Raw genomic sequence first — 41,836 nt, forward strand, 5'->3', positions numbered from 1 at the left:
CACGCGGTCGCTCGGGTGGAATACGGCATGGCTGCGCGCTCCTCGGCCGAGCTTCAGCGGGGGCTGACGCTGGCGAGGTCGTGCGGCGCGGACGGGTTGGTGGCACAGGCGGAGGCGGCGTTGGCCGCAGTGCCCTAGGGGCGCGGGGCTGCATCGATCTGCGGCTCCGCCACGTGGGCGCGACCAGCCACGCGGATGCGCAGACGAATGACGAAAAAGCGGTCAGATCTTGAGCAGCTGTTCGGTGACCGTTGCCAGCCGTGCTCGTACCTGCGGGTCGTACGTTCCCGCGTGCGCCCGCGCCGGCGAGGTTCCGTCGTAGTAGCCGCCCGTGCCGACGTCCCGCGTGGCCAGCGCCAGTACGCCCGCCGCTCCGTCGGCGACCGTGTTCCAGGGCGTGACGCCCGCCTCGCGGACCATGGCCGTGTCCATGTAGGTGGCGGGGTGCAGGACGTTCACCGAGACGCCGGTGCCGACCAGCTCCTCGGCGAGGGTGAACGTGTGGGCGGCGAGGGCGAACTTGCTGCGGCAGTACGCCGAGACGCCGCTGTAGCCGCGGGTCAGCTCGGGGTCGTCGAGGTCGAGGGGCTCCTGGCCAGCCGAGCCGACGTTCACGATCCGCGCGGGCGCGTTCGCGCGCAGCACGGGGAGCAGGGCGCGGGTCAGCGCGACCGGCGCCAAGTAGTTGACGGCCAGGCGGAGTTCGTGTCCGTCGGCGCTGAGTTCCCGCCCGGCGCCGCGTGGTCCGCTGCCCACGCCCGCGTTGTTGACCAGCACGTCGAGCTCGGGGCGCGCGTCGGCGACATGCGCGCCCAGCTCCCGCGCCTGGTCCAGCGAGGCGAGGTCCGCCACGAACCCCTCGGCGTCGCCCTCGGCCCGCAGCTCCTCGACGAGCTTCTCGGTACGGTCGGCGTCGCGCCCGTGCGCCAGCACGACGTGCCCGGCACGGACCAGCTCGAAGGCGATGTGGCGGCCGAGCCCGGAGGTGGCGCCGGTGATCAGAACGGTCGACATGCCTCCACCGTAGGCACGCGGGGGAGGCATGTGCGAGGTGCTGCTGAAGCTACGACCAGCAGGGTCACCCTCAGCCGCCGGGCTCCTCCTCCGCCAGCACCCGCTGGGCCGCCGCGAACGCCGAGTTCGCCGCCGGAACCCCGCAGTACACGGCCGTCTGCAGCAGTACGGCCCCGATCTCCTGAGGCGTCAGCCCGTTGCGCCGGGCCGCCCGCACATGCATGGCCAGCTCGTCGTAGTGGCCGTGCGCGACCAGGGCCGTCAGAGTGATCATGCTGCGCTCGCGTCGGGTGAGCGTCGGGTCGGTCCAGATCTCGCCCCAGGCGTAGCGCGAGATGAAGTCCTGGAAGCGCGCGGTGAACGCGGTCTGCCGGCCCTGTGCCCGGTCGACGTGCGCGTCGCCGAGGACCTCGCGCCGCACCTCCATACCCCGCTTGGCGCCGCCGTCGAGGTGCGCCCGCAGCGCCGTCAGCACAGCCTCCGGACACTGGGCCGGCGCCAGGTGCGAGGCGCCCGGGATCTCGACGAGCGCGGCTGCGGGCACGGCGTCGGCGATCTCCCGCAGGTGAGCGGGCGGGGTCGCCGGATCGTCGCGCCCGGCGATCAGCAGCGAGGGCGCGGTGATGGACGGCAACTCGTCCCGCAGGTCGAACGCGGCCAGCGCGTCACAGCAGGCGGCGTACGCGTCCGGATCGGCGTTCCGATGGTCGGCGACCAGCTCCGGCACGGTGAACCCGGGGGTGAACCATCGCGCGTTCGCGCTCTCCGCCAACCCGGCCAGCCCCTCGCGCCGTACCAGCGCGGCCCGCTCCTCCCACGGCTTCGAGCCGTTGAAGTGCGCCGACGAACAGATCACGGCCAGCGAGGAGACCCGCTCCGGATGGTGCACGGCGAGGTGCAGCCCCACCGCACCGCCCAGCGAGACCCCCGCGTACGCGAACCGTTCGACGCCGAGCGAGTCGGCGAGCGCGAGAACCAGGTCGGCGAGGTCACCCACCGTCGCGCCCGCCCCGATCAGATCGGCCGTCGAGCCGCCGTGGCCCGGCAGATCCCAGCGGACCACCCGATGGGTGATCGACAGCTCGGGCGCGACCTTGTCCCACAGGGCGATCGAGGTGCCGAGCGAGGGCCCGAGCAGGAGCGGGGGTGCGGAAGTGGGCCCTTCGGCACGGTGGTTGAGGACTTTGCTGGTCAATGTCGCTCCAGAGCACGGTCGGTGAGGGCTCCGGCGGAGCCGGTGTAGCGGGCGGGGTCGGTAAGTTCGTCGAGGTCCACGTCCTTCAACTCCGGTGTCTCGGCGAGCAGTTCGGCCAGGAGCCGTCCCTCGGAGTACGCGCGCTTCGCGAGCTCCGTGAGCAGCGCCTTGGCGCGGGCCCGGCCCAGGATCGGCGCCAGCTCGGCGGACAACCGCTCGGAGACCACCAACCCGTGGGTGAGATCGAGGTGTTCGCGCATGGCGTCCGCGTTCACCCGCAACCCCTCGACCAGTTCGGCGGCGTCGTGGGCCGCGCCGCCGACCAGCCGGAGCAGGTCCCTGAGCGGCTCCCACTCGGCGTGCCACGCCCCGGCCGGCCGCTCGTCCTCGGCGACCATCGAGCCGTACAGCGTGGCCGCGAGCTGCGGGGCCCGCCGGGCGGCGGCCGCGACCAGCGTGGACCGTACGGGGTTGGCCTTGTGCGGCATGGCCGACGAACCGCCCCCGCTGCCCTCCGCGAGCTCGGCGATCTCGGTACGGGCGAGGGTGAGGACATCGTTGGCGATCTTGCCGAGTGCCCCGGCCGTTAAGGCGAGGCAGCCGGCGAGATCGGCGATCGGTGTGCGCAGGGTGTGCCAGGGGAGGACCGGCGCGTCGAGGCCGAGCTCCCGGGCGAAGGCCGCCGTCAGGGCCGGGGGGTCCTGGGCGCCGTACGCCGTGAAGGCAGCCAATGTTCCGGCGGCGCCACCGAGTTGGGCGGGGAGGTCGTCCCGTACCTCGACGATCCGGTCCCGCGCGTCCAGCACCAGCGAGCGCCACCCGGCCGCCTTCAGGCCGAACGTCGTCGGCACGGCGTGCTGAGTGAGCGTCCGTCCCGGGAGTGCGGTGTCCCGGTGCTCGGAGGCGAGCCGGGCCAGCGCCAGCTGGACGCGGTGGAGGTCCGCCAGCACGAGGTCGAGCGTGCGGGCCGCCACCAGCATCGTCGCCGTGTCCAGGATGTCCTGGCTGGTCGCACCCCGGTGCACGTACGGGCCGTACTCCTCGCCGACCGCCGCGGTGAGGTCGGCCACCAGGGGGATGACGGGGTTGCCGCCGCCACGCGCACGCTCGGCGAGGGACCGTACGTCGAAGCGTTCCGTGTGGGCCGCCGCGGTCACCGCGTCGGCCGCCCCGTCCGGGGCGAGACCCAGCCGGGCCTGCACCCGGGTCAGTGCGGCCTCCGCGTCCAGCAACGCCTGGAGGTAGGCGCCGGCGGTGGTCGCGGAGGCGGCGGGGGAGCCGGCCCACCCGGGGGCGAGCAGGCCGGCGTCGGAATCGGCAGAAGTCACTGGAACTCCAGGAAGACCGTCTCGCCCTCGCCCTGAAGGCGGATGTCGAAACGGTAGGTGCCGTTACCCTGCTCCTCGGCGATCAGCGTGTCGCGGCGCGCCGGATCCACCCGGGAGAGCAGGGGATCCGCGGCGAGCGCCGCCTCGTCGCCCGGCAGGTAGATCCGGGTGAACAGATGCACCAGCAGCCCGCGCGCGAAGACGCACACGCTGATGTAGGGCGCGCTCTGCCCGCGCGCCCCGGGCCGCAGCGTCCGCGCGCTCCAGTGGCCGTTGGCGTCGGTCTGGATCCGGCCCCAGCCGGTGAACTCCACGCCGTTGCGGCCCAGGAAGCCGCCGCTCGCCGGGTCGCGCCGCATCGAGCCGTCGACCTGCGCGACGTTGCCGTCCGGGTCGGCACCCCACAGCTCCACGAACGCGTCCGGCAGCGGGTTGCCCTCGCCGTCGTGGACGTACCCCTGGAGCGCGATCGTGTCGGGGTGGCCGATCGGGGCGATGTCGCCGCCGCCGGGGAAGGGCAGGGCGTGGCCGTAGAAGGGGCCGACCGTGTGCGACGGGGTCGGGAGCACGGTCTCCGGACGGCTCGTGTCGATCTTCGTCATGGCAGGTCAGCGCCCTTCTTCGATCCAGGTGGCGTTGGGCCCGTCGAGAACGATGTCCCAGTGGTAGCCCATCGAGAACTCCGGCACCGACAGGCTGTGGTCATACGTGGCGACCAGCCGCTGGCGGGCCGCGTCGTCCGTCACCGACTGGATGATCGGGTCGTACGGGAACAGCGGGTCGCTCGGGAAGTACATCTGCGTCACGAGCCGCTGGGTGAACGCCGTGCCGAAGAGCGAGAAGTGGATGTGCGCCGGTCGCCAGGCGTTGACGTGCTGGCGCCACGGGTACGGGCCCGGCTGGATGGTGGTGAACTCGTAGAAGCCGCCGCCGTCGGTCAGCGTGCGGCCGACGCCCGTGAAGTTCGGGTCCAGCGGGGCGTCGTGCTGCTCGCGCTGGTGGGCGTAGCGGCCGGCCGAGTTCGCCTGCCAGATCTCGATGAGCTGGCCGCGGATCGGACGCCCGTCACGGTCCAGAAGGCGGCCGGAGACGGTGATCCGCTCACCGATCGGCTCGCCGTTGTGCTGCCTGGTGAGGTCGTTGTCGATCTCGGTGATGTCCCGCTCACCGAAGGCGGGGGAGGACAGCTCCACCAGCTCCGGGTCCTTGCTGACGTCGATCGCGACGGGCGGCTGCTTGGGGTGGCGCAGGACCGAGGAGCGGTACGGGGCGTAGTCGCGCCGCGGCTGGTGCTCGACGGGGGCTCCGTCGGCGACCCGCTTCTCGTACGCGGCGTGCTCAGCCGCGATCTCCTGGTCGATGTCGTGTTGCGTGAGAGTCATGAGGGTTCCTCGGGGGTTCTTAGCGCTCCAGGACGAGGGCGAGGCCCTGGCCGACGCCGATGCAGAGAGTCGCGACGCCCGTTCCGCCGCCCCTGCGGGCGAGCTGGTGGGCGACGGTGCCGGCGAGGCGGGCGCCGGAGGCGCCCAGGGGGTGGCCGAGGGCGATGGCGCCGCCCTGGGGGTTGAGGATCGCGGGGTCGAACTCGGGCCATTCGGCGACGCAGCCCAGGACCTGGGCGGCGAACGCCTCGTTGAGTTCGAGGACGTCCAGGTCGGCGAAGGTCCGGCCGGCCTTGGTGAGGGCGCGGTTGACGGCCTCGACGGGGGCGAGGCCGAAGTAGTGCGGGTCGAGGGCGTGCACGCCGGTGGCGCTGATCCGGGCGAGGGGCTCGCGGCCGGTGGCCCTCAGGCCCTCCTCGTCGACCAGCAGCAGGGCGGCGGCGCCGTCGTTGAGGGGGGAGGCGTTGCCCGCCGTGACGGTCCCCTCGGAAGTGCGGAAGGAGGGCTTGAGCTTGGCCATCGCCGCCAGGGAGGCATCCGCGCGGACGGACTCGTCGGCGGCGAAGAGGACCGGGTCGCCCTTGCGCTGCGGGATCGGGACGGGGGCGAGTTCGGCGTCGAACAGGCCCGCCTGCTGGGCGAGCGCCGCCTTCTGGTGGGAGGCGAGCGCGAACTCGTCCTGCTGTTCCCGGCTGATCTTGTGCTTCTCGGCGATGAGCTCCGCGCTCTCGCCGAGCGGGACGGTCCACTGCGGTTCCATCCTCGGGTTGACCATCCGCCAGCCCAGGGTGGTGGAGTACAGCTCGGCGTGCCCCGCCGGGAACGCCCGGTCCGACTTGGGCAGCACATACGGCGCCCGCGTCATCGACTCGACCCCGCCGGCCACGGCGATGGAGGCGTCCCCGACCGCGATGGCGCGGGCCGCCTGGATGACCGCTTCGAGGCCGGAGGCGCACAGGCGGTTGACGGTCACGCCGGGCACGGACGTGGGGAGCCCGGCCAGCAGGGCGGCCATGCGGCCGACGTTGCGGTTCTCCTCGCCGGCGCCGTTGGCGTTGCCGAAGTAGACGTCCTCGATCCGGGACGGATCCAACTCCGGGGTCCGCGCGAGGAGTTCGCGGATGGCGTGGGCGCCGAGGTCGTCCGGGCGGACGGCGGCGAGGGCGCCGTTGTAGCGGCCGATCGGGGTGCGGACCGCGTCGACGATGTACACCGGGTTCACAGCAGGTCCTCCGCGATCGTCAGCTTGGCGTCGGTCTTGGCGACGATCTCGTCGACGGCGACGCCGGGCGCGGTCTCGACGAGCAGCAGCCCGTCCTGCGTCACGTCGATCACGCCCAGGTCGGTGATGATCCGGTTCACGCACGCCTTGCCGGTCAGCGGCAGCGCGCACTCGGTGAGGATCTTCGGGCTGCCGTCCTTGGCTGTGTGGGTCATCACCACGATGACCGTGCGGGCCCCGTGGACCAGGTCCATCGCCCCGCCGATCCCGGTGATCATCTTGCCGGGGATGGCCCAGTTCGCCAGGTCACCGGCCTCGGAGACCTGCATCGCGCCCAGCACGGCGACATCGATGTGCCCGCCCCGGATCATCGAGAACGACAGCGCCGAGTCGAAGAAGGACGCCCCCGGCAGCACCGTGACGGTCTCCTTGCCCGCGTTGATCAGATCGGGGTCGACCTGGTCCTCGGTGGGGTAGGGGCCGGTGCCGAGGATGCCGTTCTCGGACTCCAGGATCACCTCCACGCCCTCGGGCAGATAGTTCGGGATCAGCGTGGGCAGCCCGATGCCGAGGTTGACGTACTGCCCGTCCTCGAGCTCGTGTGCCGCCCGCGCGGCCATCTCTTCCCGCGTCCACGACATTACCGGCCCACCGTCCCTTGTGCCGCAGGCGCGGAAACCGTGCGCCGTTCGATCTGCTTGTCCGCCGCCTGCTCCGGGGTGAGCGCGACGACCCGCTGCACGAAGATCCCCGGCACATGCACCGCATCCGGATCGAGGTCGCCGGGCTCCACCAGCTCCTCCACCTCGGCGATGGTGATCCGCCCCGCCATGGCCGCCAGGGGGTTGAAGTTCCGGGTGGACTTGTTGAAGACCAGGTTCCCGTGCCGGTCGCCCTTCGCCGCCCGCACGAGCGCGAAGTCGGTACGGATGCCCCGCTCCAGCACGTACTCCACGCCGTCGAACTCCCGCACCTCCTTCGGCGGCGAGGCGAGCGCTACGCCGCCCTGGCCGTCGTAGCGCCAGGGAAGCCCGCCGTCCGCGACCTGGGTACCCACCCCGGCCGGCGTGAAGAACGCGGGGATCCCGGCGCCGCCCGCCCGCAGCCGCTCGGCGAGCGTGCCCTGCGGGATCATCTCCACCTCCAGCTCACCGGCCAGGTACTGGCGGGCGAACTCCTTGTTGGCGCCGATGTAGGAGCCGGTCACGCGGGCGATCCGCCCGGCCGCGAGCAGGATCGCGAGGCCGGAGTCCATCGCCCCGCAGTTGTTGGAGACCACCGACAGTCCGCCGGTGCCCTTGTCGTACAGGGCCTGGATGAGCACGTTCGGCACACCGCTCAGCCCGAAACCGCCCACCGCGAGCGAAGCGCCCTCGGGCACATCGGCCACTGCCTCAGCGGCGGTGGCGACCACCTTGTCCATCCGTAAGCCCCATCTCTCCAATTACTCAGGGCACTGAGTATTTCAGCGAGGTTTCTCTCACGCTGCCACTGGAGCGGCCGGGCGTCAAGACCTCAGAATTGACGCAGGTCACGTAAAGGTTGGTGAGGGAGACAGGGGTGGGTGGGTGCGGTTATCGTTCAGTACACCAACGAATTCGACCTCGGGAGCGCACATGGCCGCGGTGGACCTCACCACCCACCCCGGGCACCTCGCCCGGCGGCTCCAGCAGGCGCACTACCTGCTGTGGAACACGATGGTCTCCGAGGAGATCACCTCACCGCAGTTCGCCGTCCTGAACGCGCTCGTCGCCGAGCCGGGCCTGGACCAGCGCACGGTGGGGGAGCGGGTGGGGCTCGACCGGTCCACGATCGCCGAGGTGATCACCCGGCTCGGCCGCCGCGGGCTGATCGACAAGGTCCGCGACCCCCAGGACGGCCGTCGCTCCCTGCTGCGCCTGACGGAGGACGGGCTGCGCACGCACAAGAAGCTGACCGTCCGCACGGCCCGGATGAACCAGGTCTTCCTGGCACCGCTCTCCGCCGAGGAGCAGACGCTGTTCTTCGACCTGATCCGCCGGGTCGCGGACGCGGCCGAGGGGCTCCGCAACCCCGCGGAACCCCTCGCCGCGCAACGCTGATCCGGAAAGCTCAGGACGCCTTCGCCAACACCACCCACACCTGGCCGTGCTGGAAGTTCATCGGCCGGCCGTCGTCGGTCGTGAACGCGGTGCCGTCCGTGGCCGTCGGACGCTTCCAGTTGACGTGGTAGACGTGCCCGTCGCGCAGCACCGCCGCCCTCCCGGCGCCCACGGTCTCGGTGTACGGCGTGTAGTTGCCGGCCGAGTCGTGGAATGCGGACCTGCGTACCTTCACGTACTGCACGACGACCGTGCCGGCCGTCACCCGCTGCCCGTCCGTCGTCCTGGCGGCCTTGCCGTCCATGGCGACCAGCCAGCGGTCCTGGCTGCCGGACCAGGTGAAGGTGAACCGGGCCGCCGGGAAGCGCACCGTCCGCGAGGTTTCCGGAATGCCGCCCGCGGGGGCGGCGCCGAAGCGGAAGCCGGTCGTCAGGGCGGAGGTGCCCGGGGCGGAGGACATCAGCCGGCCGGGTCGCAGATAGAGATTGTGCGGCGACGGCCTGTCCGTGCCGCGGAAGTACGCCCCGGTCGCCTTCTCGGGTGGCTCCGCCTGCAGCGGCGCCTTGTCGATCAACGGCAGGAGCTTGCTCTGCGCACCGGAGAAGGCGAGCATCGGCCGGTTGAACTGGCGCAGAAGCTCCAGATCGCTCTCGCGTGCGCTGCGCACCGGCCCGATGACCTCCGGCAGTTTCTGCGCGTACACCGCCAGCAGGCGGCTCAGCCCGGCCTCGACCTGTTCGACGTACACGATGTCCGCGGCGTTCAGGCCCGTGTGCGGCCGGGCGGCGCGGACGTTGTCGATCTTCACCGCGAGTACCGAGGCGCCGTTCACCCGGCTCTCGCTCGCACCCGACGACGGACGCTCTCGGCCGCGGCCGTCGTCGCCCGGACCGTCGGACGTCGTGCAGCCGACCGCCAGGGAAGCGGTCAGCGCGGCGGCCAGCAGTCCCGCCATGGTCGTGGCGCGTCTCGCGCGCGCCCCTTGTCGCCTGCCCACCATCGTCACCCGCAGCCACCCGCCCCGTCCGTGTAGTCAGATTGTGCACTTATCAGTTCATAGGAGGCCATACATGAGCGGTTCCGGCAGCCTGGACGGCCGACTGGGCGTATCGCCGGTCCGCCCGAGCGGTTCGGCGCAGGAGCGCGGGGGTACCCGGGCGGCCACCGCACGAGCGGACGCGCACACGTGACGGAGGGAGCGCGGGGCGATGAGGGCAGTGACCTGGCAGGGCAAGCGGGACGTGCGCGTGGAGAACGTGCCCGATCCGACGATCCAGGAGCCGACCGACGCGGTCATCCGCATCACATCCACCGGGCTGTGCGGCTCCGACCTGCACTTGTACGAGGTACTGACGCCGTTCATGACCCCGGGGGACATCCTCGGTCACGAGCCGATGGGCATCGTCGAGGAGGTCGGCGCCGGAGTGCCGGACCTCCAGGCCGGCGACCGGGTCGTGGTGCCGTTCCAGATCGCCTGCGGCAACTGCTGGATGTGCCTGACCGGGCTGCCGACCCAGTGCGAGACCACCCAGGTAACCGGCGAGGGGATGGGCGCCGCCCTGTTCGGCTACACCCGCCTGTACGGCGCGGTGCCGGGCGCCCAGGCCGAGTATCTGCGCGTCCCGCAGGCGCAGTTCGGCCCGATCAAGATCCCGGAAGGGCCGCCCGACGACCGGTTCGTCTACCTCTCCGACGTCCTGCCCACCGCCTGGCAGGCCGTCCGCTACGCCGAGATCCCCGAGGGCGGCAGCATCGCCGTACTCGGCCTCGGCCCCATCGGCGACATGGCCTGCCGGGTCGCCCAAGTGCAGGGCGCCGGACGGGTGTTCGGCGTGGACCTGGTCCCCGAGCGGCTGCGGCGGGCACGTGAGCGGGGTGTCGAGACGTACGACCTCAGGAGCTTCGACGACGAGAAGGAACTCGTCGCCGCCATCCGCGACCAGACCGACGGCCGCGGCCCCGACGCCGTCATCGACGCGGTCGGCACCGAGGCACACGGCAGCGCCGCCGCCCGGCTGGCCCAGCAGGCCTCGGCGATGCTGCCGCGCAAGCTGAGCGGTCCGCTCGCCGAACGCTTCAGTGTCGACCGGCTCGCCGCCCTCTACACCGCCATCGACCTGGTGCGGCGCGGCGGCACGATCTCCCTGTCCGGCGTGTACGGCGGCACAGCGGACCCGATACCGCTGCTCACCCTCTTCGACAAGCAGATCCAGATCCGGATGGGGCAGGCCAACGTGCGCCGCTGGAGCGACGACATCCTGCCGTATCTGACGGACGAGGATCCCCTCGGCGTCGACGACTTCGCCACCCACCGCGTGCCGCTGAGCGACGCCCCGCACGCGTACGAGATGTTCCAGCGCAAGCAGGAAGGCGCGGTCAAGGTGCTGATGAAGCCCTGACTCCCGACTCCCGCTCGGCTTCACGTCAGGCCGGTGGCGCGAAGATCTCCGCGAGGTCGTAGCGGACCGGCTCCTCCAACTGGGCGTAGGTGCAGCTCTCGGGGGTGCGGTCCGGCCGCCAGCGGCGGAAGCGGGCCGTGTGCCGGAAACGCGCGCCGTTCTCCATGTGGTCGTACGCCACCTCGGCGACCCACTCCGGTCGGAGCGGCACCCAGGACAGGTCCTTCTTGCCCGACCAGCGGCTCGGCGCACCCGGCAGCCGGGCCGACTCGTGAGCCGCCTCGTCGGCCCAGGCCGCCCAGGGATGCCCCGCGGCATCCTCCATGCGCAGCGGCTCCAGCTCCTCGATCAGCTCGGCGCGCCGCTTCATGGGGAACGCCGCCGACACGCCCACGTGCTGGAGGGCGCCCCGGTCGTCGTAGAGCCCGAGCAGCAAGGAGCCCACGACCGGCCCGCTCTTGTGGAGGCGGTACCCCGCGACGACGACGTCCGCGGTCCGCTCGTGCTTGATCTTGAACATGGCCCGCTCGTCCTGGAGGTAGCGCAGGGTGAGCGGCTTGGCGATGACACCGTCCAGTCCGGCACCCTCGTACTGCTCGAACCAGCCCTGGGCCGTCTCGATGTCGGTCGTCGCCGGTGCCACATGCACCGGCGCCGTCACCCCGGACAGCGCCCTGGTGAGCAGCGCACGCCGGTCCGCCAGCGGAACCTCCAGCAGCGACTCGTCCGCCAGCGCCAGCAGGTCGAAGGCCACGAACGACGCGGGGGTCTTCTCCGCCAGCATCCGCACCCGGGAGTCGGCCGGGTGGATGCGCTCGGTGAGCGCGTCGAAGTCCAGCCGTCCCTCCCGCGCGATCACGATCTCCCCGTCCAGCACGCACCGCTCCGGCAGCCGCTCCTTCAACCCCGCCGCCAGCTCGGGAAAGTACCTGGTCAGCGGCTTTCCGGTACGGCTGCCCAGCTCGACCTCGTCCCGGTCGCGAAACACGATCGCCCGGAACCCGTCCCACTTCGCCTCGTACTGCATGCCCGGCGGGATCTTCGCCACCGACTTGGCGAGCATCGGTTTCACGGGCGGCATCACCGGCAGGTCCATGCTCCGATTCTGCGCGCACACAGCCGCTGACGCCCGGTGTGCGAGGTGTGCCCGGTCCGCCTACCGTGGCTCGCATGGGCGAAGCGGTGGAACTGGAAGCGGGCGGCCGGACCGTCCGCCTGTCCAACCCGGGCAAGGTCTTCTTCCCCGAGCGCGGCTTCACCAAGCTGGACCTCGCCCGCTACTACATCGACGTCGGCCCCGGCATCCTGCGCGCCCTGCGCGACCGCCCCACCACCCTGGAGCGCTACCCGGACGGCGTCACCGGTGAGTGGTTCTTCCAGAAGCGGGCGCCGAAGAACATGCCCGACTGGATCCCCACCGCCCACATCACCTTCCCCAGCGGCCGCAGCGCCGACGAGATGTGCCCCACCGAGGAGGCCGCCGTCCTGTGGGCCGCCCAGTACGGCACGCTCACCTTCCACCCCTGGCCGGTGCGCCGCGACGACGTGGACAGCCCCGACGAACTCCGCATCGACCTGGACCCCCAGCCCGGCACGGGTTACGAGGACGCCGTGCGCGCCGCCCACGAACTGCGGGCCGTCCTGGACGAGTTCGGCGGCCTGCGCGGCTGGCCCAAGACCTCCGGCGGCCGCGGCCTGCACGTCTTCGTGCCCATCGAGCCGCGCTGGACCTTCACCCAGGTCCGGCGCGCCGCCATCGCCGTCGGCCGGGAGATGGAACGCCGGATGCCCGAGCAGGTGACGATCAAGTGGTGGAAGGAGGAACGGGGCGAGCGCATCTTCATCGACTACAACCAGACGGCCCGCGACCGCACGATCGCCTCCGCCTATTCCGTACGGCCACGCCCGCACGCCCCGGTCTCGGCCCCCCTGCGCTGGGACGAGGTCGGCGAGGCCCGTCCCCAGGACTTCGACATCGCGACCATGCCCGCGCGCTTCGCCGAACTCGGCGACGTGCACGCGGACATGGACGACCACCGCTTCTCGCTGGACGCGCTGCTGGAGCTGGCCAACAAGGACGAACGCGACCACGGACTCGGTGATCTGCCGTACCCGCCCGAGTATCCGAAGATGCCGGGGGAGCCCAAGCGGGTACAGCCGAGCCGGGCCAAGAAGGCGGCGCCTGCCGAGGAGACGCCGCCGGAACCTACAGCTCCTTGATCCGGATGTCCCGGTACGACACCACATCCGTCGTGCCGTGCACCTGGAGCCCGATGTACCCGGAGGCGAACCGGCGCCCGTCCGTGCCCGGGTCGTCCGAGCGGGGCGGGACGAAGTCCTGGCCGCCGATGTTGTCGAACTCGTTGATCAGCACGCCGTTGCGGTAGACCGAGTAGTGCTGGTCGACGACGCGGATCTCGTAGTCGTTCCAGGTCCCCTTCTGCGTGACGCCGGCACCGGCGAGGCCCACGCGGTCGAAGCCGTAGACCGAGCCCGTCTTGTACATGTCGCCGTCGGGCCGGTCGAGCACCTGCACCTCGTGCCCGTACTTGATGGCGACCCACTCGGGCCGTGACTCCTCGGGGTGGTCGTGGACCCACGGGAAGCGGACGAAGACGCCGGAGTTGGCGTTGCCGGTGCCCGGGGCGTCGTCACGCCACTGGAGGCGGAGCGAGAAGTCGCCGTACTTGCGCTGAGGGAACCACAGCATGCCGAGGCCGGGCCTGGTGGTCCCGCTGGTGATCGTCCCGTCACCGTTCGGCGCGAACGAACCGCCGCCCACGTGCTGCCACTTGGCGAACGACTCCGCGCTGCCGTCGAGGATCGTGCGGTAGCCCTCGGTCTGTCCGGGCGCACCGATCCCGGACTGACGGGCGGCCTTGCGGATGGCGTTGTACTCGCGCTGGTCGACGACCCCTTCCTTCAGGAGCTTGTCGAGGACGGTCGTCACGTGCTTGAGGAACAGCGCGTGGGACGTCCACTCCTTCTCGTCCTCGATCAACTCGTTGATCCGGCACCGGCTGTTGGTCAGCCGGTTCGGGACGCCCGAGTCGACCGTGCCGACGATCACCGTCAACCGCTCGTCGAACTCGGGGCAGTTGGGCGCCGGTACCTGACTGGAGACCACGGTGAAGGTCACCGTGCGGGCCGCCGAGGTGTTGCCGGCCTTGTCCGTCGCCCGGTAGGCGAGGGTGTGGGTGCCCGCGCGGTCGACGACCACCGGGGCGCCGTACGCGAGGTACGGCCCGCCGTCGATCGAGTACTCGATCCGGTCGACGCCCGAGCCGTGGTGCTCGTCGGTCGCCGTGACGGTCACCTTGGCGTTGCCGATGTACGCCCCGTCGGAGTTCTTCGTACCCTCGACACTCACGCCGGTCACCGGCGGCGTCGTGTCCGGCTGGGGCGCCGCCACGACCGTGAACCGCACGCTCTTCTCGGCGGCGGCGTTCCCCGCCTTGTCGGTGGCCCGGTAGCGCACCGTGTGGCTGCCGGCCTCGTGCACCATCACGGGCGCGGTGTACGGCTGCCAGGCACCGGAGCCGATCGCGTACTCGATGGTGTTGACGCCGGAACCGGTGTCGGAGGCGGAGACGGTGACGGTCGCCATGTCGATGTACGTCCCGTCGGGGTTCTGCTCGCCGCTGACCGTCGCCGAAGTCTCCGGCGCGGTCGTGTCGTCGGTCGGCGGTGGCACCACCGTGAACCGCACGCTCTTCTCGGCGGAGACGTTCCCCGCCTTGTCCAAGGCGCGGTAGCGGATCTTGTGGTCGCCGACCTGATCGACGACGACCGGCGTGGTGTACGGCTGCCAGGCGCCCGCGTCACCGACCGCGTACTCGATCCGGTCGACCCCGGAGCCGCCCGCCTCGTCGGTGGCGTGGATCGCCACGCTCGCCGAACCGACGTACTGGCCCTGCCCGTTCTGCACCCCGCTGACGTGGGCCGTCGCCTCGGGCGCCGTCGAGTCCCCGCCGCTGCCCTCGGTCACCACGAGGATGCCCTGCATCTGCCCGTGGCCGGGGATCGTGCAGTAGTAGCGGTAGCGGCCCGGGGTGAGCGTGACCTCGGCGGTGTGGCGGCCGCCCTGGTCGTCGTTCGGGTTGGCGAGGATGTTCAGCTGGACGTCGTTGTTGAACTCCGGGTCGGAGGTGTCGAACGTCAGCGTGTGCGGCATTCCGGTGGTGTTGCCGGTCGCCGTGCTGTTCTCGAAGACGATCGTCGTCGTGCCCGCCACCGCGGTCGCGGGCGCCGAGGTGTACTTGGCGATGTCGTCGCCGGCGGTCCAGGTGAGGACCTGTTCGGCGGCTGCTTCGGGCTGGGGCTGCGGCTGCCCGGTCGCGGGCAACGCCTGCAGTCCGAGCACCACGAGCAGCGCCGCCAACAGGGCCGCCCACATTCTTCGTTGTCGTGTCACCGCGTCCCCCTCGCCAGCTGGTCGGCGGCCGGAGTCGGCGCACCGCCCGTGTAAGTGACCCGCCACAGCGCCGACTTGGCGTCCGAGGTGAAGAAGCCGCGGCCGTAGTCGAGTACGTACAGCGCGCCGTCCGGACCGAACTTCCAGTCCATGAGGTTCTTGATGCCGTCGTTGCCGATCGGCACGATCTTCTTCAGTGACTCCGAGTGGACCGGCAGACCGCCGTCACCGTGGGTCTTCGGGTCGGTGATCACCGCGTTGCGCGGCTGGTCGGCGTCGTAGAAGTCACCGACGAACCACTTGCCGTCCCAGTACGCCGGCCACTTGACGTCGCTGGTCGCCGAGACGGTGTCGTACCGGTAGACCGGCCCGTTCATCGCGGCCTGCCCGCCGCCCTTGAGCCACGGCAGCAGATAGCCGGCCTCCTCCTGCTTGTACGACGGCACGCCGTTCGCGTCGCGCGGGAAGTCCGGGGCGCCGCCCTGGGGCGAGTACCAGATGTTGTTGCCGGTGACCGGCGGCAGGTTGACGAGACCGTCGTTGTTCGGTGACTCGTTCTTGGGGTGGTCGCAGTCGTACCAGCCCAGCGGCTTGGTCGGGTCGGGCAGATTGCGGTCGCGGTAGGGCTGCTTGTTGCCCATGCAGTACGGCCAGCCCCGGTTGCTCGCCTTGGTGATGACGGCGAACGTGTCGTACTTCGCCGGACCCCAGGTGGTGGAGGGCGCCGAGGCGTCCGGGCCCACCCAGCCCGCGTACAGGATGTCGGTCTGCCGGTCGACGAAGATGCGGGCGGGGTTCCTGACCCCCATCACATAGATCTCGCCGCGGGTCTTGCCGCCGCCCTCGTCGGTCTCCCGGCCCGTGAAGAGGTTGCCCTCCGGGAGTGTGTACGTGCCGTCGGGCTCGGGGTGGATACGCAGGATCTTCCCGTTGAGGTTGTTGGTGTTGCCGGAGGTGCGACGCGCGTCGGCGAAGGACACGCCCTTGTAGTTCGGCTCGGGGTTGTTGCCCGAGTAACCGTCGCTGAAGCGGCTGGAGTTGTTGTCGCCGGTCGCGATGTAGAGGTTGCCCTTGGAGTCCCAGGCCATACCGCCGCCCGCGTGGCAGCAACTGTGGATCTGCACCGGCCACTTGAGCAGCACCTTCTCACTGCCCAGGTCCAGCTTGTTCGTGGCGAGGTCCAGCGTGAAGCGGGAGACGCGGCGCTCGGCCATCCGCGTGTCGCGGTTGATCTGGGAATGCGGGGTGTAGTGCAGATACACCCAGCCGTTCTCCTCGAAGCGCGGGTCGAGCTCGATGCCGAGGAGTCCCTCCTCGACCTTGATCAGCTCGTCACCGCCGCCCTTGTTGCCGAAGACCGTCAACGCCCCCGCCAGGGTGACCTGCTTGGTCTTCGGGTCGTAGACGTGGATCTCGCCCTTGCCCTTGCCGATGTCCGGGTTGTTCCAGTCGGTGATCACCGGCTGGGAGGAGTCGGCGCCGCCCCGGCCGATGTAGAGCACCCGGCCGTCGGGTGCGGTGACCAGGCCGTGCGGCTCGCCGATCTGGTCGTTCCGGCCGGGCTGATTGGGCTGGGTGAGGCGCTCGGCCTTGTAGTTGCCGGTGATGGTCGCCTTGCAGTCGGCCTGCACCAGACGGGTGGTCCACAGCAGGGCGCCGCGCAGATGTGTACGGAAGTCGGTCTCGTCGTACGACGACACCGTGCCGCCCATTCCGGTGTAGAAGGAGCGGCCGCCGTCGTAGTCACGGCACCAACTCACCGGGTGGTCCCAGCCGTTGGCGCCCGTGCCGGGCTGGTAGCTCGACTCCCGTACCCGGGCGACGGTGTGCACCGCACCCGACGGGTTCTTCGCCCAGTGCAGCCACTTGTCCGGTCGTTTCCACTGCGCCGGAAGCTCCTTGGTGGCCGGATGCCGCCGGTCACCGACCTCGACGACGGCCCGCTGGACGTTCGCCGGGCCGCCGGCCGCCGGGCGGGCGCCGACGAGGCCGGTGAACCACTCCGAGTACGGCTCGGCGCGGGCCGCGTCATGGATGCCGACGAAACCGCCGCCCGCCTCCATGTAGGCCTCCAGGCCCGCCTCCTGCTCGGGGTCGAGGACATCGCCGCCGCCGGTGAGGAACACGATCGCGTTGAAACGGCCCAGCCTGGTCTCATCGTTGAAGACCGAGGCGTCCTTCGTGGCCTCGACCTTGAAGCGCTGCTCGGCCGGGCCCGACAGGCCGATCTTCTCGATCGCCTCGATACCGGCGTTCACCAGAGGCGACTCGTCGCCCGCGGCCGCGGAGCCGTGGAAGATGAGCACCCGTACATTCGCGCCGCCCGGTGGCGACTTGACGGACATCGTTGTCAGGGGTGGTTCCGGGACCGGGCGCGCGTCGGCCGCCGGAGCCGACATCAGCCCGGCGGCGACGATCCCGGTGGTCACGGTGGCCACCCAGGTCTGTCTTCTCGTGCTCAACCCTCGTAAGTGCATGGGCACCTCCACGGTCACAGCAACAGCGACAAGGAAGCTAGACCCCTTTGAACGACTCGCCAATACCTATGGCCGTACTGGGACCAACTTTGTCCTGAGTGTGGATAAACGGGGGAGTGGCCGGTACCGTCTCACCGGTTCATCCCGGTAATTTCCGTACCGCCGTGGGGAGTTCGGCATGAACAGAGGCAGCTTCGACAGCCGCGGTTTCGACAGGCGCACCTTCAACAGGCGCGTGTTGCTGGGCGGCGCGACCGTCGCGACATCGTTGTCCCTGGCGTCGGTGCCGGAGGCCGTCAGCGCCGACACACCGCCGCGGACCGCCCCGGCCGGCGGCGAGGTCAGGCACCTCAAGCTGTACGCCGAGAAGCTCGCCGACGGGCAGATGGGCTACGGCCTGGAGAAGGGCAAGGCGACGATCCCCGGTCCGCTGATCGAGCTCAACGAGGGCGACACCCTGCACATCGAGTTCGAGAACACGATGGACATACCGGTGAGCCTGCACGTCCACGGCCTCGACTACGAAATCACCAGCGACGGAACGAAGCTGAACAAGAGCGACGTCGAACCCGGCGGCACCCGCACCTACACCTGGCGCACCCACGCCCCCGGCCGTCGCAAGGACGGTACTTGGCGCGCGGGCAGCGCCGGGTACTGGCACTACCACGACCACGTCGTCGGCACGGAACACGGCACGGGCGGCATCCGCAAGGGCCTGTACGGTCCGGTGATCGTCCGCCGCAAGGGCGACATCCTCCCCGACGCGACCCACACGGTCGTCTTCAACGACATGCTCATCAACAACAAGCCCGCGCACAGCGGCCCGAACTTCGAGGCCACGGTGGGCGATCGCGTCGAGTTCGCGGTGATCACGCACGGCGAGTACTACCACACCTTCCACATGCACGGTCATCGCTGGGCCGACAACCGCACGGGCATGCTCACCGGCCCGGACGACCCCAGCCAGGTCATCGACAACAAGATCGTGGGCCCCGCGGACTCGTTCGGGTTCCAGGTGATCGCGGGGGAGGGGGTCGGGGCGGGCGCGTGGATGTACCACTGCCATGTGCAGAGCCACTCCGACATGGGGATGGTGGGATTGTTCCTGGTGAAGAAGACCGACGGGACGATTCCCGGGTACGAACCGCACGAGCACGAAAACCAGTCGGCCGAGCATGAGCACTGACCGACCATGGACCGGTGACCCTTCTTCTGACCCGTAGTGACCTGGAAGCCGTACTGGAGCCGGAGCCCTGTCTGGCCGCGCTGAGGGAGGGATTCCGGGATGCGGACGCCGCTCTCGTCGCGGGGCGGCGGGTACGGGCCGACCTGCCGTTTCCCGGTACGGCGACGGCGCTGCTCCCCGGAGTGCTGCCGGGCATCGAGGCGTACACAGTGAAGGTGAACGCCAAGTTCCCGGACGCCCGGCCCGCCCTGCGCGGGGTGATCTGCCTGCACGCCGGCGAAGACGGCGCGTTGCTCGCCCTGCTGGACTCGGCGACGATCACCGCGTGGCGCACGGGCCTGGCGGCGGCTCTGGGAACCCACCTTCTCGCCGGTCCCGGCGATGTGCTGGGTGTCATCGGCGCGGGGGCACAGGCGGAGCTCATGGTGCGGGGGCTCCGCGTGCTGCGGGGCTACGGCGACCTGGCGGTCCACGACACGGACGGCGACCGTCGCGCCGAATTCGCCGCACGCCACGGCGGCCGGCCGCTGAGCTCGGCGCGGGAGGTCGCCGCGGTCGCCGACACCGTACTGATGGCCACCTGGTCACGGTCACCGCTGCTGTCCCTGGCCGACACCAGGGAAGGGCAGCACTTCACGAGCCTGGGCGCCGACGAGCCCGGCAAGCAGGAACTGGCGGCCGACCTGCTGCAGGCGGCGCTCCTCGTCGTCGACGACCGCGAACTCGCCTCCGTCATGGGCGCGTTGGCGGCGGCGGACCTGCCCGCGGAAGCCGCCGACACCACCCTCGGCGCCGTACTGCGCGGTGCACACCCGGGCCGTACGAGCACCGCGGGCCGTTCCGTCTACGCCCCTGTCGGCCTGCCCTGGCAGGACCTGGCGCTGTCGTGGATGGCGTATCGGGCGGCGGAGGGGCAGGGGGTCGGGCGGTCGGTCGATCTGCTGAGCTGACTCGTGATCAGTGTGCTCGACCTGTCTGACTTGCTCGGCCTGCTCGAACTGGAGAAGGTGGCGGCGCGGCTGACGCCGGTCGGACGGGCGGGGCTGTCACCTCCCCACGTGCTGCCGAGCGGGCCCTCCTCCATGAGCTGGTCCCCCAGCGAAGTCCAGGAAGCGGTTTTGGCCGGCGGCACCGGTCGGTGCCGTGCCGCAGTGACGGGACGCGGGCGCGGAACCCTCGGCGGCTCCCGCGCTGCTGGAACCGATGAGGCCCATGGCCGCGCCCACGGAGAACAGCAGCCACCACCTGCGGGACATGCCGACCCGGCGCAGCCCTCGTACAACTGCCTCTCTCCTGGGAGTGGTCCGCATCGCATCTCCTGTTCCGGTGCTGTGCTGCCCCGTGACCCCGTGCCCCCGGGCGGCCGTCAGCAGCAGCCTCGGCCGCAGTCGAGGGAGCTGCCAGGCAAGATCGGCCAAATGGATCAGCCGGTCGTACGGCGGTCCGCGCCGTTCTCCGCGCTCCCGTCTCCGCGTTCCCGGCGCATGCGGTTCCTTCCGAGCGGAGAGCGCTCTCACCCCCGTCCCCCGCCAGGACTATCCTGATCCGCGACCCCAGCCGAGGAGCCGCGCAGTGACCGAAACCGCCCCACGCCCCACCCTGGAGGCCGTGGCCGCACGGGCCGGGGTCTCGCGGGCCACCGTGTCCCGGGTGGTCAACGGCGGGGACGGGGTGCGCGAGCCCCTCGTGCGGCGGGTCCGCAAGGCGGTGGAGGAGCTCGGGTACGTGCCCAACCAGGCCGCCCGCAGTCTGGTGACCCGGCGGCACGACGCCGTCGCCGTCGTCGTCGCCGAACCGGAGACCCGCGTCTTCGCCGACCCCTTCTTCGCCCTGCAACTCCGCGGCATCAGCAAGGAGTTGACGGCCCACGACAACCAGCTCGTACTGCTCCTCACCGAGGGCCGCGACGACCACGCCCGCGTCGGCCGCTACCTCGCCGGCGGGCATGTCGACGGAGCGCTCGTCTTCTCACTGCACCTCGACGACCCGCTGCCCGGTCTGATCCAGCACGCCGGAGTCCCCACCGTGTTCGGCGGACGGCCCGACTGGAGCGGCGACCGGCGAGGCGTGGTCTACGTCGACAGCGACAACCGTGGCGGCGCCCGCGACGCCGTACGCCACCTCGCCGGGCTCGGCCGCACCCGTATCGCGCACATCACCGGCGCCCTCGACCAGACGTCGGCGGTGGACCGGCTCGACGGCTACCGGGACGTCATGGTCGACGCCGATCCGCGCCTCATCGTCGAGGGCGACTTCACGCCGGCCGGCGGTGAGCGGGCGATGCGTGAGCTTCTCGAACGCTGCCCGGACCTGGACGCCGTGTTCGCCGCCAACGATCTCACCGCGGCGGGGGCTCTGCGGGTGCTGCGCGAGTCGGGGCGGCGGGTGCCGGAGGACGTCGCGGTGGTCGGGTTCGACGACATGCTGCCGGTCGCGGAACAGACCGAGCCCGCGCTCACGACGGTCCGTCAGGACATAGAGGAGATGGGCCGGTTGATGGCCCGGCTGTTGCTCCGCGGGCTCGACCGGCGCGCCACCGAACAGGGCGTCGGCGCCGCACCGTCCAGCGTGGTGCTCCCGACCACACTGGTGCGGCGCGCGTCCGCGTAGGTCGTCCGACGGGGGCTTCACCTCCCGCCCCCTCAGCTCTGCGGCGGCGCGCTCTTGATCACCGCGAAGCGTGCCCCGTACGGGTCGGTGAGCTTGGCGATACGGCCGACGTCGGGCAGGTCCGTGGCCGGCATACGGACCGTGCCGCCCAGCTGCTGCGCCTTGGCGACCGTGGCGTCCGTGTCCGTGACCTCGAAGTACGGCAGCCAGTACGCCGCGCCCTGCGCCTCGGCCGGATCGTCGGCCTTGTCGACGACCCCGCCGAACATGGCGTCCTCGCCCTCCCCCGCAGGGCTGAACGTCGTGTAGGTGCCGCCGTAGAAGTCGAGGGCGAAGGTCTCCAGGCCGAGCGTCGCGTTGTAGAACCCCGCCGCGGCCGGTACGTCCGTGGTGTACAGCTCCAGCCAGCACAGCGAGCCGGGCTCCTGGACGACGTCGAGGCCCTTGTTGGTGCCGGGCTGCCAGAGGCCGAAGGACACGCCCGCCTTGTCGGCGAGGATGGCCATGCGGCCCAGGTCCATCACGTCCATCGGCTGCACCAGCACCGAGCCGTGCGCCTGCTCGGCCGCCTTCGCCGTGGCGTCCACGTCCGGTGTCTGGAAGTACACCGTCCAGGAGGGCGGCCCCTGTTCCTCGGTGGTCTGCATACCGCCGGCCGTCGTCCTGCCGCCGAGCTGGAAGAGGCCGTAACCGCCGGTTTCGGGCCCGCCCGGCTGGAACCGCCAGCCGAACAGGCCGCCGTAGAAGGAAGCGGCGCCCTCGATGTCGGGGGTGCCGAGGTCGATCCAGTTCGGCGCGCCGGTGACATAACGGGTGGTGAGCATCATCGCCCTCCTCGGAAGGGTCCCGTCGTCCGTGGTGTGTCCTTCGTGCTGTCTGCTGTGCTGTCTGCTCTGCCGAGTCTTGCACCGCCCACTGACAATCGCTGCCGGAGTGGCTCCGCCGACTGGGGTGGCCGCCGCGGTCACCCTGGTTGGCCGGCGAGGACCTCCATGTCTTTCACCCGTTTCCGCGCGCCGCCGTGCGCCGTAGCGCGCGCAGGGAGACCATCGAGTCGGCCGGAGGCCCTGCGGCGCGGCGTTGATCCCGCGTTGATCGAACGTTTTTCGCCGACCGGCACGATCCTGCGTATGCACATCGACACGATCACAACGATCACCTCGCCCGACCTGGACTGGCAGCAGGAGGCGTTGTGCGCGCAGACCGGGGCGGACTTCTTCTTCCCCGAGCCGGGCAGCTCCGTACGGGAGGCGAAGCGGATCTGCGGCCTGTGCCCGATCCGCTCCGCGTGCCTCGAGTACGCCCTCGACAACGACGAACGCTTCGGCGTCTGGGGCGGCCTGTCGGAGAAGGAGCGCCTGGAGCTCAGGCGCACGTCACACTGAACCGCCACGTCCCGGCCCGCGTCCGCGAGCACCTGCCCACCCGCACCTCGCCGAACCGGCCCGGGCACATGAACCCCACGCCCTGAGACGCCCGCGTGACGCCCACCACCACCGTCCGCTCGGCCGGGGTGGCCGTGGTCCGCGGCCTGTCGCGAGGTGCCCCGGACCGGCGCCTCGCGCCCACCACTCGCGCAGGGTGCCTCCAGCCGCCGGTCCAGCTCTTCGCGCCGCAAGATCCGGGGACGCGCTCCGGGCCCTTGCGCCCTCGGCTCGCGGCCAGGCCCCGCCAGGGCCCTTGGCGGTGTAGCCCCGGCTCGCGGTCGGGAGTTTGGCTTGTCCGACCTGGATCTCGGCGAGTAGCCCCGGGCGTGCGGCATGCATGCAGGTGGCCTGCCCCCGCAGCCCTGGTCCAGCGTTCCAGCCTCTCGGCCCGGAGCGTGGTCATGCCTGCCTGCCCTTGGCGTGTAGCTCCTGGCTTGCGGCCTGCGGCGCGGCTGGTCCTGCCGGGCCCCGGTTTGCAGCTCCGGGGCTGCGGCGTGCGGGTGAGTGGTCCTGCCTGACTTCGGGCCTGGGCCTGCGGCCCGTATCCCGCCCCGAGGGCCCGGAGCGTGGCCGGTCCTGTCGGCCCTTGGCGTGGTAGCCCCCAGCCCTCGGTCGGCAGCGCGCCGACGCTGCCTGGGCCTCGGCATTAGCCCCGACCCGCACCCCCTGCGGGTAGCCGACCCTGCCGGGCCGGAGCCTTTGGGCTTGCGGCCTATGTCCAGCCTCTTGGCCCGGAGCGTGGTCATGCCTGCCGGCCCTTGGCGTGTAGCTCCCGGCCTGCGGCGCGGCTGGTCCTGCCGGGCCGCAGTTTGCAGCTCCGGGGCTGCGGCGTGCGGGTGAGTGGTCCTGCCTGACTTCGGGCCTGGGCCTGCGGCCCTTATCCCGCCCCGAGGCCCGGAGCGTCGCCGGTCCTGCTGGCCCCTCTCGGGTAGCCCCCAGCCCCCAGCCCCCGGCCGGCAGCGCGCCGACGCTGCCGGGGCCTCGGCGTGTAGCCCTACCCCGCGCCCTACAGGCGGTCAGCCAACCCGGCTGGCTCTGGAGCCCTGGGGTCCGCCGCCCGGGTTCCCCGCCCGGAGCAGTTCTTGCCCCTCCGGCCCCGCCCCGAGCTCCCGGTCCTCAGTCCCCGGCGCCCCAGTTCTGCCCCTCAGCCCCCGGCCCGAGCCGCCATCCGGGCCTTCCTGGCTGCCAGCTTTTCGTCGAACTTCAGGGCCTCCGCGTCCAGGCCGCCCATGAACAGGCCCAGTTCCTCCTGGGCCTTCTGGCCCTCCGGGCCGAGGCCGTCGATCTCCATGATCTTCAGGAAGCGGAGGACGGGCTGGAGGACGTCGTCGTGGTGGATGCGCATGTTGTAGACCTCGCCGATGGCCATCTGCGCGGCGGCGCGCTCGAAGCCGGGGATGCCGTGGCCGGGCATGCGGAAGTTGACGACCACGTCCCGTACCGCCTGCATCGTGAGGTCGGGGGCGAGTTCGAACGCGGCCTTCAGCAGGTTCCGGTAGAAGACCATGTGCAGGTTCTCGTCGGTCGCGATGCGCGCCAGCATGCGGTCGCAGATCGGGTCACCGGACTGGTGGCCGGTGTTGCGGTGCGAGATGCGCGTCGCGAGCTCCTGGAAGGCGACGTAGGCGACCGAGTGCAGCATCGAGTGCCGGTTGTCCGACTCGAAGCCCTCACTCATGTGGGACATGCGGAACTGCTCCAGCTTGTCCGGGTCCACCGCGCGCGAGGTGAGCAGGTAGTCGCGCATGACGATGCCGTGGCGGCCCTCTTCGGCGGTCCAGCGGTGCACCCACGTACCCCAGGCGCCGTCACGGCCGAAGAGCGAGGCGATCTCGTGGTGGTAGCTGGGGAGGTTGTCCTCGGTGAGGAGGTTGACGACCAGGGCGATGCGGCCGATCTCGGTGACCTTGGACTGCTCCTTGTCCCAGGCCTCCCCGTCCTCGAAGAGGCCGGGGAAGTTGCGGCCGTCCGTCCACGGCACGTACTCGTGCGGCATCCAGTCCTTGGCGACCTGCAGATGGCGGTTGAGTTCCTTCTCGACCACTTCCTCCAACGCGTACAGCAGGCGGGCGTCGGTCCAGACGGCGGGGCTGCCGAGGTGAGGGGAAGCGATCGTCACGGGAACTCCAGGGGGACGCACAACATGGGGCACAGGACCGGCGAGCGGTTGCCGGAACCTACGGGATCGTAGGCTACGAACCCGTAGGTTACGAAGCCGTAGGTTAAGAGCGATGTAAAGAGTGCTGATCAGCCGCCATGCCGCCGTGATTTCACGGGCATGCGCAAAGCCCCAGGACCCGCAGGTCCCGGGGCTGAAGCGCGATCCGTTCAGTCGGTCAGGCGTACAGTTCCCGCATCCGCACCGAGAGACATGTCACACACCCCTCGAGCTTCTCGAACTCGCCGATGTCCACCAGAACGGGCTCGTGGCCGAGGTCGGCGAGCAGCTCCGCCGTCTTCGGCGCGCTCGCGGCCATGAGCAGCTTGCCGCCGCCGAGCAGCACCACATGCGCCCCGGACTCCTCGGGCACCGGAAGGAAGCGAGGGAACAGCGACGGCGCGTCCAGCTGCGGGATGCGCCCGAGAATCGTTCCGTCGGGCAGCGCCGTGATCGCCGACTTCAGGTGCAGCACCTTGCTCACCGGTACGGTGACGACCCGCGCCCCCAGCGGCTCGAAGGCGGCCCGCAGCTGCTGGACCCCGGCCGCGTTGGTACGGCCGCCGCGGCCGACGTAGATCGTGTCGCCGACCTTCAGCACGTCGCCGCCGTCCAGCGTGCCCGGCTCCCAGATCCAGTTCACTGAGCAGCCGAGCGAGGCCACGGCCTCCTCGACGCCGATGGTCTCCGCGCGCCGGGACTCGGCGCCGGGCCGGGTGATCAGCGCGACGTTCTTGTACATGACGACCGTGTCCTCGACGAACACCGCGTCCGGGCAGTCGTCGGCCGGGTCGACCTCGATCGTCTCCCAGCCGTGCGTACGCAGGGCCTCCGTATACGCCTCCCACTGCTCGACCGCGAGGTCGACGTCGACCTTCTCGCGCTCGATGTGCGTCACCAGCCCTTCGGCGAGGCGTGGGCTGGGGCGGCGGACGAGGGCCTTCTTGCTGGGCACGAGGGATCTCCGGGTCGGTGGCAGGTGTCGGCGCATGATGCAGGGGCACCGACCCGCCATCATGCAGGTGTTACCCGCCCGTACAAAACCCTCCGGGGCAGGCTGTGGCCCTCCTGAGATGCTCGGCGGTGAAGGAGTCGGGGGCGTCGAGGAGCTGTCGTGGGGTTCCTTCGAAGATCACCCGGCCGCCGTCCCGCCCTCCGTCCGGCCCCAGGTCGATGATCCGGTCGGCGTGCGCCACCACGTCCAGGTTGTGCTCGACGACCACGACGGTGTTGCCCGCGTCGACGAGTCGGTCCAGCAGTCCGAGCAACCCCTCCACGTCCGACATGTGCAGTCCGGTCGTCGGTTCGTCGAGGACGTACACCGCTCCGGTCCGGTGCAGCCGCGTCGCCAGTTTGATGCGCTGACGCTCACCGCCGGAGAGGGTGGAGAGAGGCTGGCCGAGCGTGAGGTACGTCAGCCCCACGTCCCGCAGGGCGCGCAAACGGCGCCGTACGCCCGCGTCCTGGAAGAACTCCAGGGCCTGACCGGCCGTCATCTCCAGGACGTCGGCGATGGAGTTGCCGTCGACGGTCAGCCGCAGCACCTCGTCCCTGAAACGCCGCCCCTCGCAGTCGTGGCACGTCGTCGTCACCGGGTCCATGAAGGCCAGGTCGGTGTAGATGATCCCGCGGCCCTGGCAAGTGCCGCACGCCCCGGACGAGTTGAAGCTGAAGAACCCGGGCTCGGCGCCCGTCTCGCGCGCATAGATCTTCCGTACCGTGTCCATGATTCCCAGGTAAGTCGCCGGAGTCGACCGCGCCGAGATCCCGATCGCCGACTGGTCCACGACCACGGCGTCGGCGTGCGTGGCCGTGAACTCCGCGACCAGCGTGCTCTTCCCGGACCCGGCGACCCCGGTGACGACGGTGAGCACCCCGGTGGGGAACTCCACCGTCACGTCCCGCAGATTGTGCCGGTCGGCTCCCTTCACCCAGAGCCCACCGCTCGCCGTGCGGACGTTCTCCTTCAGTTCCGTCCGGCGCCCCAGACACCGCCCGGTCACCGTGCCGGACTCCGCGAGCCCGCCCGGCGTCCCCTCGAACACGACCCGTCCGCCGCCCGCGCCGGCGCCCGGCCCCATGTCGACGACGTGATCGGCGAGCGCGATGACGTCCGGGTCGTGCTCGACCACGAGCACGGTGTTTCCCTTGTCGCGCAGCCGCAGCAGCAGATCGCCGAGGCGGCCGACATCGCGCGGGTGCAGTCCGACGCTGGGCTCGTCGAAGATGTACGTCATGCCGGTCAGGCTGGAGCCCAGGTGGCGGACCGTCTTCAGCCGCTGTCCCTCGCCGCCGGAGAGCGTGGACGTCTCGCGGTCGAGGCTGAGGTAGCCGAGGCCGATGGCGTCGATGCGTTCGAGGGCGGTGACGGCGGCCCCGGCGATCGGTCCGGCCACCGGGTCGTCGATGTCCTTCAGTACGGCGATCAGATCCGTGACCTGCATACGCGTGCAGTCGGCGATGTTCCGGCCGTGGACGCGGGTGGCGAGCGCCGCCGCGTTCAGCCGGGCCCCGTCACACACCGGACAGGTGCCCTCCACCAGGAACTCCCGCACCAGGTCACGGGTCTTCTGGCTCATGGCCGACAGGTCCCGCTTCAGGTACAGCCGCTCGAAGCGGGTGGCGAGGCCCTCGTAGTCGGTGGTCCAGGTGCCGCCCGCGCCGTTGACGGTGACCTTGCTGCCGGGGCGGCCGCGCATCAGGAACTTCCGCTCGGCGGCGGTGAAACGCCCGACGGGCTTGTGCGGGTCGAGGTCGGCGCTGTTCGTGTACGCCTGCCCCTGCCAGGTACCCGCGGCGAACGGTGGGAAGCGGACCGCTCCGCCGGCCAGCGACCGGTCCGGGTCGAGGATGCGGTCCCAGTCCGGCCCCACCGTCCGGCCCAGGCCGTCGCACTCGGGGCACATACCGGAGGGGTCGTTGAAGGAGTAGGCGGTCGCCGGTCCGGCGCTCGGGGTGCCGTGCCGGGAGAACAGCACACGGATCACCGAGTAGATGTCGGTCATCGTGCCGACCGTGGACCGGGAGTGGCCCCCGATCGGCCGCTGGTCGACGACGATCGCGGGGGACAGGTCCTCCAGCGCCTCCGCGTGCGGCCGCTCGTACTTGGGCAGCCGGTTGCGTACGAACCACGTGAAGGTCTCGTTCAGCTGGCGCTGCGACTCCACCGCGATCGTGTCGAAGACGATCGAGGACTTCCCCGAGCCCGAAAGGCCGGTGAACACGGTCAGCCGGCCTTTCGGGATCCGGAGGGAGACGTCCTTGAGGTTGTTCCCCCGGGCTCCGGTGACGGTGATGAATCCGGGTGTGAATTCGGGTGTGAAATCGGCCATGAAGCCGAAGCTAGGCGGGATACCCGACAGCTTCTGGCGTGATTTCCTTCAGTTCTCCCTCCTCCACCATCAGCCAGCGCGTGATGCCGATCGACTCCAGGAACGGCAGGTCGTGACTGGCCACGATCAGCGCCCCCTCGTACGACTCCAGGGCCGTGGTGAGCTGCCGTACGCTCGCCATGTCCAGGTTGTTCGTCGGCTCGTCCAGCATCAGCAGCTGTGGCGCGGGCTCGGCCAGCATCAGCGCGGCCAGGGCCGCCCGGAAGCGTTCGCCGCCGGACAGCGTCGCCGCCTTCTGGTCGGCGCGGGCGCCCCGGAACAGGAAGCGGGCCAGCCGTGCCCGGACCCTGTTGTTGGTGGCACCCGGGGCGAACCGGGCCACGTTCTCGGCGACCGACAACTCGCCGTCGAGCACGTCGAGCCGCTGCGGCAGGAAGCGGAGCGGGACATGCGCCGTCGCCTCACCCGACACCGGCTCCAGCTCCCCGGCGATCGTCCGCAGCAGCGTCGTCTTGCCCGCGCCGTTGCGTCCGATCAGCGCGATCCGCTCAGGGCCGCGCAGATCGAAGCCGCCGGTCACGCGCGCCCCGTACGCCAACTCCAGGTCCATGAGCGTGAGGACGGTCCGCCCGGGCGGCACGGCCGTGTACGGCAGGTCGACACGGATCTCGTCGTCGTCCCGTACGGCCTCCACCGCCTCGTCGAGCCGCTCCTTGGCCTCGGCGAGCTTCTCCTCGTGCATGATGCGGTGCTTGCCGGCGGAGACCTGGGCCGTGCGGCTCTTCAGCTTCATGACGGCCCGGGGCTCGTGCTTGGTGTCGTACATCTTCTGGGCGTATCGCTTACGCCGGGCCAACTTGACCTGCGCGTCGACCAGTTCGCGTTTCTGCTTCTTCAGGTCGGCCTCGGCGACCCGCACCATGCGCTCGGCCGCCTCCTGCTCGGTGGCGAGGGCCTCCTCGTACGCCGAGTAGTTGCCGCCGTACCAGGTGACCTCCCCGGAGCGCAGATCGGCGATCTGGTCGACGAGGTCCAGGAGTTCGCGGTCGTGGCTGACCACCACCATCACCCCCGGCCAGGCGGCGACGGCCGCGTACAGCCGCCTGCGTGCGTACAGGTCGAGGTTGTTGGTGGGCTCGTCGAGCAACAGGACGTCCGGGCGGCGCAGCAGGAGCGCGGCCAGCCGCAGCAGCACTGACTCACCGCCCGACACCTCGCCGATCGTACGGTCCAACTCGACGTGCCCGAGCCCGAGTTCGCCGAGCGTGGCTAGGGCACGCTCCTCCACGTCCCAGTCGTCGCCGACGGTCTCGAAGTGCTCCTCGGCCACGTCGCCCGCCTCGATGGCGTGCAGTGCGGCTCGCCGGTCCGCGATGCCGAGGGCCTCGTCGACCTTCAGGGCGGTGTCGAGGGTGACGTTCTGCGGGAGGTAGCCGACCTCGCGCGCGACGCGTACGGCGCCGTCGACCGGGGTGAGTTCACCGGCGATGAGCTTCAACAGGGTTGATTTCCCGGACCCGTTGACGCCGACGAGCCCGGTCCTGCCGGGACCGAACGCGACGTCGAGGCCCTCGAAGACGGGGGTGCCGTCGGGCCAGGTGAAGGAGAGGGACGTACAGGTGATGGAAGTAGACATACGGGCCTCCGCGGATGCTCGAAGCGATCAAGGGCAAACGCGTATCGAGACACCGGCGACCGACGGGGGAGGCCTCAGGGAATTCGGGGCGATGAGAAAAGCCCTGCTCCGGAGGACGGCTCGAACGCCGAGGTCGCACGCAGCGCAAACACACCTCAGGTGTGGCGCGGTGTCTCAGGACCTCAGACGAGCAACGTCCTTCTCCAATCGACGGCAACAGGACCGTTGTAGACGGTAGGAGGAGGGCGATGGCCTGTCAACGGAATTAAAGCCTTCAGCCCGTCCGGCGTTTGAGGACGAGGCCGTCCAGGCCGATCGGGGGTCCAGGGGGCGAAGCCCCCTGGCGGGGTCGCAGGGGCGGAGCCCCTTCAGGATGGGACGGGTAGGGGCGGCGGGGCGAGAAACCCGCCTCAGCAGGCGTCCCGCATGAGTTCCGCCAGATCACGGTCCAGGTCGAGCTGCAGATGCTCCAGCCCGAGCGGCACCAACTCGCTGGTCGACTGCAGAAAACGCTGCACCTCGCCCGTACGGATGTGCACGACGGCCGTGCCCTCGGGCGCGTGGAACTCCAGGACCGTACGGTCGAACCCGTACGGCCGCACCCGCACGTCCCCGTGGCCCTCCGGCCCTTCCAGCCCGGCCAGGAGCAACTCGCGGCTGAAGGTCCAGCAGACCTCCACGCCCTCCAGGGTGGCCGGGGCCGGGAAGGTCATGCGGACGGCGAACGGGTCGCGCCGGTCGTAGTGCAGGGTCGCGGGAATGCTCGGCATCCGCGGCGCGGCGGCGACGAGACGGGCCTCAACGGGCTGCTCGATTACGGTGGACAACGCCATGCTCCCTTGTGACAGCTGGACGAACTTCCGGGCGGACGAGACCGGGCACTGGTAGAGACGACGGAATCAGCCAATCCGTGCACCGTGGATTCGAGTGACCTCTGTCACCGCCGTCATGCATGGGAGTGGCTCGTTCGTCCCAGGTGCCGGGAAAGTCACATGTGGTCCCCGGGGCCATCTGGACGATGCCGGGGTGGTCGGCTAGCTTCGCCCGCCATGAGGCGTTCGGGGAGCACGCGACGGTCGGGGCGTACGTTTCGGACAGTGGCCGCGGGGGTGGTGTGCGGGGCGGCGCTGGCCGCGCTGACCGCCGTACCCGCGCGGGCGGACCAGCCGGAGCGCAGTGCGCCGCACTGGGAACCGAAGGACAGTGGCACGCCCGAGGTGCGCTTCCGCGGGCTGTCCGCGGTCAGCCGGAACACCGCCTGGCTGGCCGGAACCCAGGGCACCGTTCTGCGCACCACCGACGGCGGCGCGACCTGGCGGAACGTCTCGCCGCCCGGGGCCGGCGAGCTCCAGTTCCGGGATGTCGAGGCGTTCGACGCACGACGTGCCGTGGTGCTGGCCATCGGAGAGGGCGAGGCGTCCCGTGTGTACCGCACGGACGACGGCGGTGCGACCTGGACCGAGTCCTTCCGCAACACCGACGCGCGGGCCTTCTACGACTGCATGGCCTTCTTCGACCACCGCCACGGCCTGGCGATGAGCGACCCGGTGGACGGCAGGTTCCGCATCCTGTCGACCAGTGACGGCGGCCGCTCCTGGAAGGTGCTGCCCGGCGACGGGATGCCCGCCGCGCTGGAGGGCGAGGCCGGCTTCGCGGCGAGCGGTCAGTGCCTGGTCACCTCCGGACGCAAGGACGTCTGGCTGGCCACCGGCGGGGCCGCACGCGCGCGCGTGCTGCACTCCACCGACCGCGGACTGACCTGGACGGCCGCCGACACACCGGTCCCGGCCGGCGACCCCGCCCGCGGCGTCTTCGCCCTGGCCTTCCGCGACCGTACGCACGGCCTCGCGGTCGGCGGCGACTACCGCCCCGACCAGGCCTCCCCGCAAGCCGCCGCCCGTACCGGCGACGGGGGCGCCACCTGGCAGCCCGCGGGGACGCCGGTGAACGCCTACCGCTCCGGCGTCGCCTGGCTCCCGCACAGCCGCACCGCAGCCCTGGCCGTCGGGCCCACCGGCACCGACCTGACGACGGACGGCGGCCGCACCTGGCGGACCGTCGACACCGGCTCCTACGACACCGTGGACTGCACGCCGGACCTCGGCTGCTGGGCGGCGGGGGAGAAGGGCCGGGTCGCACGACTGGAGAGCTGACGCCGGAATGTGGGTACTCGGTCGCCGACTGCGAGAGGAGTGACTCATATGCCAGCCGGTTCGAGCTCGAAGCGGGAACGCCAGTACGAGCACATCAAGAAGAGCGCCCAGGACCGGGGCGAGAGCACCTCGCGCGCCAAGGAGATCGCGGCGCGAACGGTGAACAAGGAGCGCGCACGGTCCGGCGAGTCCAAGACCGCCAGCCGTACGTCCACCCAGGACATGTCCTCGGGCAAGCGGGGCGGCCAGCGGTCGGGCAAGGGCTCCCAGGGGCCCACCTACGACCAGCTGTACGAGGAGGCCAAGAAGCGCAACATCCACGGGCGTTCGGACATGAACAAGGGCCAGCTCAAGCAGGCGCTGGGCAAGTGAGGCTCAGCCGGGCGTCTCGCGGTGGCGCTCGAGCTCCGGGGCCGTCTTCGTGGCGGCGAACTCGGTGATGCGGTACGCGCAGACGCCCGCGCCGACGAACGGGTCCGTCGCGGCGATCGCCTCGATCCGCGCCCGGTCCTCCGCGACGGCGAGGATCACCCCGCCGTCGCGGGGGTTCTTGCGCCCCGACGCGAGGAACGTCCCCTTCTCGTACTGCTCGTCGAGCCACGCCACATGGGCCTCCAGCACGGCGTCGACGGCATCCAGCGGGGCGGTGTAGGTCAGCTCGAGTACGAACATGATCACGAGCGTACCCCCGGGCCCGCCGCGGCCGCCCCGGGCCCCGTACCCTCGTCCCCACCATGACGACCGTACGCATTCCGGCGGGCTGGCCCGCGACCGAGGAAGAGGCCCGCGCCGTCCAGGACGAACTGCGGGAGCGGGTGCTGCTCGACGAGCCGGGGCCGCCGCCCGGAGCCGGACACGTGACCGGGGTCGACGTGGCCTACGACGACGAGCGGGACGTGGTGGCCGCGGCGGCGGTCGTGCTGGACGCGGCGACCCTCGACGTCGTCGCCGAGGCCACGGCCGTCGGCCGGATCTCCTTCCCGTACGTCCCCGGCCTGCTCGCCTTCCGCGAGATCCCCACGGTGCTGGCCGCCCTCGACGCCCTGCCCTGCGAGCCTGGCACGGTCATCTGCGACGGCTACGGCCTCGCCCACCCCCGCCGCTTCGGCCTCGCCAGCCACCTCGGCGTCCTCACCGGCCTGCCGACGATCGGCGTGGCCAAGAACCCCTTCACCTTCACCCACGACGACCCCGCCCCCGAACGCGGAGCGTCCGCGCCGCTCATGGCGGGCGACCAGGAGGTCGGCCGCGCCCTGCGCACCCGGGACGCCGTCAAACCGGTCTTCGTCTCGGTCGGCCACCGCGTGAGCCTCGACAACGCCTGCGCCCATACGCTCGCCCTGACCCCCGAGTACCGCCTTCCGGAGACGACACGTCGCGCGGACTCGCTGTGCCGACGGGCACTGAAGGAGGCGGCTGGTCCGAGGCCGGAACTCGCCGCCCGGGCGGCCGCGGACCCGACCCGGACATGGGGGCGGTCCCTCTTCGAGCGCCAGCCCCTGCCGGTGGCCTGGGCGGGGCGAGTGCTCGCGGCCGCGGCGGAGGAGCTGGGCGGGACCCCGGAGATCGACGCCGCCGTGGCCACGGCGGGCGACCGCGATCGGTGGAGCCGGGGCAGCGAGGTGTTCGGGCTGGTCCGAGGGCGAGGGCTCACCGCCTGGGAGCACCCGACGGAGCAGCAGCGGCTACTGGTCCGCCTCGCGGAGCTGGTCGGCAAAGTCGCCCACAACGAGGCGGGGCCCCCGCCCTTCTACGACCATCACGCGGGCTGGCAGATCGGCCCCATCGCCGTCCGGCTCGCCCGCTGCACGCCCGATCCGTCCGTGCGGGAGCGGATCGCGGAGGCATTGGGGGACTGGCCGGCGACCGACGAGGGCGACTGAGTACTTCGGCTGAGTACCTGTACGGATGTCGTGCGCGCCGGTGATCGGCAGGCTGTGACGCATGACGACGCACCGCGCCCCCAAGCCCCTTGCCGACCCGAACCGCCCCGTCGAGCGTGCCGTGACGGCCGCGCTGGTTCTCGCCGTGGTGGCGGGGCTCGCCTGGATCGGCGGGATGATCTTCACCGTGGCGGGGTGGACCCAGTAGGGACAGGTTCGGCGCAGGGCCCGTTCAGCGGGTCGCGGCGACCCGGAAGGTGATCCCCGCCCCGCGCAGCCGCTCGATCAGCGCGTCCCCCATCGCGACCGCCGTCGTGACCTGGCCGGCCGTGGTCGGCAGCTCGTCGAAGGCGAGGGACAGGGCCGACTCGGCGAACATCTTCGCCGTCTCCCCGTATCCGGGGTCGCCGCCCGCCACCTCGGTGAAGACCCGTCGGCCACCGCCCTCGCCGACGAAGCGGACCGAGAACCAGCTCTTCGCGCGCTTCTCGGCGCTCGGCCCCTCGCCGGGCTTCAGCCGGTCGGACAACCAGCGCCGGGCGGGCGGCAGTTGGGCGGCCGTGACGAGCGCGCCCATCGCGGCGACCCCGCCGACGGCGATGGGCAGATGCCGTACGGCGGCGTAGTGGCGGTAGCGGAAGTCGGGGCCGTAGCGCTCCAGGGCCCGCGCGGACCGCTTGACGATCTGCGGGTCGATCGTCGGCAGCGGCACCGCCCAGGCACCCACCTCCTTCGCGAACCGGGGCGCACCCGTCGGCGCGAGCGCCCGGCGACCCATCAGCCGCGGCTCGTGGCGGGCGCGGTCGCGGGCGGCGGTCCGCATCTGGCGGCCGCGTGAGAACTGGTTGAGCGCCGACGCGAACGTGCCGCCCGAGAAGGTGGCGTCGGCCGTCACGAACCCGTCCACCGCCAGGGGGACGCCCTCCGGCAGCTGCTGGACGGTGAAGTACGCGCCCAGGTCGTGCGGGACCGAGTCGAAGCCGCAGGCGTGCACCAGCCGCGCGCCCGTCTCACGCGCGCGTGCGTCGTGCCGGACGTACGTCAGGTCCACGAACTCCGGCTCACCGCAGAGGTCGAGGTAGTCGGCCCCGGTCTCCGCGCAGGCCGCGACGAGATCCTCGCCGTACTTCACGTACGGGCCCACCGTCGTGGCCACCACGCGCGCGTGCTCGGCGAGTCGGCGCATCGACGCCGGATCCGAGACATCCGCCTCCAACAACCCGATCCCCGCACCCCCTGGCAGCCGTTCGCGCAGTCGCTCCAGCTTCTCCTTGCTGCGCCCGGCGATCGCCCAGCGCAGCCCCTCTGGGGCCTGTGCGGCCAGGTACTCCGTGGTGAGGATCCCGACGAAGCCCGTGGCCCCGAAGAGCACGATGTCGTACGGACGATCCGCCCTGTTCATCCTGGTCATGACACCCCTCGGTCTCGCAGCACGCGCCGTTGTCGGTGGCCGAGGCTAGCGTGAGGGGTGCGGAGCCCGACGACGAGGCCGGGAGGTATGCGGTGGCCGTGCCCAGGAACGCCCTGAAGAAGTGGGAGAAAGTGCGCGAGTTCGCGCTCGGGCTGCCCGGAACCACCGAGGAGTTCCCGTGGGGCGAGACGGTCGCGAAGGTCCACAAGAAGGTGTTCGTCTTCCTGGGCGTCGACGACGGCAGCTATCCGCTGGGCATCACGGTGAAGCTCAAGGACGAGTCGGCCCACGCCCACGCCCTGACGTGCCCGGGCGCCGAGCCCGCCGGGTACGGCCTGGGCAGGGCGGGCTGGGTGAGCATCCCGCTGGAGCAGAAGGGCGCCCCGGCCGCGGAGCTGCTGTGCGACTGGGTGGAGGAGAGCTACCGCACGATCGCGCCGAAGCGGCTGATAGCCGAGCTGGACGGGCGCTGATTCCGCCGGGGCGGGTTCGCGGCCGGGCTTCCGGCGGGTAACTTCCTAAGCGCTTGCTCTTGTGTCCGTCGGTGCATCTTCTTAGCATCACTGGTGTTACAGCAGTTGTGTCATATACCTGGGGGCTGGATGGCAACGACGCCAGGACAGGGCCCGCTCACCGGCGTGCGCGTGGTCGAGCTGGCCGGAATCGGGCCCGGCCCGTTCGCCGCCATGCTCCTCGCCGACCTCGGCGCCGACGTGGTGCGCGTCGACCGGCCCGGCGGCACGGGACTCGCCATCGACACCGCGTACGACGTCACCAACCGCAACAAGCGCTCCGTGATCGTCGACCTGAAGTCCCCCGACGGTCCCGCCCGCGTGCTCGAGCTCGCCGCCCGCGCCGACATCCTCATCGAGGGCTACCGCCCCGGCGTCGCCGAGCGTCTCGGCGTCGGCCCCGAGGCCTGCCACGCCCGCAACCCGGCGCTCGTCTACGGCCGTATGACCGGCTGGGGCCAGGAGGGGCCGCTCGCCCACCGCGCCGGCCACGACATCGCGTACATCGCGCTCACCGGCACCCTCGGCATGATCGGCAGCCCCGACGAGCCACCGGCCGTCCCCGCCAACCTCGTCGGCGACTACGCGGGCGGCTCCCTCTATCTCGTCGTCGGCGTCCTCGCCGCCCTCCACCACGCGCGCGCGACCGGCACCGGCCAGGTCGTCGACGCCGCCATCGTCGACGGCACCTCGCATCTCACCGCGATGATCCACGGCATGCTCGCCGCCGGCGGCTGGCAGGACCGGCGCGGCGCCAACCTCCTCGACGGCGGCTGCCCCTACTACGGCACCTATGAGACGGCCGACGGCAGGTACATGGCGGTCGGCGCCCTGGAACCCCAGTTCTACGACGAGTTCCTGGAGCTGCTCGGCGTCACGGACTTCGCCTCCGCCCGCAAGGACTGGGCCCGCTGGGGAGAGCTGCGCGAGGCGGTCGCGGCCCGCTTCAAGTCCCGTACGAGGGACGAGTGGACGGCCGTCTTCGAGGGCTCCGACGCCTGCGTGGCGCCCGTCCTGTCCCTGCGCGAGGCCCCGCACCACCCGCACCTCGCCGCCCGCGGCACCTTCACCGACCACGGCGGCATCACCCAGCCCGCACCCGCACCGCGCTTCTCGGCGACCCGGACGGCCGTACGGACCGGCCCGGCCCAGCCCGGCGCGGACACCGCCGACGTGGCGCGCGACTGGGGCGTACCCGAGCTGATGAAGGGCCTCGAAGGGGAGGACACCGACATGAAGGGCCTCGAATGAAGCGGCAGATCTTCGCTCCCGAGCACGACGCGTTCCGCGCGACCGTGCGTGCCTTCCTGGCCAAAGAGGTGCTGCCGCACTACGAGCAGTGGGAGAAGGACGGCATCGTCTCCCGCGACGCCTGGCGCGTGGCCGGAAAGCAGGGCCTGCTCGGATTCGCCGTTCCCGAGGAGTACGGAGGCGGCGGCACCCCCGACTTCCGCTACAGCGCCGTCCTCGCCGAGGAATTCACCCGCGCGGGCGCGCCCGGCCTCGCCCTCGGCCTGCACAACGACATCATCGGCCCGTACCTGACCTCCCTCGCCACCGAGGAGCAGAAGCGGCGCTGGCTGCCCGGCTTCTGCGACGGCTCGCTGATCACGGCTATCGCCATGACCGAGCCCGGCGCCGGCTCCGACCTCCAGGGCATCCGCACCCACGCCGAGGACCGCGGCGACCACTGGGTGCTGAACGGGTCCAAGACGTTCATCTCCAACGGCATCCTCGCCGACCTGGTCATCGTCGTCGCGAAGACGACGCCCGAGGGCGGCGCGCGCGGACTGTCGCTGCTCGTCGTCGAGCGCGGCATGGACGGCTTCGAGCGCGGCCGCAACCTCGACAAGATCGGCCAGAAGGCGCAGGACACGGCCGAGCTGTTCTTCCACGACGTCCGCGTGCCCAAGGCGAACCTCCTCGGCGAGCTCAACGGCGCCTTCGTCCACCTGATGACGAACCTCGCCCAGGAGCGCCTGAGCATCGCGGTCTCCGCGATCGCCGCCGCCGAGCACCTGCTGGAGATCACCACCGAGTACGTCAAGGGGCGCGAGGCCTTCGGCCGGCCGCTCGCCACCAAGCAGCACGTCCGGTTCGAGATAGCCGAGATGGCCACCGAGTGCGCCGTCACGCGCGCGTTCCTCGACCGCTGCATCGAGGACCACGACAGCGGCACGCTCGACGCCGTGCACGCCTCCATGGCCAAGTGGTGGGCGACCGAGCTGCAGAAGCGGGTCGCCGACCGCTGCCTCCAACTGCACGGCGGCTACGGCTATATGAGCGAATTCCCCGTCGCCCGGGCCTTCACCGACGGCCGCATCCAGACCATCTACGGCGGGACGACCGAGATCATGAAGGAGATCATCGGCCGTTCCCTGCTCGGCTGAGGCTCCCATGCCCGACCAAGGCTCCCAGGCCTCCTCGAGGCTCCATCGCTTGGCTGACCCTCACCCCCGAAAGGCTTACCAGTGAGCACCGAAGCGTACGTGTACGACGCGATCCGCACCCCGCGCGGCCGCGGCAAGGCGAACGGCGCCCTGCACGGCACCAAGCCCATCGACCTGGTCGTCGGCCTCATCCACGAGCTCCGTGACCGCTTCCCCAATCTCGACCCGGCCGCCATCGACGACATCGTGCTCGGCGTCGTCGGCCCGGTCGGCGACCAGGGCTCCGACATCGCCCGCATCGCCGCGATCGCCGCCGGACTGCCCGACACCGTCGCGGGTGTGCAGGAGAACCGCTTCTGCGCGTCGGGTCTGGAGGCCGTGAACATGGCCGCCGCCAAGGTCCGTTCGGGCTTCGAGGACCTCGTCCTGGCGGGCGGCGTGGAGTCCATGTCCCGGGTGCCGATGGCCTCGGACGGCGGTGCCTGGTTCAACGACCCGATGACCAACCTCGCCGTCAACTTCGTACCGCAGGGCATCGGCGCCGACCTGATCGCCACCATCGAGGGCTTCACGCGCCGTGACGTCGACGAGTACGCGGCCCTGTCCCAGGAGCGGGCGGCGACGGCCTGGAAGGAGGGCCGCTTCGACCGCTCCGTCGTCCCGGTCAAGGACCGCAGCGGCCTCGTCGTCCTCGACCACGACGAGCACTTGCGCCCGGGCACCACCGCCGACTCCCTCGCCAAGCTGAAGCCGTCCTTCGCCGACATCGGTGACCTCGGCGGCTTCGACGCCGTGGCGCTGCAGAAGTACCACTGGGTCGAGAAGATCGACCACGTCCACCACGCGGGCAACTCCTCCGGCATCGTCGACGGCGCCTCGCTGGTCGCCATCGGCACCAAGGAGGTCGGTGAGCGCTACGGACTCACGCCCCGCGCGCGGATCGTCGCCGCCGCCGTCTCCGGCTCCGAGCCCACCATCATGCTCACCGGCCCCGCGCCCGCCACCCGCAAGGCACTCGCCAAGGCCGGACTGACCATCGACGACATCGACCTCGTCGAGATCAACGAGGCCTTCGCGGCGGTCGTCCTGCGCTTCGTGAAGGACATGGGTCTCCCGCTGGACAAGGTCAACGTCAACGGCGGCGCGATCGCGCTGGGCCACCCGCTCGGCGCCACGGGCGCGATGATCCTCGGCTCGCTCGTCGACGAACTGGAGCGCCAGGACAAGCGGTACGGCCTGGCGACCCTCTGCGTCGGCGGCGGCATGGGCATCGCCACGATCGTCGAGCGCATCTGATCCCCGGCGCAATCAGCGGTACACCAACAGACTTCAACGGAGACCCCGTCATGACACAGAGCACCACCATCCGCTGGGAACAGGACCGCGCCGGCGTCGTCACCCTCGTCCTCGACGACCCCAACCAGTCCGCGAACACCATGAACCAGGCGTTCCGCGACTCCCTCGCGGTGACCGTCGACCGCCTGGAGGCCGAGAAGGACACCATCCGCGGCGTCATCATCACCTCCGCCAAGAAGACCTTCTTCGCCGGCGGCGACCTGCGCGACCTGATCCGGGTCACCCCCGAGACCGCACAGCAACTGTTCGACGGCGGCATGGAGATCAAGCGGAACCTGCGCCGCATCGAGACCCTGGGCAAGCCGGTCGTCGCCGCGATGAACGGCGCGGCCCTGGGCGGCGGCTACGAGATCGCCCTCGCGTGCCACCACCGCATCGCCCTCGACGCGCCCGGCTCCAAGATCGGCTGCCCCGAGGTCACCCTCGGCCTGCTGCCGGGCGGGGGCGGCGTCGTGCGCACCGTCCGCCTCCTCGGCATCGCCGACGCACTGCTGAAGGTCCTCCTCCAGGGCACCCAGTACAACCCGCGGCGCGCCCTGCAGAACGGCCTGGTCGACGACGTGGCCGCCACCCAGGAGGAACTGCTCTCCAAGGCCCGCGCCTTCATCGAGGCCAACCCCGAATCGCAGCAGCCCTGGGACAAGCCGGGCTACCGGATCCCCGGCGGCACACCCGCCAACCCCAAGTTCGCGGCGAACCTGCCCGCCTTCCCGGCCAACCTGCGCAAGCAGACGAACGGCGCTCCCTACCCGGCCCCGCGCAACATCCTCGCGGCCGCCGTCGAGGGCTCGCAGGTCGACTTCGAGACGGCACAGGTCATCGAGGCGCGCTACTTCGTGGAGCTGGCGGCGGGCCAGACCTCCAAGAACATGATCCAGGCGTTCTTCTTCGACCTCCAGGCCGTCAACTCCGGCGCCAACCGTCCCAAGGGCATCGAGGCGCGGAGGGTCCGCAAGGTGGCCGTCCTGGGCGCGGGGATGATGGGCGCGGGCATCGCCTACTCGTGCGCCCGCGCCGGCATCGAGGTCGTCCTGAAGGACGTGTCCCTGGAAGCCGCGGTCAAGGGCAAGGGTTACTCGGAGAAGCTGTGCGCGAAGGCGGTCTCCAGGGGCCGTACGACGCAGGAGAAGGCCGACGCGCTGCTGGCGCGCATCACGCCGACGGCCGACCCGCAGGGCGTGGCCGGCTGCGACGCGGTCATCGAGGCGGTCTTCGAGAACCCCGAGCTCAAGCACAAGGTGTTCCAGGAGATCCAGAACATCGTCGCGCCGGACGCGCTGCTGTGCTCCAACACCTCCACGCTGCCGATCACCGTGCTGGCCGAGGGCGTCGACCGCCAGGCCGACTTCATCGGCCTGCACTTCTTCTCGCCCGTCGACAAGATGCCGCTCGTCGAGATCATCAAGGGCGAGCGCACGGGGGAGGAGGCGCTGGCTCGCGCCTTCGACCTGGTCCGCCAGATCAACAAGACGCCCATCGTCGTCAACGACTCCCGCGGCTTCTTCACCTCCCGCGTCATCGGCCACTTCATCAACGAGGGCGTGGCGATGGTCGGCGAGGGCATCGAGCCCGCGTCGGTCGAGCAGGCGGCGGCCCAGGCGGGCTACCCCGCCAAGGTCCTCTCGCTGATGGACGAACTGACCCTCACGCTGCCGCGCAAGATCCGTAACGAGTCCAAGCGGGCCGTGGAGGAGGCGGGCGGCACCTGGACGTCCCACCCCGCCGAGGCCGTCATCGACCGCATGGTCGACGAGTTCGACCGCCCGGGGCGCAGCGGAGGCGCCGGCTTCTACGACTACGACGCCGACGGCAAGCGGACGGCCCTGTGGCCGGGCCTGCGTGAGCACTTCACGCGCGAGGGCGCGCAGATCCCCTTCCGCGACATGCAGGAACGCATGCTGTTCTCCGAGGCGCTCGACACGGTCAGGCTCCTGGAGGAGGGCGTCCTGACGTCGGTCGCCGACGCCAACATCGGCTCCATCTTCGGCATCGGCTTCCCCGGTTGGACGGGGGGCGTGCTGCAGTACATCAACGGCTACGAGGGCGGCCTGCCCGGGTTCGTGGCACGCGCGCGTGAGCTGGCGGAGCGGTACGGGGATCGGTTCACGCCGCCGGGGTTGCTGGTGGAGAAGGCGGGGGAGGGGGAGCGGTTCGGGGACGGGTGACGTCGGGGGGAGTTCCTCGCCCCCGCCGCCCCTACCCGTCCCGTCCCCGGGGGCTGCCGCCCCCGGACCCCCGCTGTCGGCCCTTCGGGCCTCGTCCTCAAACGC

36 protein-coding genes and 1 pseudogene (1 of these 37 running past the window's edge) are annotated in these 41,836 nt (G+C 71.1%); 17 read left to right on the plus strand and 20 right to left on the minus strand.

Annotation, left to right across the window (positions count from 1 at the left end):
• Nucleotides 1-138 carry the 3' end of an ATP-binding protein gene (locus tag ACIREI_RS43420; protein ID WP_403345576.1) on the plus strand. 2,535 nt of this gene lie to the left of the window's left edge, so the window shows 138 of its 2,673 coding nt (coding positions 2,536-2,673); its start codon lies beyond the left edge, outside the window; its stop codon occupies nucleotides 136-138.
• An 84-nt stretch (nucleotides 139-222) separates the two neighbouring features.
• Here the strand turns inward: ACIREI_RS43420 and ACIREI_RS43425 are convergent, their stop codons facing one another.
• The 8 genes from ACIREI_RS43425 to ACIREI_RS43460 all read right to left on the minus strand — a co-directional run bounded on the left by ACIREI_RS43425 (nucleotide 223) and on the right by ACIREI_RS43460 (nucleotide 7,564).
• Nucleotides 223-1,014 carry an SDR family NAD(P)-dependent oxidoreductase gene (locus ACIREI_RS43425; RefSeq protein WP_403345578.1) on the minus strand — a complete coding sequence of 264 codons (792 nt, stop codon included), beginning with the start codon at nucleotides 1,012-1,014 and terminating at the stop codon, nucleotides 223-225.
• A 70-nt stretch (nucleotides 1,015-1,084) separates the two neighbouring features.
• Nucleotides 1,085-2,209, minus strand: a complete 1,125-nt coding sequence (gene pcaD, locus ACIREI_RS43430) for a 3-oxoadipate enol-lactonase (protein WP_403345579.1) — start codon at nucleotides 2,207-2,209, stop codon at nucleotides 1,085-1,087.
• A complete protein-coding gene (gene pcaB / locus ACIREI_RS43435; protein WP_403345581.1) occupies nucleotides 2,206-3,537 on the minus strand; it encodes a 3-carboxy-cis,cis-muconate cycloisomerase in 1,332 nt (443 codons plus the stop codon). Before pcaB ends, pcaD begins: the two co-directional genes overlap by 4 nt.
• On the minus strand, nucleotides 3,534-4,139 hold the full coding sequence (gene pcaG / locus ACIREI_RS43440; protein ID WP_403345583.1) for a protocatechuate 3,4-dioxygenase subunit alpha: 606 nt from the start codon (nucleotides 4,137-4,139) through the stop codon (nucleotides 3,534-3,536). Before pcaG ends, pcaB begins: the two co-directional genes overlap by 4 nt.
• A gap of 6 nt (nucleotides 4,140-4,145) precedes the next feature.
• Complete coding sequence (gene pcaH, locus ACIREI_RS43445; protein ID WP_403345585.1) at nucleotides 4,146-4,919, minus strand: protocatechuate 3,4-dioxygenase subunit beta; 774 nt, start codon at nucleotides 4,917-4,919, stop codon at nucleotides 4,146-4,148.
• A gap of 19 nt (nucleotides 4,920-4,938) precedes the next feature.
• Nucleotides 4,939-6,141 (minus strand): thiolase family protein, encoded by a 1,203-nt coding sequence (locus tag ACIREI_RS43450; RefSeq protein ID WP_403345587.1) that lies wholly within the window; start codon nucleotides 6,139-6,141, stop codon nucleotides 4,939-4,941.
• Nucleotides 6,138-6,782, minus strand: coding sequence for a CoA transferase subunit B (locus tag ACIREI_RS43455; protein WP_403345589.1), 645 nt, complete (start codon nucleotides 6,780-6,782; stop codon nucleotides 6,138-6,140). Before ACIREI_RS43455 ends, ACIREI_RS43450 begins: the two co-directional genes overlap by 4 nt.
• Entirely contained in the window at nucleotides 6,782-7,564 is a 783-nt protein-coding gene (locus tag ACIREI_RS43460) for a CoA transferase subunit A (RefSeq protein ID WP_403345591.1), read from the minus strand. The genes ACIREI_RS43455 and ACIREI_RS43460 overlap by 1 nt, the downstream gene beginning before the upstream one ends.
• Nucleotides 7,565-7,757: 193 nt before the next feature.
• Between ACIREI_RS43460 and ACIREI_RS43465 the strand changes: the two genes are divergently transcribed.
• Complete coding sequence (locus ACIREI_RS43465; RefSeq protein ID WP_403345593.1) at nucleotides 7,758-8,222, plus strand: MarR family winged helix-turn-helix transcriptional regulator; 465 nt, start codon at nucleotides 7,758-7,760, stop codon at nucleotides 8,220-8,222.
• A gap of 10 nt (nucleotides 8,223-8,232) precedes the next feature.
• On the opposite strand, the gene ACIREI_RS43470 is transcribed toward ACIREI_RS43465, so the two are convergent.
• Nucleotides 8,233-9,177: a DUF3048 domain-containing protein gene (locus ACIREI_RS43470; protein ID WP_403345595.1), complete on the minus strand. Its 945-nt coding sequence runs from the start codon at nucleotides 9,175-9,177 to the stop codon at nucleotides 8,233-8,235.
• Nucleotides 9,178-9,430: 253 nt separating this feature from the next.
• Here ACIREI_RS43470 and ACIREI_RS43475 point away from each other — a divergent pair, with 253 nt between their 5' ends.
• Nucleotides 9,431-10,621, plus strand: coding sequence for a zinc-dependent alcohol dehydrogenase (locus ACIREI_RS43475; RefSeq protein WP_403345597.1), 1,191 nt, complete (start codon nucleotides 9,431-9,433; stop codon nucleotides 10,619-10,621).
• A gap of 25 nt (nucleotides 10,622-10,646) precedes the next feature.
• Here the strand turns inward: ACIREI_RS43475 and ACIREI_RS43480 are convergent, their stop codons facing one another.
• Nucleotides 10,647-11,717 (minus strand): ATP-dependent DNA ligase, encoded by a 1,071-nt coding sequence (locus tag ACIREI_RS43480; protein ID WP_403345599.1) that lies wholly within the window; start codon nucleotides 11,715-11,717, stop codon nucleotides 10,647-10,649.
• Nucleotides 11,718-11,791: 74 nt separating this feature from the next.
• Between ACIREI_RS43480 and ligD the strand changes: the two genes are divergently transcribed.
• Entirely contained in the window at nucleotides 11,792-12,841 is a 1,050-nt protein-coding gene (gene ligD, locus ACIREI_RS43485; RefSeq protein WP_403345601.1) for a non-homologous end-joining DNA ligase, read from the plus strand.
• Here the strand turns inward: ligD and ACIREI_RS43490 are convergent.
• Both ACIREI_RS43490 and ACIREI_RS43495 read right to left on the minus strand, forming a co-directional pair.
• The gene (locus tag ACIREI_RS43490; protein WP_403345639.1) at nucleotides 12,828-15,017 is read right to left on the minus strand and encodes an OmpL47-type beta-barrel domain-containing protein; all 2,190 of its coding nucleotides are present in this window, start codon (nucleotides 15,015-15,017) and stop codon (nucleotides 12,828-12,830) included. The genes ligD and ACIREI_RS43490 overlap by 14 nt on opposite strands.
• Before the next feature lie 14 nt (nucleotides 15,018-15,031).
• Nucleotides 15,032-17,512 carry a ThuA domain-containing protein gene (locus tag ACIREI_RS43495; protein ID WP_403345603.1) on the minus strand — a complete coding sequence of 827 codons (2,481 nt, stop codon included), beginning with the start codon at nucleotides 17,510-17,512 and terminating at the stop codon, nucleotides 15,032-15,034.
• A 178-nt stretch (nucleotides 17,513-17,690) separates the two neighbouring features.
• Here ACIREI_RS43495 and ACIREI_RS43500 point away from each other — a divergent pair, with 178 nt between their 5' ends.
• The 3 genes from ACIREI_RS43500 (at nucleotide 17,691) to ACIREI_RS43510 (ending at nucleotide 21,308) form a co-directional block, all read left to right on the plus strand.
• Nucleotides 17,691-18,698 (plus strand): multicopper oxidase domain-containing protein, encoded by a 1,008-nt coding sequence (locus ACIREI_RS43500; protein ID WP_403345605.1) that lies wholly within the window; start codon nucleotides 17,691-17,693, stop codon nucleotides 18,696-18,698.
• Between the two features lie 14 nt (nucleotides 18,699-18,712).
• A complete protein-coding gene (locus ACIREI_RS43505; protein WP_403345607.1) occupies nucleotides 18,713-19,648 on the plus strand; it encodes an ornithine cyclodeaminase family protein in 936 nt (311 codons plus the stop codon).
• 622 nt (nucleotides 19,649-20,270) lie between these two features.
• Nucleotides 20,271-21,308 (plus strand): LacI family DNA-binding transcriptional regulator, encoded by a 1,038-nt coding sequence (locus tag ACIREI_RS43510; protein WP_403345608.1) that lies wholly within the window; start codon nucleotides 20,271-20,273, stop codon nucleotides 21,306-21,308.
• Between the two features lie 32 nt (nucleotides 21,309-21,340).
• Here ACIREI_RS43510 and ACIREI_RS43515 read toward each other — a convergent pair whose 3' ends face one another.
• Nucleotides 21,341-22,132: a VOC family protein gene (locus ACIREI_RS43515; RefSeq protein WP_403345641.1), complete on the minus strand. Its 792-nt coding sequence runs from the start codon at nucleotides 22,130-22,132 to the stop codon at nucleotides 21,341-21,343.
• A gap of 306 nt (nucleotides 22,133-22,438) precedes the next feature.
• Here ACIREI_RS43515 and ACIREI_RS43520 point away from each other — a divergent pair, with 306 nt between their 5' ends.
• Nucleotides 22,439-22,693, plus strand: coding sequence for a WhiB family transcriptional regulator (locus ACIREI_RS43520; RefSeq protein WP_403345610.1), 255 nt, complete (start codon nucleotides 22,439-22,441; stop codon nucleotides 22,691-22,693).
• A gap of 1,186 nt (nucleotides 22,694-23,879) precedes the next feature.
• Here ACIREI_RS43520 and ACIREI_RS43525 read toward each other — a convergent pair.
• The 5 genes from ACIREI_RS43525 to ACIREI_RS43545 form a co-directional block, all read right to left on the minus strand.
• Entirely contained in the window at nucleotides 23,880-24,854 is a 975-nt protein-coding gene (locus ACIREI_RS43525; protein ID WP_403345612.1) for an acyl-ACP desaturase, read from the minus strand.
• Between the two features lie 217 nt (nucleotides 24,855-25,071).
• Nucleotides 25,072-25,848, minus strand: a complete 777-nt coding sequence (gene ddaH / locus ACIREI_RS43530) for a dimethylargininase (protein ID WP_403345613.1) — start codon at nucleotides 25,846-25,848, stop codon at nucleotides 25,072-25,074.
• A gap of 70 nt (nucleotides 25,849-25,918) precedes the next feature.
• Complete coding sequence (locus ACIREI_RS43535; RefSeq protein ID WP_403345615.1) at nucleotides 25,919-28,225, minus strand: ATP-binding cassette domain-containing protein; 2,307 nt, start codon at nucleotides 28,223-28,225, stop codon at nucleotides 25,919-25,921.
• Nucleotides 28,226-28,235: 10 nt separating this feature from the next.
• Nucleotides 28,236-29,861: an ABC-F family ATP-binding cassette domain-containing protein gene (locus ACIREI_RS43540; RefSeq protein ID WP_403345616.1), complete on the minus strand. Its 1,626-nt coding sequence runs from the start codon at nucleotides 29,859-29,861 to the stop codon at nucleotides 28,236-28,238.
• A 410-nt stretch (nucleotides 29,862-30,271) separates the two neighbouring features.
• Nucleotides 30,272-30,688, minus strand: a complete 417-nt coding sequence (locus tag ACIREI_RS43545) for an SsgA family sporulation/cell division regulator (protein WP_403345618.1) — start codon at nucleotides 30,686-30,688, stop codon at nucleotides 30,272-30,274.
• 222 nt (nucleotides 30,689-30,910) lie between these two features.
• Here ACIREI_RS43545 and ACIREI_RS43550 point away from each other — a divergent pair, with 222 nt between their 5' ends.
• Together ACIREI_RS43550 and ACIREI_RS43555 are read left to right on the plus strand one after the other, a co-directional pair.
• Nucleotides 30,911-32,014, plus strand: a complete 1,104-nt coding sequence (locus ACIREI_RS43550; RefSeq protein ID WP_403345620.1) for a WD40/YVTN/BNR-like repeat-containing protein — start codon at nucleotides 30,911-30,913, stop codon at nucleotides 32,012-32,014.
• Between the two features lie 48 nt (nucleotides 32,015-32,062).
• A complete protein-coding gene (locus ACIREI_RS43555; protein WP_403345622.1) occupies nucleotides 32,063-32,386 on the plus strand; it encodes a plasmid stabilization protein in 324 nt (107 codons plus the stop codon).
• A gap of 3 nt (nucleotides 32,387-32,389) precedes the next feature.
• On the opposite strand, the gene ACIREI_RS43560 is transcribed toward ACIREI_RS43555, so the two are convergent.
• Nucleotides 32,390-32,686, minus strand: a complete 297-nt coding sequence (locus tag ACIREI_RS43560; protein WP_403345624.1) for a YciI family protein — start codon at nucleotides 32,684-32,686, stop codon at nucleotides 32,390-32,392.
• A 62-nt stretch (nucleotides 32,687-32,748) separates the two neighbouring features.
• Between ACIREI_RS43560 and ACIREI_RS43565 the strand changes: the two are divergent.
• Nucleotides 32,749-33,429, plus strand: a pseudogene (locus tag ACIREI_RS43565) (endonuclease V); the annotation flags it as partial.
• A 529-nt stretch (nucleotides 33,430-33,958) separates the two neighbouring features.
• Nucleotides 33,959-34,105 carry a morphogenic membrane protein MmpA gene (mmpA, locus tag ACIREI_RS43570; RefSeq protein WP_403345625.1) on the plus strand — a complete coding sequence of 49 codons (147 nt, stop codon included), beginning with the start codon at nucleotides 33,959-33,961 and terminating at the stop codon, nucleotides 34,103-34,105.
• Nucleotides 34,106-34,129: 24 nt separating this feature from the next.
• Here the strand turns inward: mmpA and ACIREI_RS43575 are convergent, their stop codons facing one another.
• Nucleotides 34,130-35,308 carry a saccharopine dehydrogenase family protein gene (locus tag ACIREI_RS43575; protein ID WP_403345626.1) on the minus strand — a complete coding sequence of 393 codons (1,179 nt, stop codon included), beginning with the start codon at nucleotides 35,306-35,308 and terminating at the stop codon, nucleotides 34,130-34,132.
• Between the two features lie 92 nt (nucleotides 35,309-35,400).
• Here ACIREI_RS43575 and ACIREI_RS43580 point away from each other — a divergent pair, with 92 nt between their 5' ends.
• From ACIREI_RS43580 to ACIREI_RS43600, 5 genes are all read left to right on the plus strand, one after another.
• Nucleotides 35,401-35,781 carry an MmcQ/YjbR family DNA-binding protein gene (locus ACIREI_RS43580; RefSeq protein ID WP_403345628.1) on the plus strand — a complete coding sequence of 127 codons (381 nt, stop codon included), beginning with the start codon at nucleotides 35,401-35,403 and terminating at the stop codon, nucleotides 35,779-35,781.
• Nucleotides 35,782-35,910: 129 nt separating this feature from the next.
• Nucleotides 35,911-37,071 (plus strand): CaiB/BaiF CoA transferase family protein, encoded by a 1,161-nt coding sequence (locus ACIREI_RS43585; protein WP_403345630.1) that lies wholly within the window; start codon nucleotides 35,911-35,913, stop codon nucleotides 37,069-37,071.
• Complete coding sequence (locus ACIREI_RS43590; RefSeq protein ID WP_403345631.1) at nucleotides 37,068-38,210, plus strand: acyl-CoA dehydrogenase family protein; 1,143 nt, start codon at nucleotides 37,068-37,070, stop codon at nucleotides 38,208-38,210. The genes ACIREI_RS43585 and ACIREI_RS43590 overlap by 4 nt, the downstream gene beginning before the upstream one ends.
• Before the next feature lie 81 nt (nucleotides 38,211-38,291).
• Nucleotides 38,292-39,506 (plus strand): acetyl-CoA C-acetyltransferase, encoded by a 1,215-nt coding sequence (locus tag ACIREI_RS43595; RefSeq protein ID WP_403345632.1) that lies wholly within the window; start codon nucleotides 38,292-38,294, stop codon nucleotides 39,504-39,506.
• 50 nt (nucleotides 39,507-39,556) lie between these two features.
• Nucleotides 39,557-41,731: a 3-hydroxyacyl-CoA dehydrogenase NAD-binding domain-containing protein gene (locus tag ACIREI_RS43600; protein WP_403345634.1), complete on the plus strand. Its 2,175-nt coding sequence runs from the start codon at nucleotides 39,557-39,559 to the stop codon at nucleotides 41,729-41,731.
• Nucleotides 41,732-41,836: the final 105 nt, after the last annotated feature.

The sequence above is a fragment of the Streptomyces sp. NPDC093591 genome (assembly GCF_044764885.1).
GTDB lineage: Bacteria > Actinomycetota > Actinomycetes > Streptomycetales > Streptomycetaceae > Streptomyces.

What these genes read in the sequence shown, in the direction of transcription:
- ligD (WP_403345601.1), top strand. Translation starts at nt 11,792, where the DNA reads ATGGGCGAAGCGGTGGAACTGGAAGCGGGCGGCCGGACCGTCCGCCTG.
- ACIREI_RS43585 (WP_403345630.1), top strand. Translation starts at nt 35,911, where the DNA reads ATGGCAACGACGCCAGGACAGGGCCCGCTCACCGGCGTGCGCGTGGTC.
- ACIREI_RS43470 (WP_403345595.1), bottom strand. Translation starts at nt 9,177, where the DNA reads ATGGCGGGACTGCTGGCCGCCGCGCTGACCGCTTCCCTGGCGGTCGGC.
- ACIREI_RS43480 (WP_403345599.1), bottom strand. Translation starts at nt 11,717, where the DNA reads ATGGACCTGCCGGTGATGCCGCCCGTGAAACCGATGCTCGCCAAGTCG.
- ACIREI_RS43520 (WP_403345610.1), top strand. Translation starts at nt 22,439, where the DNA reads ATGCACATCGACACGATCACAACGATCACCTCGCCCGACCTGGACTGG.
- ACIREI_RS43560 (WP_403345624.1), bottom strand. Translation starts at nt 32,686, where the DNA reads ATGTTCGTACTCGAGCTGACCTACACCGCCCCGCTGGATGCCGTCGAC.
- mmpA (WP_403345625.1), top strand. Translation starts at nt 33,959, where the DNA reads ATGACGACGCACCGCGCCCCCAAGCCCCTTGCCGACCCGAACCGCCCC.
- ACIREI_RS43600 (WP_403345634.1), top strand. Translation starts at nt 39,557, where the DNA reads ATGACACAGAGCACCACCATCCGCTGGGAACAGGACCGCGCCGGCGTC.
- ACIREI_RS43500 (WP_403345605.1), top strand. Translation starts at nt 17,691, where the DNA reads ATGAACAGAGGCAGCTTCGACAGCCGCGGTTTCGACAGGCGCACCTTC.
- ACIREI_RS43575 (WP_403345626.1), bottom strand. Translation starts at nt 35,308, where the DNA reads ATGACCAGGATGAACAGGGCGGATCGTCCGTACGACATCGTGCTCTTC.
- pcaH (WP_403345585.1), bottom strand. Translation starts at nt 4,919, where the DNA reads ATGACTCTCACGCAACACGACATCGACCAGGAGATCGCGGCTGAGCAC.
- ACIREI_RS43590 (WP_403345631.1), top strand. Translation starts at nt 37,068, where the DNA reads ATGAAGCGGCAGATCTTCGCTCCCGAGCACGACGCGTTCCGCGCGACC.
- ACIREI_RS43555 (WP_403345622.1), top strand. Translation starts at nt 32,063, where the DNA reads ATGCCAGCCGGTTCGAGCTCGAAGCGGGAACGCCAGTACGAGCACATC.
- ACIREI_RS43460 (WP_403345591.1), bottom strand. Translation starts at nt 7,564, where the DNA reads ATGGACAAGGTGGTCGCCACCGCCGCTGAGGCAGTGGCCGATGTGCCC.
- ACIREI_RS43515 (WP_403345641.1), bottom strand. Translation starts at nt 22,132, where the DNA reads ATGCTCACCACCCGTTATGTCACCGGCGCGCCGAACTGGATCGACCTC.
- ACIREI_RS43475 (WP_403345597.1), top strand. Translation starts at nt 9,431, where the DNA reads ATGAGGGCAGTGACCTGGCAGGGCAAGCGGGACGTGCGCGTGGAGAAC.
- ACIREI_RS43495 (WP_403345603.1), bottom strand. Translation starts at nt 17,512, where the DNA reads ATGCACTTACGAGGGTTGAGCACGAGAAGACAGACCTGGGTGGCCACC.
- pcaG (WP_403345583.1), bottom strand. Translation starts at nt 4,139, where the DNA reads ATGACGAAGATCGACACGAGCCGTCCGGAGACCGTGCTCCCGACCCCG.
- ACIREI_RS43550 (WP_403345620.1), top strand. Translation starts at nt 30,911, where the DNA reads ATGAGGCGTTCGGGGAGCACGCGACGGTCGGGGCGTACGTTTCGGACA.
- ACIREI_RS43490 (WP_403345639.1), bottom strand. Translation starts at nt 15,017, where the DNA reads ATGTGGGCGGCCCTGTTGGCGGCGCTGCTCGTGGTGCTCGGACTGCAG.
- ACIREI_RS43465 (WP_403345593.1), top strand. Translation starts at nt 7,758, where the DNA reads ATGGCCGCGGTGGACCTCACCACCCACCCCGGGCACCTCGCCCGGCGG.
- ACIREI_RS43455 (WP_403345589.1), bottom strand. Translation starts at nt 6,782, where the DNA reads ATGTCGTGGACGCGGGAAGAGATGGCCGCGCGGGCGGCACACGAGCTC.
- ACIREI_RS43425 (WP_403345578.1), bottom strand. Translation starts at nt 1,014, where the DNA reads ATGTCGACCGTTCTGATCACCGGCGCCACCTCCGGGCTCGGCCGCCAC.
- ACIREI_RS43540 (WP_403345616.1), bottom strand. Translation starts at nt 29,861, where the DNA reads ATGTCTACTTCCATCACCTGTACGTCCCTCTCCTTCACCTGGCCCGAC.
- ACIREI_RS43535 (WP_403345615.1), bottom strand. Translation starts at nt 28,225, where the DNA reads ATGGCCGATTTCACACCCGAATTCACACCCGGATTCATCACCGTCACC.